Below are 57238 nucleotides of genomic sequence, written 5' to 3'. Positions count from 1 at the left end.
GAGCGCCACCACCGCGAGGAGCCACGCCAGCAGAGTCGCGCCGAGCCCGAAGCGGCCGAGCCTGCGGTTGCCCGCGAGCACCTGCGCAGATCCGGGGACCAGGAGATTGAGGGCGACGAGCCACCACCCGCGCTTGGCCATCATCCCCGAGTCAGCCACATCGGGGTGCCGCAGAGGGCGTGTCTCGATGAGCGGGCGCTGTGTTGCGCGCGGAGGCGCAAGGGTCACAGCGACCCCTTCAACCGTTCGTTCTTCTCCTCGACCTGTGCCTCGAGATCGCGGGCGTACGCGTCCACCCGGTCGGCGAGATCCGTGTCCGCCGTCCCCAGGATGCGGGCCGCCAGGAGCCCCGCGTTGCGGGCGCCGCCGATGGACACGGTCGCGACGGGGATGCCGGCGGGCATCTGCACGATCGAGAGCAGGGAGTCCATGCCGTCGAGGTAGGCGAGCGGCACGGGAACGCCGACCACGGGAAGCGGCGTCATCGAGGCGAGCATGCCCGGAAGGTGGGCCGCTCCCCCGGCGCCGGCGATGATCACGCGGATACCGCGGGAGCGTGCCTCCCGCGCATACGACATGAGCTTGTCCGGTGTGCGGTGGGCCGAGACGACCTCGACCTCATGCGGGATGCCGAAGTCGGTGAGCGCCTGAGACGCATCGCTCATCACGCGCCAGTCGGAATCGGATCCCATCACGACGCCGACCAGAGGGGCGGCGGAGGAGTGCAGTGGCTCAGTCACCAGATCAGGCTACGGTCTACCGCTGTGAGAAACCCCGAACGGCGCGCGTCTTGTCCCGCATGTCCGACCGTGAGAGGTGCGCCGGCGTACAGGATTCAGACGAAATGTGCGGCGGCCGCACGCGCGATGTAGACGGCATCGTCGAGATCGTCATCCGCGACGTTCACGTGACCGACCTTGCGACCGGGCCGTGGCGCCTTGCCGTACGTGTGGATCTTCGCCTGCGGGTGCTCGACCATCGCCGCGGGGAAGCGCTCCTCGAGCGTGCCCTCCGCCGGACCGCCGAGGATGTTCACCATCACCGACCAGGCTGCACGAGGAGCCGTGCTCCCCAACGGCAGATCGACGACCGCGCGCAGATGCTGCTCGAACTGTCCGGTGACGGCGCCGTCCTGGCTCCAGTGACCGCTGTTGTGCGGTCGCATGGCCAGCTCGTTGACGAGGATCCGCTCATCGTCGGTCTCGAACAGCTCCACGGCGAGCATGCCCGTCACACCGAGTCCCTCCGCGATCGTGCGTCCGATCTCCTCAGCGACCTGCACGAGGCGCTCGGCTGCTGCGGGCGCCGGGGCGATGACCTCTGCGCATACGCCGTCGCGCTGCACCGTCTCCACCACGGGGTACGCGACAGTCTCGCCGCTGGGGCGACGCGCCACCTGCTGGGCGAGCTCGCGGACGAAGGGGACGAGCTCCTCCACGAGGAGTGCATCGTCTTCGGCCAGCGCATCGAGCCAGTCCTGCGCCTCTTCCGCCGCGCGGACGACGCGCACACCCTTGCCGTCGTAGCCGCCCCGAGGCGTCTTCACGACACCGGAGCCCGCGTGGGCATCGAGGAAAGCCTGCAGCTCAGCGACGTCGCGCACCGCGGCCCAGTCCGGCTGAGGGACGCCGAGCTCGGCGAGGCGGGCGCGCATGACCAGCTTGTCCTGCGCGAACTGGAGAGCGTCGGGGCCCGGGTGCACGACCACACCATCGGCGACGAGGGCACGCAGCACGGACTGCGGCACGTGCTCGTGGTCGAACGTGACGACGTCGACTCCTGCGGCGAACGCACGCACCACATCGATATCGCGATAGTCGCCGACCGCCGTCGCGGCGAGTCCGGCGGACATCCCTTCGTCTTCGGCGAGCACCCGGATCTCCAGCCCGAGTTCGACCGCCGGAGCGATCATCATCCGGGCCAGCTGCCCTCCACCGATCACGCCAACACGCAAAGCCATGTGCCGTCTCCCTTCGTCCGACCCCATTCTCCCGCACGTGCGCAGGAGGATCGGACACGTCTCCCCTGCGCGATCGTCGATCACCGGCAGGACGGATCGTGGTCACGCCGTGTCGAACTCGTCTCCGCCCGCCTGCGCGTCGCGATGCGCCAGGATCTGCCCGACCTCGATCTGGTCGGCGAGAGTCTCATGGACCAGCGTCACGTTCGGTACGTTCGCGAGACGCATCGGCGCGTCGACGCCGTTCGACAGGGTGATCGTGCCCGCACCCCACAAGCGCTGCAGCGGCCCGCGTCGGACGGCGATCGTGTAGCCGCGCGCGTGGGACATCTCCCGGCGTCGACGGGCACCGACGCCGTGGTGGGCGATGACACGTCGCGTCGTGACCGTCGTGCTCCGCGAGTACCAGACGATGAACGGCAGCACTACGGCGAGAAGCACGAGCGCGCCCGCCGCGGAGAGCAGCATCCAGTCCTCATACCCCGCCGGGAGGTTGCCGTAGAAGTAGGCCGTCGCGCCGAATGTCGTGATGAGGACGAGTGCAGACCAGAACAGTCGACGGGCATGGCCCCGGAAGCGTGCGATCAGCAACTCCTCCGAAGGCGTGCCGGGCGGCGGCATCAGAGGCCGTCCGCCGAGCGTCACAGGCTGGGTCACCCCACCATTGTGCCTGTGATCCCCGACAAGCCCGTGTGTGTCTCGGCGTGTCAGTTTCCCGCAGGACGCACGTGCACGACGTCACCCGCGGATATCGCGTGCTCCACGCCCTCGGAGATGACCAGCAGCCGCCCTTCCGCATCGAGGCCGATGGCCGTGCCCTCCTGTGTGCGATCGCCCGGCATCGATACCCGGATCGCCTGCCCGACAGTCGCGCATCGTTCGGTGACGGCACCGTGGGCGCCGCTCGCGACGGCGTCTCCGGCGGCGGCGACGAGGTCCGTGAGCCGGGTGTCGAGCGCCGTCACGTAGGTGGCGAGCAGCCGATCCTCGTCGACGTCGACGCCCTGCGCCGCGAACGATGTCGCCGTCGGGACGGGAAGCTGCTCCACCGTCATCGCCGTGTTCACTCCGGCGCCGACGATGATGGCGTCCGACGCCGCCTCAGCGAGGATTCCGCAGATCTTGCGGCCGTCGACGAGCACGTCGTTCGGCCACTTCACCGCGACCGCCTCGTCCGGGAGCTGCGCGGCCACGGCCTCCGCCATCGCCAGTCCCGCGAGCAGCGGTATCCAGCCCCGCGACGCCGGTTCCGCCGGAAGAGCGCGCAACAGCACGGAAACCGCAAGGGCTGAACCATCCGGCGCCACCCAGGTCCGATCGAGCCGCCCCCGACCCGCGGTCTGGTCGTGGGTCGCCAGGATCGACAGGTGCGGCCAGCCGTCCGCGTCGTGCGCATGCCCGCGAAGGTCCGCGTTGGTCGACCCCGTTCGCGCCACCAGTTCCAGGCGCGGCACGATCGCGGTGGAGCGCGGGAAGCCGATGCTCATGCGTCCTCCTCGTCGGCTTCTTCGTCGTCGTCATCCTCGTCTTCGCGGACCGCCCCGACCTCGTGGGCCTGCCATCGTTCCCACTCCTGCATGAGCCCGTCCACGGCGGCATGGAACTTCGCGGTCGCCACCCCCTGTGTGGTGTCACCGAAGTAGTGCTGCACCCACATCCGCAGTCGGGCGATCGCCGCCTCATCGACCCGCACGCGCTCGATCTCGGCGACGACGTCCGCCGCCGACTCGGCGGTCAGCCACTCGCAGTCGGACAGATAGCCCTGCGTGTCGACAGAGGCCTGATCATCCGTGGGGCGCGTGATCATCAGCGGCTTCCCCGCAGCGAGCCGGTCGTAGACCATGGCGGAGATGTCGACGATCGCGACGTCCGCGGCGGTGAGCTGCCATCCGAGCTCGGGGCCGTCGTCGTAGACGTGCTGGGCGCGCGGGTCCGCGGCGTTCGCTGCAGCGATAGCCGCGATGATCCGTCGATGCGCGGCGCCGTAGGCCTCATCGACGACGCCACTGCGGGGATGCGGACGATAGATCACCCGGTGCTGTCCGGTGGCGAGCAGGCGGGCCACGAGGGTTTCGCCGTGCGATGCGATCGATCCGTAGTGCGCGCTGGGCCGGTCGCCCTCCCACGTGGGGGCGTACAGCACGACCGTACGGTCATCGGGGACGAAGGGCAGCGTGCCGGAGTAGTGATCGGCCTGAGGGCGCCCGATCTCGATCGTGCGGCGATCAACGTCGTAGTCCCAGAGCGTCCGCGAGAGGCGGTCCCGCGCGGCCTGACCGGCCACGAACGCATAGTCGTACGCCTTGTACTGGTTCGTGGTCATGTACATCTTGTCGGACTCGCCGTGGTTGATGAACACGTGCCACCGCCGCCCGTAACGGAACATCTGGAAGTTGCGGGTGTTCTGGTTGACGTACAGCACGATGCGGATGTCCTGCGTCGCGATGAAGCGCTCGAGATCGCGGACCTTCGGCACGAACGCGACCGGAGGCGAGGCCTCGTCCAGGAGCTTCTCGGTGCCCGTCGCCTGCCGCGAGAGCACGACGACCGGCCAGCGGCGGGCGAGCTCCGCGAGCGGACGATACCACTGCCGCATCTGGTACATGTTGACCGCACCGTCGGCGAAGTACACCGCCACTTTGAAGTGCCCCGCCGGATACGGCTCGGTTTCAGCGAGGCGACGACGCACCCGCTGGACGGCGGTCCGGGATGCGAGCGCCCGCTTCAGCAGACGGTACGCCTTCTTCGCGTCAGACAGTGCACCCATCCCTCCAGAGTAGTTCGTCCACGCGGGGTGCCTCGGCCTGTGGACGATCCGGGATGCGACGCGCATGACGGCTTCCCCTCAGGCAAAGCCGGAAGCCGCCGTGACATGATCGTCATGTGCCAGCCGACGAGTCAGCCGCTCCCCTGCCCGGGGTGTCCTTCGTGATGCCGGTGCTCAACGAACACGCCTACCTGGAGCACGCGGTCGAGTCCGTGCTCGCTCAAGACGTCGATGTGCCCACGGAGCTCGTGCTGGCTCTCGGTCCCTCCACCGATGGGACGACGGAGCTGGCCCAGCGGCTCGCAGAGACGGACGAGCGCATCCGGCTCGTCGGCAACCCGGCTGCGCACATCCCCGTGGGGCTGAACGCCGCCATCCGCGCCAGCCGCTACGCGACGATCGTCCGCGTCGACGCGCACTCCGAACTCTCCCCCGGCTACGCCGCCCGAGCGCTGGCCACGCTGGAACGCACGGCGTCGGCCAACGTCGGCGGTGTCATGCACGCCGAAGGGCGTACGCCGTTCCAGAAATCCGTCGCACGCCTCTACAACTCCCCCGTCGGACTCGGCGGAGGCGCCTACCACGGAAGCTCGCAGGAGGGCGAGGCCGAGTCGGCCTACCTCGGCGTCATGCGCCGTCAGGTTCTCGATGAGGTGGGTCTCTTCGACGAGACGATCCGGCGCGGCGAGGACTGGGAGCTCAACCTCCGCATCCGACAGGCCGGCCACCGCGTCTGGTTCGATCCCGACCTGTCCGTCACCTACTGGCCCCGGGAGAGCTGGACGCGGCTGGCGCGGCAGTTCCGCGCGACGGGCGCCTGGCGGGGTGAGCTGGTGCGACGCTTCGGGCGACGCAACGGCCTCCGCTATTTCGCTCCCCCCGCGCTCGTGCTCGTGGCCGCGCTCGCCCTCGTCCTGGGGGCGCTCCAGCTGGCAGGAGTCATCACCGGCGCGGTCTCCTGGGTCGCCTCGATCCTCGTCTACGGGCCACTCGCCCTGTACGTGTTGCTGGTGATGGGCGTCGCTCTCGCGCCCGGCGGCGGCGGTCCTCGCCAACGGCTGTGGACTCTGCTCGTCCTGCCCACGATGCACCTCTCGTGGGGCATCGGGTTCCTCGGCGGCGTGCTCCGAGGCGCTCGGGACACCGTGGATGCTTCGCGCTTGGGCACCCGGAACACGCCACTCCCCTGAGACGGGTGAGCGGCCGGATCAGGGTGTGACGAAACCGAGGTCGAGGATGCGATCGACCACCCGCTCGGCAGCACGGCCGTCGTCGCGGGAGTTGAACTGTCGTCGCCACGCCGTATAGCGCTCGGCGAACGCGGCTTCGTGCTCCGGGTCTTCGAGCGCCGCGGCCAGCTCCTCCTGCGTACGCACCAGCGGACCCGGGGCCCGCTCCGCGAGGTCGAAGTAGAAACCTCGCAGCTGACCGCGATAGTGGTCGAGATCCGGTACCAGGAAGTACATCGGCTTGCCCGTGACGCTGAAGTCGAACATCACCGAGGAGTAGTCGGTGATCAGCGCGTCCGCAGCGAGCAGCAGACGCGCGGTCTCCGGGTAGCCCGTCACGTCGATCACGCGCGCTCCGGCACGGTCTCGTCCTTGTTCCAGCGTCCGCGAGTGCCCACGCACGAGCACCACGGCATTCACCTCCCGGGCGAGACGCTCCGCATCCACGAAATCGACCATCTCCGCGCGATCGTCACGCCAGGTCGGGGCATAGAGAAGCACCCGCTCCTCGGGCTCGATGCCCAGATCCTTGCGGATCGCGGCGGGATCCCCCGTGATCAGCGCGTCGTTCCGGGGATACCCCTCCACCCAGATCGGTCGTCCGAAGAACGCATATGCCTTGCGGAGTATGCGTTCGGAGTACGTGTTCTGAGCCAGCAGCACGTCCCATCGACGCGATTCCTTCACGACGGCGGCCATCCGACGCGGATCGAAACCGGGACGGTGCAGCGCGAGGCGCTTCAACGGCGTCCCGTGCCAGGTCTGCACGACCTTCTGTCCGGGTTTGCGCGCGAAACGACGGCGCAGCCAGTCGTTCACGACGAGGAGCCGGGCAGCGCCCCGCGCGTGCCACCACTGCGGGCTTCCTTCGACGACCGCGATCGCCCCGTCCGGCACCTCGACGGAGAGGTCGACGACGCTCCAGTAGCGCCGCACACCGGGCGCCCTCGCTGCGAGCTCCCGGTCGATCGCCCGCGGATTGCAGCCCACGCTGCGGCCGTAGAAGCTCTCGAAGAAGACCGCGTTCTCGGTGCCGCCGGACTGCGCGACGTACCGCTCCTCGAGGGTCGATCGTCCCTCGGCGGTCTCGTACACGGGGTCGATCGGCGGTGCGATGCGGACAGCGCTCCCGGTGACGGCGACGCGTACACCGCGGAGGACGACGGGATCGATGTGCAGAGCGTCGAGGTCGACGTCTGCGATCCGCAGTTGATACGCGCCGGAGGGAAGCGGAAGCGAAGGCCCGCCCCACCGCGAGGCCTCCAAGGCGAACGTGGCCTTCCAGGTCTTGCCTCCTCCGCTGACGCGAGCCTCCACCCGCGCCCGCGGTCCGACGAGCGCCGCCGTGGCCGGACACTGACCGGTCCCTGCGATGACCAGCGTCTCTGCCACGTCATCGATGCGGGCCGTTGTCATACTGCTCCCTTCGGCGCGGGGATCCCCCGTGCGCGGATCACGCGGTACACGCGCTCCGTGTTGCGACCGTCCCGATGCGCATGCATCGTCGCGCTGAGCGTAGCGGAACGTGCCGACGCCGCGTCGTACGAGTCGGCATCGGACAGCAGGTGCTCGAGCTGCGTGAGAAGCGACGGCCAGTCCGCGGCCGTCGCGGAGCCGGCGACCTCCTCGAACCGACCGTAGAAGCCTCGAGTGCGCGCATACTCCGCCGCGTCCGGGGCCAGGAAGAGCACCGGCATCCTCAGCAGTCCGACGTCGTACGCGAGCGAGGAGTAGTCGGTGACCAGCACATCCACGGCGGCGAGCGCAGGCGTCGCATCGGCCAGGACGGACGCGCCGAGCGCGCGGACCCTCCGGCTCGGCAGCGGTGGCGCATAGCCCCCCGCTCCCAGAGGGTGCGACCTCACGAGCAGCACCGCGTTCTGCTCTTCGAGGAGGCGGAGGATCAAGACCCACTCCGTAGCGGACGGTACCGCCGGATCGGGCGCTCCGTCACGCCAGGTCGGCGCATAGAGGATCGTCCGCGCCCCCTCCGGGATCTCCCCGACGACGCGGTGGAGAAGCGCGGAGGCCGCGCCCCGACGTTCCTCGCCCGAGCCGGCGGAGAGCACATCGACGCGGGGCTCACCGGTTATGACCACCCGATCGTCCCCGAGACCGAATGCCGATTCCAATCGCCCCCTGGCACGGGTCGAAGCCGCCGGCAGCACGCGGATCCGCTGGGCGGTCGCACGGTACAGGAGGGCGATCACCCGGCGTAGAAGGGGTGCTCCGGGAACCTTCGGCACCTGCGTCGTGGCCGGCGAATCCAGTCCGATCCTTTTCAGCGGGATCCCGTGCCAGAGCTGGACGACGAAAGCGCCGCCGACGGCGTAGCGGTTGACGTCGCCGAGGCCGTGCGTCACGACGAGGACACCCGCTCCGGCTGTCGCCCACCAGCCGCGCAGACCGTTCTTCCGGACGAAGCGGATGCCGAGAGCGGTCGCCTCCCGCTCCTCGCGCGCGGACCCGGTGAGCCACAGGGTCTCGTGGCCGAGCGAAGAAGCGTAGTGGTACAGGGCGAGGGCTCCGTCGCCGATGCCTGCGCCGCAGCCGAACACCCAGCGTCGCCCTCGCGGGACGAGGAAGGTGCCGAGGCGCCCGACGGCGTACAACGGGATCCGGAGCAGCTTGGCCGCGTTGCCGGAGCCGAAAGAGAAGGACGCCACCTCGCGAGCCTATCGCGGGGTGGCGCCCTTCTCTGTGAGACCGGGGACTCAGCCGGCGAGTTCGCCGAGCGTCACCTCGATGTCGTAGGACTTGCCGCCACGGACGTAGGTGACCTGGGCATCGCTGCCGGCCGCCGCCGCGCGGACCTGCGCCGTGAGGTCGGTCGCGCTGGTGATCGGAACCCCGTTGAACGAGGTGACGATGTCACCCTTCTCGATGCCGGCTGCCGCCGCAGCGCCGCCGTCGCTCGCCTCGGCGATGTACGCGCCGGCGACGGTCGCGCCCTCGACGTTCGAGGCGTCCTGGACGGAGGCGCCGAGGAGGCCGTGCGTCGCGGCGCCATCGGCGATGATCTCGTCGGAGACCCGCTTCGCGATGTTCGACGGGATGGCGAAGCCGATGCCGATGGAACCGGAGTCCTCGGAGTTGCCCGAACTCGCGATCGCCACGTTGATGCCGATCAACTCGCCCTTGCTGTTGACGAGCGCACCACCGGAGTTGCCGTGGTTGATGGCGGCGTCGGTCTGGATCACGGCGATCGAGATGGAGTCGGACGTCTGCTGACCGGAGTTTCCGGGGATGTCGAACTGGAAGGGCCCCTGGCCCTGATCGGGCGACTGCTGCTCAGGAGCATCCTCGGAGGACGAGTCCGGCAGTGCCGACGACGCGATCTGGATGCTCCGGTTCAGTGCGCTGACGATGCCGGTGGTGACCGAGTTCGCCAGGCCGAGCGGGGCGCCGAGCGCGACCGTGGTGTCGCCGACGTTGAGCTTCGACGAATCGGCGAACTTCATGGGCGTGAGCCCCTTGGCGTCCTTCAGCTTGATCACGGCGAGGTCGTAGATCGGGTCGGTGCCCACGACCGTGGCTTCGTAGAGCTTCCCATCCGAGGCGGTCACCCGGATCGCGGGATCGGCGACGGCTCCGCCCAGCGTCACCACGTGGGTGTTCGTGAGCACGTAGCCGTCATCGCTGATGATGACACCGGAGCCACTTCCGGCCTCCTGGGAGCCCGCGACCTCGATGGTGACCACGGAGGGGAGGGCCGACGTCGCGACGGCGGTGGTCTCGTTGACCGACCCGGGGTTGTTGACCGTGACGGTCTGCGGCCCCGAGGCCGTGCCGGAGGACGGCGGGTTCTGAAGACCGTTCAGCAAGGCGCCGCCACCGAACCCGGCGACACCGCCGACGAGCGCGGCCGCGACGATGAATGCCGCGATCTTCGCGCCGCCTCGGGACTTCTGGTCTTTGGCCTTCGCCTCGCCGGGAAGCGTGTCCGCACCGAGGGGCTGCGTGGGCTGCGTGTAGGACGCGGCGGTGGGGATACCGAACGCGGCACCCGGGGCCGTTGCCGTCGCGGAGTTCGCGGGGGCGGCGAAGACGTGCGGCACGGGCTCGACCACGGGCACCGCCGGCACCTGCGAGGTGAAGGTCGGCGGTACGACGTGTCCCTGGACGGGGGCGACGGGAGCCGGCGCGGAGGGACCCGGCGAAACGGCGGACGGCGCGGTGGTGTCAGCGGCGGCCTCCGTCGCCGGCTGAGCGGCGACCTCTGCTGCCTCGGTGGACGGCACGGCGTCGTTCGACGCGGGTACCGAGTGGTCCTGTGTGTTGTCTTCGTTCATGGTGTGTGCTCCTTCAACGACCACTTCAGAATGACGCCTGTGTCTGTGCGTTCCTTATGTCGAAGATGAGTTTCAGCTATGGCCTTAGCCTGTTCTTCATGAGTGTCATCCCCGGCGCATGGCGTCGCACGGCGGCGGGCGCCGGTCTGCTCGCCGCAGACGGAACCGTCGCGCCCACCATCTTCGCAGAGATGTCCGCTGCCGCGGCCCGAACCGGGGCGATCAATCTCGGACAGGGATTCCCCGACGAGGACGGCCCTCCGGAGGTGCTCGAAGCCGCTCGGGCCGCGATCGCCCACGGGGCGAACCAGTACCCGCCGGGTCGCGGCGTACGCGACCTGCTCCAGGCGATCAGCGAGCATCAACGCCGGTTCTACGGGCTCGATGTCGACCCCGGTACCGAGGTGATCGTGACGGCAGGGGCGACCGAGGCGCTCACGGCTACGCTGCTCGCACTGATCGACGGTCCCGACGACGAGGTGGTCGTCTTCGAGCCCTACTACGACTCCTACGCCGCAGCGGTCGCTCTGGCGGGAGCGCGCCTGCGCACGGTTCCGCTCCGCGCGCCCGACTTCCAGCCCGATCTGGACCAGCTCGCGGCCACCGTGAACGATCGCACGCGGATCATCCTCGTCAACGACCCGCACAATCCGACGGGTGCGGTCTTCGGACACGACGTCCTCACCGCGGTGGTGCGGCTCGCTGCGCGGCACGACGCCGTCATCGTGACTGACGAGGTGTACGAGCACCTCTCCTTCGAGGCACCCCACACGCCGATCGCGACGCTGCCCGGCGCCGCCGAGCGCACCCTGACGATCTCTTCGGCCGGCAAGACCTTCTCGGTCACCGGATGGAAGATCGGCTGGGTGCACGGACCCGCCGCTCTCATCACGGCGGTGCTCACGGTGAAGCAGTACCTCACGTACGTGAACGGATCCCCCTTCCAGCCCGCCGTCGCCACGGGGCTCCGACTCTCCGACTCCACCTTCGCCGATGCCTCATCCGCGCTCGCCCACAAGCACGGGATCCTCGGCGACGGACTGCGCGCGGCCGGGTTCACGGTGCACACCCCACAGGGCGGTTACTTCACGGTGGCCGATGCGACCGCGCTGGGCGGCAGGGACGCCGCGGCGTTCTGCCGAGCACTGCCGGAACGTGTCGGGGTCGTCGCCATCCCGTTGACCGCGTTCGTGTCGGAACCGCATCGACAGGAGTACGCGGGACTGGTGCGCTTCGCCGCGTGCAAGCGAGTGGATGTCCTGGAGGAGGCGGCGTCCCGCCTGGCCGATTTCACCGCCTGAGCGTTCGAGGGACCGGATCGTTCCCTCAGCGCGGCACGACGGCGTACCGCCGCACACGGAGCGAGGGGTTCACGGCGCGCACCCGGTCGATCGCAGAGCGTTCCACGACCGCCACCGCGATTCCGGGCGCGGTACCGACCCCGGCGAGGACGACGCCCTGCGGATCGATGATCTGCGAATGCCCGACGCCGATCGGCGTGGGGTGGTCCGCCGCGACCACGTACACGGTGTTCTCGATCGCACGCGCGGCGAGCAGCGTGGTCCAGTGGTGCTCCTTGAGCGGACCTCGCACCCACTCCGCAGGCACGACCAGCGCATCGGTCCCCGCGTCGACCAGCGACCTGGCGACCTCCGGGAAACGCAGGTCGTAACAGGTCATGAGCCCGAACCGCAGACCGGCGAGCTCGAACGTCGATGCCTCCCCCACCTCGCCGGCCTCGATCCAGTCGGACTCGGTCTGTCCGAACGCGTCGTAGAGGTGCTGCTTGCGATAGACCGTGAGGATGCCGTCACCCCGCACCGCGACGAGCGTGTTCCGCACGCGGCGGTCGTCCGACGCGCGCTCCACCAGCCCTGCGACGATCACGACCGCATGATCGGCGGCGAGCGCGGTGAGCGTCGTGACGAAGTCCCCGTCGAGGTCTTCCGCGTTCGCCGCGAGGCTCTCGTCCATCGGGTCGACGAAGTAGCTCGAGTACTCGGGGAAGACGATCAGCCTGGCCCCGCGAGCCGCTGCCTCCGCCGTCAACTCCGCGATCTTCTCGCGGTTCTCCGAACGGGAAGCGGTCGGCGCGAACTGACACACGGCGACGGGGACGGCTGCTGTCTCGGACACACATCCATCCTCCCGCATCGACACGCCCGGGGCGTCATCCCCGGGCGCCTCGATTCGCCGAGGTCCGCATTCCGTGATAAGTTACTTCTTGTGCCGCGGGGTGGAGCAGTTCGGTAGCTCGCCGGGCTCATAACCCGGAGGTCGCAGGTTCAAATCCTGTCCCCGCAACAAATGAAAGGCCCTCTGATCTAGAGAAATCCAGATCAGAGGGCCTTTCGCCTTTCCTGCAAGAGCACGTGCGCGTGGACGTCGCCCGCGGGCGCGAAGCCGGCCGGATCACGAGATCACCCCGGTTCGGATGAGTCGTGGAACGAGCCGGACGAACGCCACCATCACGATCAGCTCGACGATCGTCTGCGTCACCACCACCAACGGTGCGAGAGCGAAGGATGCCGGAAGAGCGAGCGCCAGCGGAAGGACGACGAGCGAGTTGCGTGTCGCGCCGGAGAAGACGATCGCACGTCGAGCGGGGACGCCGAGCTTCGAGACACGACCGGCGACTGCGCCGAGAGGGAGCATCAGGGCGGCGAACCCGAGGAAGATCGGCACGGCGACCCAGAGGTCCGCCAGGCGCGCACTCACGCCGTGCACTTGGGAGGCGACGACGACGGCGAGCGTCAGCATCATCAGCGGCACCATCGCATCGGCCGCCACCGCCTCGACGCTCCGCCCCCACCGCGACCGAGACGCCGCGTACTGCACCGCCCCCGCGGCCGCGAGGGGCAGGAGGATCACCCAGACGAAGGCCTCGATGAACGGGGTGAGCTCGACGGTTCGGACCAGATCCACGCCGACGAACCACCACAGAAAGAGCGGGAGCAGCAGAATCTGTCCGAGCATCAGGATCGGTGCTGCCGCGAGCAGCCGTTCCTTCGCCCCTCCCCCGAGCCCGGTGAACACGATCACATAGTCGACGCAGGGGGTGAGCAGCACCAGGAGGACGCCGGCCAGCAACGCCGCGTCCTGCGCCACGAAACGCGAGAGCCCGAACACCACCACGGGCACGATCACGAAGTTCACCGCGAGGAGGACGGCGAGGAACCGCCCGTCGCGCAACGCCCGGCCGATCGCCGGGAAGGGCACTCCGAGGAAGGTGGCGAAGAGGAGCACACCGAGCACCGGGGTGATCGCGAGTTCGAGCGGACGCGCTGCAGAGGGCACCAGCAGTCCCAGCACGCCACCCGCGGCGATCGCCGCGAGATAGAGAGCGACCTGGTGACGCTCACCCCAGACGATCACGCTTCGCATGCCACCAGCATGTCCTGCCGCACGACCACTCGCGAATCGGAGCCGCGCCGGTGGAACAGAAATGGGCGCCCCCTCACGGGGGCGCCCATTTCACTGGGGTGCGGGACGACTCACTTCTCGGCGGCGGCGTCCAGCTCCAGGAGCTTCTCGACGGCCGCGGTGAGGCGCTCATCGGCCTCCGCGAACTTCGTGAGGTCACCCGACTGCAGCGCCGTCTCACGGTCGACCAGTGCCTGCTGCGCGGCAGCCAAGGCGTCGGCCTGCGCATCCGTCGGCTGCGTGGGCTCGGTCGGCGTCTCGCCGGCGTCCGGGGTCTCCGTGTCCGGGTCACTCGGCTCGACCGTGTCGTCACCACCGGCGGCACCGGAATCCCCGCCGAAGAGCGTGTCCAGAGCCTCGGTCAGCGTGTTCTCGAAAGCGACGCGATCACCGAACGCGACCAGCACCTTCTGCAGACGCGGCAGCTGCGTGCCCTCGGAGGACTGCACATACACCGGCTGCACATAGAGCAGACCGCCACCGACCGGCAACGTCAGCAGGTTGCCGTAGATGACCTCCGACTCTCCCTGTTGCAGCAGGTTGAGCTGAGGCACGACGGACGTGTCGGAGTTGTAGGTGTTCTGCACCTGGCCGGGGCCCGGCACCGTCGTGTCCGTGTCGATCTCGAGCATCCGCAGCTGGCCGTAGCCCTCTGCCTTCACGCCCTTCTCCGAACCGGCGTCCGAGTCCACCGCGAGGTAGCCCATGAGCACGTCGCGGCTGCCGCCCGAGCCCTGCGAGTTCGGGATGAACGTCGAGAACATCGAGAACCGCGGGGAATCCTGGCCGGGCATCTGCATCGTCAGGTAGTACGGCGGCTGCAGCATCGACTCGCTGCGCGGGTCGTTCGGCGTCTGCCAGCGGTTGTCCTGCTGTGCGAAGGAGCCGGCCTTGTCGACGTGGTAGACGCCGAGGATGTCGCGCTGCACCTTGAACAGGTCCGTCGGGTAGCGCACATGGCTCATCAACTCACCCGACATGTCGCTGATCGGCTTCAACGTCGACGGGTAGATCTTCTGCCAGGTCTTGAGGACCGGGTCCTCATCGTCCCAGGCGTACAGCGTCACGGAGCCGTCGTAGGCGTCGACCGTGGCCTTGACCGAGTTGCGGATGTAGTTGATGTCGTCGATGGCCAGCGTCGGCGACGTGACGTTGGAGTCGGCGATCGCGTCCGACAGGCTCACGCTCGTCGAGTACGGGTAGGTCTGGCTCGTGGTGTAGCCGTCGACGATCCAGACGATACGACCGTCCACCACACTCGGGTACGGATCGCTGTCGAGCTCGAGGTAGGGCGCGACCTTCTGCACACGGGTCGTCGGATCGCGGTCGTAGAGGATCTGCGACTCCTCGTTCACGAGGTTCGAGAACAGGATCTGCTCGGACTGGAACTTCAGCGCGTACAGCAGCTTCGTGAACGTGTCGCCGATCTTGGGTCCGCCGTCCCCGGAGAACGTCGTCTTGGTCTCGCTGGAGCCGTCCTTGCCCCGCGGGTAGTCGATCTCGGCCGGCTCGGCGCCTTCGGGCGCTCCGACGATCGAGTACTCGGGCGACTTCTCGCCGAAGTAGACGCGAGGCTCGAAGTTCTCCCGGTCCGTCAGGAACCCGGAGGACGGGATGCCGCGCTCGAGGAACACCGGCTCGCCGTCCGAGGTCCGCTGGTTGCCCGCGGCGGCCACGAGACCGTAGCCGTGCGTGTAGACCGCCACACGGTTGTTCCAGTTGTCGCCGTCGCCGAGACCGGACATGTCGAGGTCACGCACGGACACCACGGTGTCCTGCATCTGGCCGTCGATCTCGTAGCGGTCGACGTCCATGGTCGTCTGGAACTGGTAGTAGCCGCGGTACTGCTCGAGCTGACGCACCGTGGGCGGGATGACCTTGGGGTCCATGATGCGGGTCGACGCCGTGGTCTCGGCATCGGCGCGCAGCTGACCGGCCTCGGCGTCCGTCTTGGCGGCGAACGGCGTGGTCTCGAGGTCTGCGACGCCGTAGGCCTCCTTCGTGCCGTCGATGTTCCGCTGGTAGTACTCCGCCTGGTAGGCGTTCTGGTTCGGCTTCACCTGGAAGGTGGTGACCACCCAGGGGTAGCCGACCCCGACGACGAGCGCGGCGACGATCAGGAGCGCCGTGGCCGCGAGCGGGAAGCGCCAGCGGCCGATGACCGCGGTGACGAAGAACAGGATCGCCACGACGGCGGCGATGATGGCGAGGATCGCGAGGCCCGGGATCGTCGCGTTGACACCCGTGTACGCCGCACCCGTGATGCGGTCGTCGGGCTCGACGAGGGTCTTGTACTGGTCGAGCCACAGGCTCGCCGCCTGCACGAGCAGGTAGAGACCCGCGATGACCGCGAGCTGGATACGCGCAGGCTTGGAGATGCGCAGCTCTCCCTGGCCCACACGAACCGATCCGTACAGGTAGGAGACGAGCGCGGTGACCAGCAGCGCGAGGAGCAGGACCGCCGACACGAACGCGAGCAGGATCGAGTAGAACGGCATCGCGAACATGTAGAACCCGGTGTCGATGCCGAACTGCGGGTCGACACTGGACGTGGCGACACCGTTGGCCCAGAGCCACACCGTCTTCCACTGCCCCGCGGCGGCGAATCCGGCGAAGAGCCCGAAGAAGATCGGCATGCCCCACATCGCGAGTCGACGCAGCGGCTCGATGACCTCCTGGTAGCGGTCCAGCTGAGAGCTGAGCCGCACGTACACCGGGCGCAGCCGGTACGCGAGCTGGATGGCGACGAACAGCGGCACCGCCATTCCGAGGAAGCCCACCACGAACATCACCGCCGTGGCGATCCACTGCGTGGTGAGGACACCGGTGAAGCCCAGCTGGTCGAACCAGAGGAATTCGGTGTAGAGGGAGGCGAACACGAAGAACACCGCGATCAGGGCGGCGATGATCACCAGAGAGATGCCGAGAATACGTCGGGACGTTCGAGGCGTGGCCGGAGTCGGAGCTGAGGTCGAGGTCACCCCTCCATCCTAGGCATCGCTCACTGTGCGCAGGCTGTCATCCCGGTCACGGCGAGGTCACGGTGCCCGGTCGGGGATCAGCTGCCGGCGGTCTCGCACGTCGGCAGCGCGGCGACGTCGCCGTCGTCGGCGATCACCTCGAGCGCGGCGAGCGACTCGTCGAGCGTCGCGGTGCGGATCACCTGGAGTCCGTCCGGGACGTGCCCGACGACCTCGTCGCAGTTCGCCGCGGGCGCGAGGAAGAACTCCGCGCCGGCGTCGCGCGCACCGTACAGCTTCTGCCGGATCCCGCCGATCGGACCGACGGTGCCCGCGGCATCGATGGTCCCGGTACCGGCGATATTCTCCCCACCGTTGAGCTCCCCCTCGGTGAGGGTGTCGATGATCCCCAGCGCGAACATCATCCCTGCACTGGGCCCGCCGACGTTGTCCAACTGGATGGTGACATCGATCTCGAAGTCGTAGTCCGTGCGGAGCGTGACGCCGATGAGCCAGGTCGTGACCCCGCCCTCCACGTGCTCCACCGGTGTCACCTCGACCGTCTGCTCCTCGTCATCACGCAGCACGGTGAGCGTCACGGGGTCGCCCGCCGCCACCTGGATCGCCTCTCGCAGCTGCGTCGCCGAGGCCACTGGTGCGCCGTCGATCGCGGTGATCACGTCGTCGGCCTCGAGCACGCCCTGTGCCGGCGAGTCGGGGACGGCGTCGACCACCACGACCTGCGCGCCGGTGTCGTACCCGAGCTCGTTCAACGCGGCTGCGGTGGCCTCGTGCTGTGAGTCGATCATCAGCGTGGCGTTGCGCTCGTCGCGCTGCTCGGTCGTCACGCCTTCAGGGAAGACGGAGTCCAGCGGCACGACGGCGCGCGAGGAGTCCATCCAGGCCAGGGCCAGCTCGAACCAGCTCGGGGTTCGCTCACGGTTCCCCACGACCTGCACGGTGGTCAGATCGAGCGTGCCGGCCGTCTCGAACGTCTCGGCGCCGTCGACCTTGATCAGCGGAACCTCGTCGCCGTCCTTGTCGGTCGCGGTGCCGAGCGTGTCGTAGACCGGACCGGGCCTTTGGATCACATAGGGCGACGGCAGGAACGTCAGTACGACGAGGGCGACGAGCGCGACGATCAGCGCCCAGACTCCGAGTCCAGGCTTTCCAGACCGCGTTCGATCCACAGCATTCCTCCGTCGTTCGCGAGCGGCGTACACCGATCTGCCCGCATCGGGGTCGCGCGCAGAAACCTGTGACTAGCGTAGATGCCACGGCAAGAGATGTGCTGAGAGGCGAGCGACATGGCAGACAACGACCCGACCCCCGAGGACTTCCAGGAGTTCCTCCGACGGATGCTCGCGAACCAGGGCGGTGGCGACATCGACCCCGAGGCACTGCGCGGCGCGTTCGAAGGAATGGACGGCTTCAGCCTCGACCCCGCGATGATGCAGACGATCATGTCGCAGCTCCAGGGCGCGTTCGGCGGCGACCCCTGGGAGAACGCCCTGCGTCAGGCCCTGTTCATCGCCAACCGCGACGGGCAGGGCATCAGCGACGGATCACGCACCTCACTCGCCGATTCCTTCTCTCTCGCCAACCTCTGGCTGGGCGAGGCGACCACGATCTCGGAGCTCGCCGAATCCCCGATCGCGATGACGCGCGGCGAGTGGGTCGAGAAGACCCTTCCGGTGTGGAAGGAGATCGCCGATCCGGTGTCGACCAGCATCGCCGATGCACTGACCTCCGCACTGGACACCCAGGTCCCCGAGGAGATGCGCGGCGTCGTCCAGGGCGCCGGAAAGCTGATGCGGGGTCTGGGCGGATCCGTGTTCGCGGCGCAGTTCGGGCAGGTACTCGGGAACCTCTCGCTCGAGGTCGTCTCCGGTGGCGACGTGGGAATCCCTGTGCTCCCCGCCGGCACGGCGGCCGTGATCCCGCAGAACCTCACCGCTTTCGGCGAGGGCCTCGAGATCCCGGAAGACCAGATCGCCCTTTACCTCGCCACCCGGGAGCTCGCGTACGCGCGTCTCTACCGGCACGCGAAATGGCTGCACCTGCACGTGATGGCGCAGATCACGGACTTCGCCCGCGGCGTCACGGTCGACGTGGATGCTCTGGAAGACGTCGCGAGCCGGCTCGACCCCTCCGACCCGGAGGAGTTGCGAGCGGCCATCGAGGGTGGCGCACTGCTCCCTGTGCAGAGCGAAGCCCAGCGCGAGGCGCTGACCCGGCTGGAAAACCTCATCGCGACGATCGACGGGTGGGTGGACGTGGTGACCGCACAGGCGACCTCGCGGCTCCCCGACGGTGCGCGCATCGCGGAAGCAGCCCGCCGGAGGCGCGCGGTGGGCGGCCCCGCGGAGGACGCGCTCGGCGCACTCGTCGGGCTCAAGCTTCGTCCGCGGCGGATGCGGGAGGCGTCGGCGATGTGGCAGGCCGTGACGGACGCCGTGGGTATCGGTGCACGGGACTCGCTGTGGGACTACCCCGACCTGATGCCGACCGCCGACGACATCGACGACCCCCGGGCGCTCGTGGCGCGACTGCAGGCCGCAGAGCGCGGTGAGCAGCCGGTCGCCGACGAGTTCGACGAGGCGCTGGCGCGGCTGCTCGACGGCGACGACTTCGCGGAGGACAAGCCCGAAGATGGCGACGACGACGCTGCCCCGGAAGGCGACCGACCCGTCTGACCGACGCGTCGCGGACGGAACGGGGAAGCTGCACTTCTCCTCCCCCGTCGTGCGAATTACGGGAAGTTCTCCACCGAAGCGGCGGAGTGGCGTCCGCCGTGCGCGTGCCCCCTCCAGAATCGGAGGGATGCCGCTCACTCCCCCGATCCTCACGCGCGTGGACCCGAACGCGCCACTGCTGTGGCGCGACGAATGCACGCTCCAGCTCGGCTACGACAGTGCCCTGAGCTTCGATGCTGTCGCCCCCTGGGTGGAGCGCCTCCTCAGCCGCTTGCGCTCGTCCTTCCGCCGGGGATCGTTCGACGTGATCGCCCATGCCGCCGGCGCCCCGCGCGAAGAGGCTCGCGCCCTGCTCGCCCGGGTGGAACCGCTCCTGGTCGATGAGCCAGCCGCGGCCCGTGCCGCCTGGGTCGAGAGCATCGGCATCTCCGACGGCAGGTGCGAATACCGCGTGCGGGAGTCGCTCGTGGACGAGGGCATCACCCTCGTCGATCCTGCTCAGCCACCCGCTGTCGCCGTCGTGCTCGTGCGAGGCGCCGCCGCCGCTCTGCCGTTCGCCCGCTTCCTCCGTGACGACGTCCCGCACCTTCCCGTGTCGTTCGAACCGGGACGCGTGACGGTCGGCCCCCTCGTCATCCCCGGAGCGTCCGCGTGCCTCGCCTGCCGGGACGCACAGGCCACGGATCTCGACCCGGCCTGGCCCCTGCTGCACGCACAGCTGATCGGTCGCGATCCCGGGCCGATCCGCGCGGTGCAGGTCGCCGAGGCCGGACGGATCGCCGCAGTGCTCCTGGGTGAACATCCGGCTTCGGAGAGCCGCATCGCGCAGGTCAGCGCCGACGGCTCGATCGGGTGGCATTCGGTGAGGTTTCACGAAGAATGCCGGTGCCGCGAGCCGTGGTCCCCATCTCAGCGAGGAACCTCGACGGAGACCGCTCTCCCCGCCCCGCCGTTCTCGCCCACGACAGCGACAGGGTCCTCGCGGCGCGCGTGACACCGACGTAGGCCAGGCGCCGCTCCTCATCGACCGATTCGAAGCTCGTCGCGTAGGAGATCGGCAACGACCCCTCGGCCCACCCGGCGAGGTGCACGTGGGGCCACTCGAGGCCCTTCGCCGCATGCAGGGTCGATAGGGTCACCGTGCGCATCGTGGGCTCATGCTGGTCTTTCGCGCGGGCCATGAGCGCGTCGCTGAAGCTGCGCAGATCGGCCTCGGGACCGGCATCCTCCGCGAGGCGCAGGATGGCACGACGCGCCTCCCATCCACCCCGCTGCGCACCGCCCGCAGCCGGCGGCTCCTCCGTGAGTCCGAGCTCGCGCAGGACCCGCTGGACCGCGGGGAGGAACCCGTGCTCGGAGGGAGCCACGGCCGCCGCCCGCAGCGCCAGGATGGCCTGACGCACCTCTGGCATCGCGAAGAAGCGAGTACCCCCCAGCACCGTCGCCGCGATGCCCTCGGCCGCGAGCGCCTGCTGCAGGACCGCGGACTGGGCGTGCGCGCGGTAGAGGACCGCGATCTCCGAGGGCGATGCCCCTGCGGCGAGCTGAGCCGAGATCGAGGCCGCTATCCCCGCGGCCTCCTCGCTCTCGGAGTCGTACGCGGTCACGGTGGGTGCATCGGCCGTGAACTGCTCGCGCGCGGGCACGAGCTCGAGCGCACCGGGACGTCCGTGCATCAGCGCGTTCGCCACGGTCAGGATCGGCGCCTGGGAACGATAGTTCGTCTCCAACCGCACCACCGTGGCGTCGGGGTGACGACGCTCGAACTCGAGCAGGAAGCGCTGGTCGGCGCCGGCGAAGGAATAGATCGTCTGGCTGGCGTCTCCGACCACACAGATGTCGTGCCGATCTCCCAGCCAGAGTTCGAGCAGCCGGTTCTGCAGCGGTGAGACGTCTTGGAACTCGTCGACCGTGAAGTGCCGGTACTGCTCGTGGACGGATGCGGCGACCCGTGGCTCCGTCTCCAGCATCCCCGCGCAGGCGAGGAGCACGTCTTCGAAATCGAGCTGACGGCGGTCGTCCTTCAATGCCTCGTACCCGCGCATCAGTTCGATGAGCTGACCGGTGTCCACTCCGCTGATCGGACGGTCGAGCGCCGCATACTGGTCGATCGAGAGCATCGAGACCTTGCGCCACTCGATCTCGGAGGCGATGTCGCGGAGAGTCGCGGTGCTGGGCCGCAACCGGATCGCATCGGCCGCCTGCCCCAGCATCCGTACCTTGTTGTCGATGATCGACGGAGCGGGCGAACCCGCGAGCGTCGGCCAGAAGAAATTCAGTTGCGCGAGCGCGGTCGCGTGAAACGTCCGAGCGGCGACTCCCTCGACGCCGAGCGCCCGCAGACGCCCCCTCAGCTCGCCGGCGGCCTTGGCCGTGAACGTGACCGCCATGACGCGGGAGGGCGAATAGGCCCCGGTATCGACGCCGTGGGCGATGCGATGCGTGATGACGCGCGTCTTCCCCGTGCCTGCGCCCGCGAGCACGGCCACGGGTCCGCGCAGGACCGATGCTGCCGCTCGCTGCCGCTCGTCGAGGGCATCGAGTGCGCTCACGCGCGCTCCTCGTACCAGTCGACGATCAACGCGCGGGCGATCGACGCGGGCCCGGGAAGGCCCACCGGCCCCCGCCCTGCCAGCGCGGAGCCGATCTCCGCACGGGAGAACCAGCGCACGTCGATGATCTCCTCACCATCGGCGAGCGCAGCGGACTCCTCGTCCACGACGGCCCGGAAGCCGACCATGAGGGAACGCGGGAACGGCCAGGCCTGCGAGGAGACATACCGCAGCGACGACAGCCGCACGCCCGACTCCTCCTCGATCTCCCGGTGCACGGTCGACTCGAGCGACTCCCCTGCCTCGGTGAACCCGGCGAAACAGGAGTACATGCGACCGCCCCAGTTCGCGTTCGCTCCGAGCAGCAGCCGCTCGCCGTCACGGCTCTCGACCGCGACGATCACCGCCGGGTCGGTGCGGGGGAAGTGCTCGCGAGCGCACACCAGGCACCGTCGTGACCATCCCGCCTGCCGCAGCTCCGTCCCACCCCCGCATGTCGGGCAGAACGGCGCATCGCGGAGCCAGCCGGCGAGGGCGATGGCGCCGATGAGGAGTTCCGACTCCTGATCGTCGATACGGCCGCCGAGGTCGCGCAGCCCGAGCCAGATCTCATCCGGCGCCGCGTCGAGGGAATCGGTCTCCGGAGGGGCTGCGGCGAGGAGCACCACTGCACCGTCGGAATCCCGTCCGAGCAGAGCCCAGGTGGCTTCGACGACGGCCGAGGGAGGAACCCGCAGCAACGTCGAATCGACCACCCGGACGCGCCCTTCACGGACGACGATCACGCGGGTGGCGGGGTCTTCTCGGAGGCGTTCGAGGACGTCCGCCTCATCGCGGAGTTCGGCTGCACGGTCGAGAGACGGGCGCTGACTGGTCATCGACTCCCTCTTTCACGGGCGTGGCGGAGGCGGGACCGCCCCTGAGCCGACCTACCCTGGGGGCATGGGACGCTCTCCTTTCACTCTAGCCGCGGCAGTGACCGCTGCACTGCCCGGGGCGGAGGTCACGGGGGCGCGCCGTCTGAGCGCCGATGGCGATGGACGGTTCGACTCGGCGATCGCCACTCTCACCGACGGCCGTGAGCTCGCGATCCGCGTCGCCGACGATGACGAGACAGCGCGGGAACTGGCTGCCGAAGCGCTCGCCCTGCGCGCGCTGACCGACGGGGCACGCGCCATGCTCCCCTTCCGTGCCCCGGCCTACATCGGCGAGACTCGGCTCGGCGAAGGACGTGCTCTCGTCACCGAACTCCTCCCCGGATTCCAGATCGAGGCGGCCATGGTGCCCGCCGGTCGCGGCGCCGCGGAGTCCATGGGCGCCTCGATCGCCGCCGTCCATGGTCTACCCACCTCGGTCGTGCGCGGTGCCGGTCTCGCCACGCGCAGCGCCGAGGAGAGCCGCGCAGAGCTGGAGCGCCTGGTCGACACCGCGGCCGCCACCGGCCGCGTCCCCGCGCGCCTCACCGTGCGGTGGCGTGACGCCGTGGCCGACGATGAGCTGTGGCGCTTCGAATCCACCGTCGTCCTGGGCGGCGTGCAGGCGACCTCCTTCCTGTTCGACGATCACCCCGAGCGCGGCCCCGAGGTGGTCGGCGTGGTCGGCTGGCACGGCCTCTCGGTAGGAGACCCTGCCCTCGACCTCTCCTGGTTGTCCGCTGCACCGGACGCCGCCGAAGACGTCCAGCGCGCGTATTCTCGCGCGATCGACCGGGCGCCGGACGCCGGCCTCGAGGTGCGCGCCCGCCTTCTCGCCGAGCTGGAGTTCGCCCGCTGGCTCGTGCACGGCGACGCGATGCATCGGCCCGACATCGTCGACGATGCGGCGTCCCTGCTGGAGGCACTCGCCGAGGGACTGCGCACCGACGACCTCGCCATCATCGACGCCCGAGGTGTCGGCGTCGACTCCGCACTCGATGCTCTCGACCGCGTGCCGAAGGACGCCGTCGCCGAGGTCGACACGTCGATGCACACCGATGCGTACAACCCCGAGGAGCTGTGGGCGGACTCGGCGGACTCGGCGGACGGGGAAGACACGGTGACCGCGTCCTCCGCCGAACCGACCGCGACCGTGCCCGGCGAGCGCGTCGACGACGCCGACCGTCGTGCCGGGATGCTGGATATCGAGACCGAAGATCTCTCCGGGGTCGCGAGCCTGTTCGCCGGGACGAGCGGTCCGGCCGGCGCGCGCGAGGACTCCCACCCGCGTCCCCCGCGATCCGACGACGAGTACGGCGATTTCGACGAGAACGACTCGGACGAGGCTCAGCGGGCGGCGCGCGCGGCGCTCCAGCGCTGGAAGAGCTCTTCCTCGGAGTAGACCCGGTCGCCGCGGATGATCAGGTCGTCCGCCACGTAGTACAGCGCGACATCGATCGCCTCCAGCGGCACGTCGTACCGTCGGTGGTATGCGAGTCGATAGAGCGCGAGCTGCAGCATCCGCTCGTCGCGCTCCTTCGCCGTACGCGGAGCCCTGCCCGTCTTCCAGTCGACGATCTCGATGCGGTCACCGCGATCGGCACGCCGGTACACGGCATCGAGCTTGCAGATGACGATGTGCGCCGATCCCGCATCGACGTCCGGCAACCCGGCGCCGAGGGCGAAGTCGATCTCGATCTCCACCGCGATCGGCTGCAGCGGGCCCCACTCACTGCGCTCGAACGTCGCCTGGAGGACCGCGAGATCAGCGGCATCCGCCGATGCCCCCGGCGCGTCGGATCCCGCCGTCGCTCCGACCGCGGGATCCGGGGCGACGTCGTCTTCGTCCACCTCCCAAAGCGCCTCGTCCACACGCGTGCCGACGCCGACGAGTTCGGATCTCTGTTCCACCCACGCATGGAAGAGGGTGCCGAGGCGGGTCTGTCGGTACGGTCTCTCCGGCATCGGCCGGACGATCGACGACAGCGTGCCGGAGAAATCCGTCACGTAGTCCTTGAACCGCGATGCCGGCACACGGGTCGGGGCCTCGGCATCGTTCCCGCGTTGCCGGGCGGCACGTTCGGCCAGCAATCGCGTGAGCTCGATCGACGGCTCGGCGACACCGACACGGACCGCCTCGTCGACGGCGCTCGCTGCCGCCGAGACGGTCGCGCGCCGGGCACCCAGCGGGTCGAGCGGCCAATGCAGCGTCGATCCGGGACCGTCGTAAGGGTTGTCGTCGGGATCCACCGGGGCGATCGGCTCGACTCCCACCACTTCCATCGCCTCGACCAGGTACGGGCTCGGCGTCCGTGGCGCCTTCTGGCCCGCCCAATGTGCGCCGCTGAGCAGGAGATCGGTCCGCGCACGTGTCACCGCGACGTAGGCGAGACGCCGCTCCTCCTGCTGCTGATACGCCCGGTACGCGTCCTTGAAGCGCTTGAGCGCGCCGCCCAGCGGATTCGCCTTCGTCGCGCCGCCTGACAATGAGGCCTGTGCGAGCTTCTGCCTCTTCTGCGGATCGGTCTCCTCCCCCATCGCCTCGACGGGGTCCCACTCGAAGCGAGGGAGCGCATCCCGATCACCGCGGAGGGCGAACGGAACCACACCGAAGCCGAACCACCCCGAAGTGTCGGAGACACGGCTGGGGAGCTCGTCGACCACGAGACGCACGACGGCGACCGCATCCCATTCCAGGCCTTTCGAGCCGTGGATGGTCAGCAGCTGCACGACACCCGGCTCCGGAGGCTCAGGGCGCGGCATCAGCTCGTCGGTGCTCTCGGCCTTGTCGAGCCACGCCAACAGGCTCCCGATGCTCCCTCGCTCGTCGGCCGCGAGGAAGGCCCGCACCTCGTCCGTGAACGCCCGCAGTTGCGTGGCGGCGATCCGGGCCGGGCCTCGTGTCTCGTTGGCGGCCAGTTCGATGTCGAGTCGGAGCTCGAGTTCGATGAGACGGATCAGTTCCGGGATCGGTTGCGACGCCGCCCGCCGGAGCCGTTCCAGCATCTCCCCCGCGGCACGGACGCGTGCACGTCCGTCCGGGCTGATCGTCTCGAGCAGACGGTAGTCATCACGCACCGCGCGCACCACGTCGACCGCGTCGACGATGGACACCGCCTCATCGGCACCGCGCGAGGAACGCAACCGCGCGCGCACCTCTTCCGGCAGCGGTGCCAACGCGGTGTCTCGCTCCGAGAGCGCGCGACCGAGGTCGTAGAGGGCGGCCATGTCGGCGACCCCCACCCCGAAGCGGGGTCCCGTGAGGAGGCGGATCAGGGCGGACCCCGCCGTGGGGTCGTGCACGACCCGGAGTGTCGAGACGACATCGACCACCTCGGGAGTCGCGAGCAGCCCGCCCAGGCCGAGGATGCGGTGCGGGATGCCCCGCGCGGCGAGTGCAGCCGCGAAAGTCTGCATGTGACGCTTCGACCGGAACAGGATCGCACCGGTGTGCGGACGCAGACTCTGCGCAGCGCCGACCCCGCGCGCCTCATGCTCCTCCCTCCGCGCGGCGAACCAATCCGCGACGGCAGAGGCCTCGTCATCGACCGTGAACGCGTACTCGACGGACACCGAGCCGTCCCCCGCTCCGGGACGAGGCTCGAGGGGCGGCACGTCGAGTCCCGGCCGCTGCAGGGGCTCGAGCACACGGTTGGCGATGCCGAGGATGCCGCGGTCGTTGCGCCAGCTCGTCATGAGGCTGTAGGTCTGCGCCGTTCCGGTGCCCGAGAACGTCCGCGAGAAGGCGTAGAGGTTATCGGCGCTCGCACCGCGCCAGCCGTAGATGGACTGGTGGGGATCGCCGACCGCCATCACCGCGGAGTCCCGGAAGAGTTCGGCGAGGAAGCGGGTCTGGATGACCGACGTGTCCTGGTACTCGTCGAGCAGCACGACACGATGCTGCTCCCGAAGCTCGTCGCGCACGTCGGGCGCGGACTCGACGATGTCATATGCACCACCCACCTGATCGGCGAAGTCGAGCACGCCGCGGCGCTCCTTCTCGGCCATGTAGTCACGCACCAGACGGGAGAGCGTCGGCAGGCTGAGCAGGTTCACGGCCGCCTTCTCCACGTCGGCATTGCCCCGGTAGGCCGCGAAGGCGAGTGCCTGGTCCCGCGCGATCCGTTCTGCCACCTCCAGGTCGACTCGATGGTCGAGGGCGTCGCCGGCGAGGCGCTGGACCGCGTCGATGATCGTGCCGAGCGCGAAGTCGATGTTCTCCAGCTCAGGAAGATCGCTGCGGAGCACGACCTCACGGGCCAGCATCCAGGAGGCGGCCTGGCTGAGCATGGCCACGTCGGGATCACGGCCGATGCGCGCAGCATGTTCGCGGACGATCCCGTCGGCGAAGGCGTTGTAGGTCGACACCCGCGGACGGATCATCACGTCTTCCGCCGCGCGGGGAATCGCAGGGTCCCACCCGGTGCCGTGATGAGCGGCGAGCTCGTCGAGGACATGCCTGCGCACCACCTCGCGCTGCCGCCCCTCGGCGGACTCCTCGACCCGGCGAAGGGAGCCGTCGGCCACGATCTGCGCCAGATGGGGCAGCAGGCCTCGGTGGCCGTACTCGTCGATGACCGCCAAGCGGTGGCCTATCCGTTCGGCGAGTTCTCCCGCGGCCTTGCGGGTGAAGGTGAGCCCGAGGATCTCGTCACGTCGTACGTGTCCGTTCGCGACGAGCCACACCACTCGCCCGGACATGGTCTCGGTCTTGCCGCTGCCGGCTCCAGCGACGACGAGCGCCGGCTCCGGGGGCGCCTCGATCACCCGCTGCTGCGCGGGTGTGGGCGGAGGCTGTCCGAGCGCGGCCGCGATGTCGGTCGCAGAGATCCCCTCGCCGCCGCTCCACCCGGTCATGCGCTCACCGCCGGGACGGTGTGGATGCGGCACGGATGCACGCGGCGCTGGGTGTCGGCGCAGTGCGACTCGACCTGCGCCGTGAAGCTCGACGCCGACATGCCGCGGGCGGCATCCGAGACGCGACGCAGGAAGGCCGCCCGCGATTCGTCGCTGAGCGTGTGCTGATGCGCGATGCGGTACTCGCTCTTGGCAAGCGTCTTGGAGACGATCACGAGACGCGCCCCGGCCAACGAACCCGGTGGAGCGTCTTCCACCAGGCCCTGCTGGACGGCGACCTGATAGGCCGCGAGCTGCGCGTGCTCGCGCACACCGGGATCTGACTCGGGGTCGTTCTTCCCGGTCTTCAGATCGACCACCACGATGCGGCCGTCCGGGCCGCCAGACATCCGTTCCCAGCCGCGTCCGCGTGCGGCGCCGTGCTCGCCCGCATCCGGCGGATACGCCTCGACGCGATCGATGTACCCGTGGATGATCGCCTGGTTCGCGCGGTCCTCCCCGACGGGATGCACGGCGGGCACCGCGTGCGCATCGCCCTCAGCCACCACGTCGACGGCGAAACGGAACTCCACCTCGCTGCCGAGGACACGCCCGCCTTCGCGGCGCACCTCGCCGAGATACGTGTGCAGGCGCCCGACGAGCAGATCGGCGCGTCGACGCTCCTTGCGGCCGATCCACTCGGTCTCGAAGTCGAGTTCCGGCCAACGCTCCGCGACGATCGCACGCATCTGCTCGACATCGCCGTCGGGCACCCGCTCCATCGCCTCGTGCACGATCGTGCCGATCCCCGCCGTCGGCGGCATCACCGTGTCTCCGCCGAGAGCCGAGACGACCCAGTTGAGTCCGCACTCCTCGAAGGACTCCATCTTCGAGGGCGAGACCCGCGCGCCGTCGACGGCGAGATCGCGCAGTGGCGCCTGCGTGGAAGGGGCCGTGACGCCGTACCACTCGGCGGGGTCGGCGCCCGGCACGCCTTCTCGGGCGAGGACGGCGAGCTGGCCTGCCGCGTCACGTCTGAGCGAATCCGAGTGCGCCGTGGTCAGCGTCCGTCGGTACCGGGCGACCAGCCCCCGCAAAGTGAGCGGATGCTCGGCCGATGCGTGGCGCTCCGGCGGGTGCGGGGCGGGCAGGAAGGCGAAGAACGGGCTCGGGGTGAGGTCGTCGTCATCGACCGCGGTGATCAGGAGTCGCTTCCGTGCCCGCGATACGGCTCGCACGAACAGGCGGAGCTCGTCATGCAACGCTGCCCGCCGGCGGTCCAGCACCCCGGGCGGTTCGATGCTCACGCCGGTGCGAGCGGCTTCGAGCGCATCGGCCAGACGCCAGGTCTGCAGCAGACCGCCGCGGAGACGGACGTTGGGCCAGACGCCGTCCTGCACCCCGGCGACGACGACGGCGTCGAACTCCGTGCCGAGCGCCGTGGCCGGAGTCAGCAGCGTGACCTTGCCAGGACGGTCCGGGGTCGACAGGGAATCCTCGGGGACCTCGCTGTCGAGGACGTCGCGCACGAAGGCCTCGGACTTCTCGTTCGGAGTGCGCTCGACGAAGCGCTTCGCCGCGTCGAAGAGCGAGACGAGCGCGTCGAGCGAACGGGCCGTCTCCGCTCCGGTGGGCAGCAGGGAGATCTCGCGCCACGCCACCTGCAGACGCCGACCGTCGACGGCACGAGCCTGCTCCCACACCCGCCACAGCAGATCGTGGATCGTCTCGCCCTGGTCGGCGGCACGCGCCACCGCCTCGATCGTCTCCGCGAAGCGCTCGGCAGAGCGGGATTCCGGCGAGTCGATGAGCGTCAGGTGGCTGGGGTTCGCCATCGCCTGGCGCAGCAGCTCGCGCGCAGGCGTCGACCCGCCCTGTGCGAGTTCGATGTGCCGGAGGCGGGCGCGGAGACGGCGGAGCCCGATCGCGTCCATCCCCCCGAACGGGGTGCGCAGCGCCTCCTCCAGCGCCTCCGGGGTGCGCTCCTCGACCGGCGTCAACGCGAGGCGCACGATGCCGACGATGTCACGCACGATCCCTTCGCTCCCGAGCGGACGCTGCACACCGGCGGCGCGCGTGGGGACCTCCCTGGCCGCGAGCTCGGTCTCCAGCGTGGTCACCTGACGCGTGTCGTGAGCGATGACGGCCATCCGATCCCAGCGGATTCCCTCGGACAGATGCCAGTCGCGCATCACACCGGCGATGCGGTCCAGCTCTTCGTAGGGAGACGGGGCGACGAAGGTCGACACATGCGCATCGACCTCCTCCGGGTCGACGGGCACTGGCGCCCGACGATGCTCGACGCGTCCGGAGACTCCGATCGCCTGTGTGACGGTGCGAGTCAAGGCGGTGAGCGCCGGATGCTGCCGGTGCGCGCCGTCGAGCACATGCACCTCGCCGACGGCACCGGCGAGCTGCGCGAAGAGCTCCGGGCTCGCGCCACGGAACGACCCGGATGAGATATCGGGATCGCCGAACGCCAGCACCGCGATGCCCCGCCCCCGCAGCGCTCTGACGACATCGATCCCTCCGCGGGTGAGCTCCTGTGCGTCATCGATCAGCACGACGCGCAACGGCGCGAGCGGGCCGAGCGTCGCCGCCTCGGCCGAGCGCAGGATGGCAGCTGCCTCGCTGAGCAGGTCCGCGGCGTCGCGGTGCGCGGAACGCAGAGAGTCGAGTACCGTCCGGTACTCGACGAGGAACTCCGCGGCTGCCACCCACACATCGTTCCCCGAGGCGCGGAGCTCGTCCGGCCGGGCCCCGATCTCGGTGCACTCCGCGAGGAACGCGCGGAGCTCCGAACGGAATCCCTTCGACGCGCGCACCGAGCCGCTGAGCGCGTCCGGCCAGGGGATGCGACCGTCTTCGGCGTCACCGGCGAGCAGATCCGCGATGATGCGGTCCTGGTCGGCTCCGGTGAGCAGCGCAGGCGGCTCCGCTCCCTCGCGCACCATCGCCCCCCGGACCAGCTGGAAGGCGAAGGAGCCGAGCGATCGCGCCAACGGCCCCGGGGTCGCCTGCCCGATGCGGACACCGATCCGGTCACGCAGTGCGGTCGCGGCCTGGCGGCTCGGCGTGAGTGCCAGCACCTGCTCGGGTCGCAGATCGGCCGCATCGAGCAGGTGCACGACGCGGTCGACGAGCGTTCGCGTCTTTCCTGTTCCCGGCGCCCCGATGATGACACCGGAGGCGAACGGCTCGGCGGCGATCACAGCTCGCTGCGCGGCATCCGGTGTCATGCCCTCCACGCTATCCGGACGCGGGGACATCGTCGTGCGCGCCTGCACACGACACCCTCGCGACCCGCCACCGCCCGACGTGTGCGCTCACGGCGAAACCGACGCCGGGTGCCGATCCCGCCCGATGCCCGCGGGGTAGAGTTGGGCCAGTCCCCGAACTTCAAGGAGCACGCGTGGAAATCCGCATCGGCATCATCAACACCGGCCGCGAACTGAGCTTCGACACCGGCGTGAGCGCAGACGAGGTCCGCACCCAGGTCACCACGGCGCTGGAGCAGAACGCCACGCACGTGAGCTTCGCCGATGTGAAGGGCAACTCCTACATCGTCCCCACGGCGAACCTCGCCTACATCGAACTGGGCACCGAGGAATCGCGTCGCGTCGGCTTCGTCGCCTGAGCAGACGATGTACATCCTGCTCGCACTGATCGGCGCGTGTGCCCTGGGCATCGCGGTGCATTTCCTGATCTCCGGGCGCGAGCTGCGCGGAGTGGCGCTCGCGCCCGCCGTGGCGACAGCGGTCTCGGCGATCACCTACACGGGTCTGCAGTGGGCCGGCGTCGGTGAGGACAGCATCTGGCTGTGGCTCGCGAGCGTGCTCGGTGCTCCCGTCGTCGCCGCGCTGGTGACGGTGGCGATCACCGGGATGCGCAAGCGGTCCGATGCAGATGCCAAGGCGGCACTCGGCATCTGACGGGCAACCTAGGACGCGAGGCCCATCGCGTCCATGCGCCGCGCGTGGGCTCCCATGAGTTCGGTGTAGACCGGCTCGACGCGCTCGTCGTCGACCTGGAGCAGCTCCGGCCGCAGTGCGGAACGGCAGACCAGGATGGTGTCACCGACGAGGCGCCGCGCCCACATCGACAGCAGGGACCGCCACTCCTCATCGCTCTCGATCGTCTCCTGGATGATCGCGACGATCTCATGGCCGGCATCGTCTTCGCGGAGGATCTCCGCCACCCGACGACCGGTCTCGCCGTAGCTCGACGCGAGCGCGAGGTAGAAGTCGTCGAGCATCCCGGCGGTGATGTACACGGCGAGGAGCGTCTCCCGGGGTCGCGCACCGATCGTCTTGCGTCGGAAAGCGTCGAGGTTCTCGCGGAACGGCAGCATCACCTGCGTGGGGTCGCCACCGCGCTCGGCGATGACCTCCACGATCCCGCGATGCTTCGTCAACGCCGCCCCGGCCGCACGCGACAGGGACTCCTTCTCGGAAAGCTCGGGGGTCGCCCGGATGAGCCTGGTGAGCGTCTCGAAGTAGCCCAGCTGCAGGTACGCGGCCTGACCGAGGAACCGATCGAGCTCGGGGGCGAGTTCAGCGAAGTCGACCCTCGTCGCATCGCTCTGCTCGCCTCGGCTGCGCAGGGTGAGGATTCGCCGTGGCGCGTCATCGCGCTGCCAGAACCACTTAACCACGAGGTCTTCCTCCTGAGTCCACCACGAGATTCACAATACCCGCGCCGGGCCCTCCTTCCTGGTCCGCACCACCCCTCCGGTAGGCTGGGCGTGTCCCCGCCGTCGGAGCGGGGCCCCGCGCCTGTGGCACAAGAGACGGCGTGGATCCGTTTACGTGGCGATCCCCCAGGGTCGCCGGACAGGCAATCTGAATAAAGTGACAACTTTCGCCGATCTCGGCATCGATCAGGACATCGTCGACGCACTCGCGGCCAAGGGCATCATCGATGCCTTCCCGATCCAGGAGCAGACCATCCCCCTCGGCCTTCCGGGGCAGGACATCATCGGCCAGGCGAAGACCGGCACGGGAAAGACCTTCGGGTTCGGCATCCCCGTCGTGCAGCGCCTCGGCAAGGACCCGGAGCACGGCGTCAAAGCACTCATCGTCGTCCCCACCCGCGAGCTCGCCGTGCAGGTCTACGAAGACATCGATCTGCTCACCAGCAACCGCTCCACCAGCGTCGTCGCCATCTACGGAGGCAAGGCGTACGAGGGTCAGATCGACCAGCTCAAGGCGGGCGCGCAGATCGTGGTCGGCACTCCCGGCCGCCTGATCGACCTCGCGGGCCAGCGCCTGCTCGACCTCTCCAACGCGACGGAGGTCGTGCTCGACGAGGCCGACAAGATGCTCGACCTCGGCTTCCTCGCCGACATCGAGAAGATCTTCCAGAAGGTCCCGGCCGTCCGCCACACGCAGCTGTTCTCGGCGACCATGCCCGGCCCGATCGTGGCCCTCGCCCGCCGCTTCATGTCGAACCCGATCCACATCCGCGCCAACGACCCCGACGAGGGCCTCACCCAGGCCAACATCAAGCACCTCGTCTACCGCGCGCACTCGATGGACAAGGACGAGATCATCGCTCGCATCCTGCAGGCCGAGGGCCGCGGCAAGACCGTGATCTTCACCCGCACCAAGCGCGCGGCGCAGCGCCTCGTCGACGAGCTCAACGACCGCGGCTTCAACGTCGGCGGCGTGCACGGCGACATGGGGCAGGACCAGCGCGAGCGCTCGATGGCCGCGTTCAAGGCAGGCAAGCGTGACGTTCTCGTCGCGACCGACGTGGCCGCCCGCGGCATCGACGTCGACGACGTGACGCACGTCATCAACCACACCATCCCCGACGAGGACAAGACGTACCTGCACCGCGCCGGCCGCACGGGGCGTGCGGGCAAGACCGGCATCGCCGTCACTTTCGTCGACTGGGAGGACCTGCACAAGTGGGCCCTCATCAACCGGGCGCTCGAGTTCGGTCAGCCGGAGCCTGTCGAGACCTACTCGTCGAGCCCCCACCTGTACGAAGACCTGGACATCCCGCAGGGCACGAAGGGCCGCCTGGTGTCGGCGCCGAAGACCGAATCCGTCAAGACCGAGCGCACCCGTCGGCCCGCGCGTGCCGCGGACGCCGCCGCGGAAGGCACCGACGAGACCGGGACGCGTCGCCGTCGCCGCCGTCGCAACAGCGCGACTCCGGTCGGCTCGACCTTCACCGAAGGCGCGTCGGGGGCCACCACCGGCGAAGGACAGTCCGCTCCGGCCGCAGACCGCAGCGCCGAGGGCGCCGGTACCCACGACGGGGCGGGCAAGGAGCACCACGACGGCAAGCCCGCGCCGGCGCGCCGTCGCCGTCGTCGCCGTGGAGGTTCCGGCGCAGGCGCAGCGCCGGTCACCGGAGCCTGACACCTCGACCTCTCAGAAGGGCGCGTGCCGCGGACGAACTCCGCAGCACGCGCCCTTCGTCGTCGCCGCCGCTCAGCGAAGAGACGCCGCCCGCTCCCCGTGGAGGATCGCCGCAGGAACCTGCGGCGGATAGACCCACGCGACCAGGACGACCGAGATGATCATGAGCAGGAACCACGAACTCAGCTTGCTCGCCGAGACCGGCTGCCATCCCGCCGCCTGATCGGGGTATGCCCATGCTCCCGCCCAGGTGCCGATGTTCTCCGCCAGGTAGATGAAGACGGCGACTCCGACGAACACGACGAGCAGCGGGATCCGGATCGTCCGACGCCAGATACGCGCGTGCATCACCGTCGGCAGCCACAGCACGATGACCGCAGCCAGCAGGATCCACCGCGCATCCCACCACCAATGGTGCGCGAAGAAGTTCACGTAGATCGCGATCGCGAGGATCGCCGTCATCCAACGCTGCGGGTATCGCGTGAAGCCGAGGTCGAAGAGCCGGTAGACGCGCACCATGTAGGAGCCGACAGCGGCATACATGAACCCGCTGAACAGCGGCACTCCGCCGATGCGCAGGAAACCGTCCACGGCATACGCCCAGGAGCCGACATCGGTCTTGAACAGCTCCATCACGGTTCCGGTGAGGTGGAACAGGACGATCACCCACAGCTCTCGTCCGCTCTCCCAGCGGAACACGAGCATGGCCACCTGGATGAGCACGGCGGCGATGGTGAGGGCATCGTTGCGCGCGAGCGCCGCATCCGGCGGGTACCAGAACCGCGCCGCGACGATCACGAGCAACAGCGTGGCCCCGAACACGCACGCCCATGCCTGCTTGACCACGAACACCGCGAACTCGATCAGGCCGGCGCGGAAGCCGCTCTTCGGGGCGCCGAGCAGCAGGCGGTGGGCCCACGCATCGACACGGCGTTCCACGGACGTCGCTCGTTGCATGCTCGGAATGTAGCGCTCCCGGTCGACAGGTCACCGGGAGTATCCCGACAGTATCCCGACCGTCAGGGGAAGCGCGGGGCGATGCCGGTGCCCTGCGCCAGGAGGCGGGCGACCATCTCGTCGGACGTCGTGTTCTCCCCCGGACGGTTCGGCTTGCCGCTGCCGTGATAGTCGCTGGACCCCGTGACGATGAGGTCGTGCTTCTGCGCCAGCTCGCGCAGCATCCGCTTGCCCGCTTCGGTGTTCTCGCGGTGATCGACCTCGAAGCCGCCGAGTCCGGCCGCGATCAGCCGCTCGATGTACGGGATGGGCATCATCCGGTCGCGACCCGCGGTGACCGGGTGGGCGATGATCGCCACTCCCCCGGCTTGCGTGATCAGTCGCACCGCGGTCAGCGGATCCGGGGCGTAGTGCGGCTCGTAGTATCCCTCGCGCGGATGCAGGATCCCGTCGAACGCCTCCGTGCGATCGCGCACGATGCCCCTCGCCACGAGAGCGTCCGCGATGTGAGGGCGCCCGACCGTCGCATCCAGAGCCGTCTGCGCGACCACGTCATCCCAGTGCAGGTCGTAGTCCCGTCCGATGTTGCGCACGATCCGCTCCGCGCGCCCGATCCGATCCCCGCGGATGCGATCGGTCTCGGCCCGCAGAGCCGGGTCTCCGGGATCGAAGAGGTAGCCGAGCACGTGCACGCTGCGCCACTCGTGCTTCGCCGACAGCTCCATCCCGGGGATGAACGTCATGCCGAGCGCGACGGCGGCGTCACCGGCCTCATCCCACCCGGTGGAGCGATCGTGATCAGTGAGCGCCACGGTGCGGATCCCGTGCGCGTGTGCCTGCCTGATGACCTCGGCCGGCGCCTCCGTCCCGTCGGACTGGTTGGAGTGCAGGTGCAGGTCGGCGGGACCGGCGAACCCGGCGGACGGAGAGGCCATCCTCCGAGCGTACCGAGGGCGACGGCCGGTGGGCGCGGAGGCACACGGAAGCGGATGTCGGGGCAGGGACTTCACAGGCGGCGCTCCTAGGCTTGAGGGGATGTTTCGACTACTGGGGATCCTCTTCACCGTCCTGCTCGCGATCGCGACGGCGATCGTCGTGTGGCCGCAGTTCTTCCGTCTCGAGCAGACCTATCCGTTCGCGCAGCTGGTGTCCGCGCGCGGCCTGGTCCTCGGCGGATTCCTGGTGATCGCTGTGCTCGCGCTCCTGCTGCTCTTCGCTCGTCCTCTGCGCGGATTCGCCGCGTCGGTCCTCATCGTCGCGCTGCTGGGTGCGGGGGCGACCGGCGTCATCGGGGCGACCCGCGGCTTCGGCACCACTGAGCTCCCCCAGAAGACGGAGAGCAGCATCCGGGTACTGACCTGGAACACAGCGGGCGAAGCCGTGTCCGCCGAGGTGATCGCCCAGCAGATCCTCGCTCAGGGCGCCGATGTCGTGGCCCTGCCGGAGACGACCGAGGACGTCGGCGAGCGCATCGCGATCATGTTGCGCGAGCAGGGGCATCCGATGTGGGTGCACCACGTGCAGTTCCGCCCCGATGTCCCCAACGGCCCCCAGTCCTGGCACACCACGGTGCTGGTGGCCCCCGACCTCGGCGAGTACTCGGTGATCGAATCCTCGAAGGACGGCAGCAGCAACACGGGCTCCGTGCCGAGTGTCGTGCTGATGCCGGTCGACGGCTCCGGACCCACGATCGTCGCCGTGCATGCCGTCGCTCCCCGTGTGGAGGAGATGGAGCAGTGGCAGAGCGATCTGCAGTGGATCGCCGATCAGTGTCCGCAGGGCGACTTCATCCTGGCCGGAGACTTCAATGCGACGATCGATCACATGGCGCCCCTCGGAGTGGACGGTGGTGACATCGGATACTGCCGCGATGTCGCGTCGCGCACCGGCAACGGTCTCGCGGGAACCTGGCCGAGCTCGCTCCCGCCCCTCGCCGGGGCGCCGATCGATCACGTGATGGCCTCGCCGAACTGGACACCGACGGGCTCGGTCGTCCTCGGCGATGCCGGGGGCAGCGACCACCGTGCGCTCGTCGTGCAGCTGGAGCCGGCCGGCTGAACTCCCGCAACCCGCCCTGCAGGTGACAGACTGGAGGGATGAGCACCGGAGAACGCGACACGATCGCAGAAGCCACCGTCGAAGCGTCTGTCGAGAACAGCAACACGAACCGCAAGCAGCCCTTCCCGCAGGGGTTCCTCGACACCATCTCGACGGGATGGGCCGAGCGTCCGGAAACCCTTCCCGCCCCGCGCGCACAGGCACCGTACGCCGCTGTCCGTCGAGCCGCGGTCTCTGCTGCCTTCCCGGGGAAGCGTCTCGTCATCCCCGCAGGATCGCTCAAGCAGCGCAGCAACGACACCGACTACGTCTTCCGGGCCCACTCCGCCTTCGCCCACCTCACGGGATGGGCCGCGGATGCCGAGCCCGACTCGGTCCTGGTCTTCGCGCCGACCGACGCGGGGCACGATGTCACCCTCTTCTTCCGCGAGCGCGCCGACCGCACCACGACGGAGTTCTACGCCGACGCCACGATCGGTGAGTTCTGGATCGGCCCACGCCCGTCCCTGGACGGTGTCGCGGCCGACCTGGAGATCGCGACCGCCCATCTCCACGAGCTCGAGGCCGTGGAGGGAGAGCTCGTGCTCGACGAGGACGAGACCCTCACCCGTTTCGTGTCCGAGCTGCGCCTCATCAAGGATGAGTTCGAGATCGCCGAGATGCGCCGTGCCGTCGAGATCACCGCGAACGGCTTCGACGACATCGTCCGCGAGCTTCCGTCCGCCGTCGCGCACGCCCGCGGCGAACGTGTCGTGGAGGGTGTCTTCCACCGCCGCGCCCGTGAAGACGGCAACGGCGAGGGCTACGACACGATCGCGGCGTCCGGTCCGCACGCCTGCTACCTGCACTGGACCCGCAACGACGGCACCGTGGCCCCGGGCGATCTGATCCTCGTCGACGCCGGTGTCGAAGCCGACAGCCTGTACACGGCGGACATCACCCGAACGCTGCCCGTCTCGGGAACCTTCACCGAGGTGCAGCGCCGAGTGTACGAGACCGTGCGCGAGGCCGCCGACGCCGCGTTCGCCGCTGCACGGGTGGGCGTCCGTTTCCGTGACGTGCATGCGGCCGCCATGAAGGTCATCGCCGCACGCACCGCGGAGTGGGGCCTGCTGCCGGTGACCGCTGACGAGGCGATCGACGCGGACAAGGGCGGCCAGCACCGTCGGTACATGGTGCACGGCACCTCCCACCACCTCGGCATCGACGTGCATGACTGCGCCCAGGCGCGCCGCGAGATGTACTACGACGGCGTCCTGACACCCGGCATGGTGTTCACGATCGAGCCCGGGCTGTACTTCCAGATCGACGACCTGACGGTGCCCGCAGAGCTCCGTGGCATCGGCGTGCGGATCGAGGACGACATCCTGATGACCGAGGACGGCCCCGTGAACCTCTCGGCCGACATCCCCCGCACGGCCGACGAGGTCGAAGCATGGATCGCCCGGCTCCAGAGCTGACCTCGGCGGATGCACGACGGTGAGCTCGCGCTCGAGACCGAGGTCGCGGCACGGCTGATCACGCGCCGCTTCCCCGAGCTGCGCCGAGAGGAGCTGCGACCGGTCTCGTCCACCGGGACGGTCAACAGGATCATCCGGGTGGGCGACGGCCTTGTCGCCCGCTTCCCGCGCCTCGCGGCATCGGAGCCCACTCTCGCGCGTGAGGCCGCGGCGCTCGATGAGTTGGCCGCAGCGAGTCCGTTCCCCGCCCCGCGCTCCTACGGGATCGCTGCCGCGTCGGAAGAGTTCGACTCGGCCTGGGCCGTCCAGTCCTGGATCGACGGCGAGCCGCCGGGCCCCGTGCGTGCTGCCGCGTCGGAAGCCTTCGCTCACGATCTGGTCGTCCTCATCCGTGCACTGCGCTCGGTCGACGTGCGCGGACGGGTGTTCGACGGGAACGGCCGCGGCGGAAGACTCGGCGACCACGATGAGTGGGTCTCGGAGTGTCTGTCGCGGAGCGCACACCTGATCGACGTGGCACGCACCGCGAAGCTCTGGGCGGCCCTGTGCGCGCTTCCGCCCGCCGACGCTCCGCTGATGTGCCACCGCGACCTCACGCCGTTCAACCTCCTGGTCATCGAGCGCGACGACGAGGTCCGGCTGGCGGGCGTGCTCGACGGCGGGGACTTCGGACCTGCGGACCCTGCGCTCGACCTCGTCGCCGCCTGGCACCTCCTCGATGCCCCGACACGACGCCTCGTCCGCGACGGTGTCTCCGCCGGCGAGGCCGAGTGGCAGCGGGGTGCCGGGTGGGCCCTGCAACAGGCGCTGGGCCTCGGGTGGTACTACGAGAAGTCGAACCCGCAGATGAGCGCGCTGGGGATCTCCACCGTCCGCCGCGTGCTCGCGGACCCCGAGCTGTCGATGCTCGTCGGCTGAAAGTCAGGCGACAGCACCTCCGAGGGCGAAGTCGGCCACGATCGGGGCGAGCGACGCACCGATCTGCTCCGCTGGGAGTTTGCGGCCCTTCACCTCGAATGTGTGCCCGCCGCCCTCGATCCAGACGATCCGGGCTTCTCGACAGGTCGCGACAGCCTGTTCGAACTGCGAGATCGGCTGGATGAAGGGATCGTTCGTCCCCTCCACGAAGAGCTGTGGCACGGTGATCGCCGGCAGGTGCTCGACCCGCGGCTTCTCCGGCCGTCCTGGCGGATGAAGGGGATAGCCGAGATAGACGAGTCCGTCCACCCGTAAGCCCTCCGCGACCGCCATCGATGCCATGCGTCCGCCGTAGGACTTCCCCGTCGCCCAGATCGTCGCCGCGGGGTCTGATGTGCGCGCGAACGTCGTGACCGCGTTCCAGGTGGCGATCGCATGCGCGGCCGGCCCCGGCATCCGCCGCCCCTGCTGCACGTACGGGAAGTTGAAGCGCAGTGTCGAGAAGCCGATCGCGCGGAGTGCCTCGACGTACCCGGTGAGGAAGGGATGGTCCTTTCCCGTTCCCGCACCGTGGGCGACGATCACCGTCGCCCCGTTGTCGCCGCGCGTCCAGTCGGCCGACACGACGGTGGTTCCCTTCGGCAGCGCGACCTGGATCTCAACCATCAGGAGGAACGTCCGGGGATCGTCGTCACGCCCGCTCGCCCGGGGCGCCTTCTGCACCCGGCGTCGCGTCGGGCTCGATCGGTGCGGGCGTCCCGGGCTCGGGCGTACCCGGCTCCGGATCGGCGGCCGGTTCGGCAACGGGGTCTGCCGGCCGCGGGGGGATCACGGGCTCCTCGGGTGCCGGCGCCGTCGCGCCAGGCGTGATCCGTTCTCCGTATCGCGGCGGCTCGTCGAGATTCACGGGAGGCCGGACCGGAGCGACGCGTGTCGCTCCGAGAACGTCGCGAGCCTTGGCGAGCGAGGCGGCTTGGACGGTGACCTCGTAGTGGTCCGCCGCGAACTGCGTGACGCTCGCGAAGTCGCGACGACGCCGGACGATCGCGTAGGTCACGAGACTCAGGAGCATCCCGACCGCGACGCCGATGAGGACGAAGCCGACGAAGAGCTGGATCGGGACCTCGGGGTTGCCGAGCACGAGGATCGCGGAGAGGAACAGGCCGATCAGGACTCCGTTGATGGCGCCGGAGCGGGCGGCCGCGGCGTATCCGAGCTTGCCGGTCACGCGCTCGACCGTCCGCACGCTCTGCCCGACGATCGCGATGTCCCGTGCCGGGACCTCCCCGGCGATCAGCTTCGAGACGGTCTTCTGTGCGTTCTCGTAGTCGCGCGTGGAAGCGACGATCTCGCCGGTCTCCGAGCTGTTCGCGGGGCGGTTCAGCATACTCATCCGACTATTCTTCCACGCGCACCGTCAGACCGCCCGAGGCGCGGCCATCCCGCCGATGACCGGGCCCGCCGACTACTCTGGAGGGGTGAGCACACAACGGGTTTTCGCCGCGCGCCTGGCCGGGTGCGCCGTCTTCGATCCCGTCGGCGACCGGCTCGGCAAGGTCCGGGACGTCGTCGTGGTGTACCGAAGTACCGCGGCACCCCGCGTGATCGGTCTCGTGGTCGAGATCCCGGGACGACGACACGTGTTCCTCTCGATCGGCCGCGTCACATCGATCCGCTCCGGTCAGGTCATCACCACCGGACTCATCAACGTGCGACGCTTCTCTCCGCGGGCCGGCGAGGTGCGGGTGCTCGCGGAGCTGCTCGGAAGACGCGTCAGCTTCTCCGACGGCAGCGGTACCGCCGTGATCGAGGACGTGGCGATCGAGCCCAATCGCCTCGGGGAATGGGCCATCAGTCAGCTCTTCCTGCGTCGGCCGAAGACCAGCGCCTCTCCCTTCGCGAAGGGGCCCACGACGTTCGCCGCGTGGAACGAGGTCGCCGAGGAACGCGCGCCGGGCGAATCCCAGTCCGCCGAACAGCTCGTCGCGTCGTACTCCGAGCTGCATGCCGCCGACCTCGCGAACACTCTTCTCGATCTGCCGCAGCAGCGGATGATCGAGGTCGCCGAGGAGCTCTCGGACGACCGCCTCGCCGATGCCCTCGAGGAGATGCCCGAGGACGAGCAGGTGCACATCCTCGACCGACTCGGCGACGAGCGCGCGGCCGACATCCTCGACCAGATGGAGCCGGATGATGCCGCCGACCTGCTCGCCCAGCTCACCCCGGACCGCCTGGAGCAGCTCCTCGAACTGATGGAGCCCGAGGAGGCCGAGGACGTCAGGATGCTGCTGCGCTACGGCCCGGACACCGCCGGCGGTCTGATGACCCCGGAACCCATCATCCTGTCGGCCGATGCGACCGTCGCCGAGGCCCTGGCTCTGATCCGGCGCCACGAGCTGCACCCGGCGCTGGCCGCGGCCGTGTTCGTGACACTCCCCCCGTTCGAGACGCCCACCGGTCGCCTGCTCGGGCTCGTGCACTTCCAGCGGATGCTGCGCTATCCCCCGCATGAACGACTCGGAGCGATCCTCGATGACAGCCTCGAGCCCGTTCCCGTCACCGCGTCGGCGGCTGAGGTGGCGCGTCTGCTGGCGAGCTACGACCTCGTCTCGTTGCCGGTGATCGACGCAGCCCATCGGCTCGTCGGCGCCATCAGCATCGACGACGTGCTCGACTATCTCCTCCCCGATGACTGGCGTTCACAGGACAGCGACGACATCGCCGCCGCTGCGAAGGAGACGAGCTGATGGCCCGCGAGTCGCGTCTGGACGCGCCGGGACGCAGCACGGCCCGCCCGCGCACCACCTCTCGCGACCGCTTCGGACGGTTCACCGAGTGGGTCGCGCGGGCGATGGGGACGCCGGCGTTCCTCGTGATCCTCAGCCTGTTCTGCGTGGTCTGGATCGTCTGGAACACCCTGATGCCCGAGCATCTGCGTTTCGATGACGCCGCGCTCGGGTTCACGGCCCTGACGCTCATGCTCTCGTTGCAGGCCTCCTATGCCGCACCGCTGATCCTGCTCGCGCAGAACCGCCAGGACGACCGCGACCGGGTGCAGATCGAGCAGGACCGCCAGCGCGCCGAGCGCAACCTCGCCGACACCGAATACCTGGCCCGCGAGATCGTGGCACTGCGCATGGCGCTCGAGGAGCGCAACTCGCAGACCGTGACCCGAGACGTGCTGCGCCAGGAGTTGAAGACCCTGCTCGCCGAACTCGAGGACACCGACGACAGGGCATCGGGGGGCGCCGCATCGTGACCGAGGCCGACCTCGTCCGCACCGCGGTCTCCGCCGTGACGGACCCGGAGTTGCGTCGACCGATCGGCGACCTCGACATGGTGCGCGACATCTCCGTCGACGGTGCCCACGCCCAGGTCGGCATCGTGCTGACGATCGTGGGCTGCCCCGCCGCGGCCCGAATCGAAGCCGACGTGCGACAGGCCGCGGCGTCCGTCCCCGGCATCACGGACGTCGACGTCGAGGTGGGGGTGATGACCCCCGCCGAACGCAAGGCGCTGACCGAGAAGCTGCGCGACGGTCGCCCGGCACGGCACATGCCGTTCGGCCCCGACTCCCTCACCCGCGTGGTCCTCGTCTCGAGCGGCAAGGGCGGAGTGGGCAAGTCGACGGTCACCGCCAACCTCGCGGTCGCCCTCGCCGACCAGGGACTCTCGGTCGGACTCGTCGATGCCGACGTGCACGGCTTCTCCATCCCCGGCCTCCTCGGGATCCCGGCCGGGACGCAGCCGACCCGCATCGACGACCTGATGCTGCCACCGGTGGCCCACGGCGTGAAGACGATCTCGATCGGGATGTTCCTGCGTGACGGCGAGTCCGTCGTGGCCTGGCGGGGGCCGATGCTGCATCGCACCGTGTCCCAGTTCCTCACCGACGTCTTCTTCGGCGACCTCGATGTGCTCCTCATCGACATGCCGCCCGGCACGGGCGACATCGCCATCTCGATCGGACAGCTGCTCCCGCACGCCGAGGTCCTCGTCGTGACGACTCCGCAGACCGCTGCCTCCGACGTGGCGATCCGCAGCGGTCTCGTGGCACGGCAGACCGGTCAGCAGGTGATCGGCGTGGTCGAGAACATGGCCGCGTACACGCTCCCCGACGGAACCGAGCTGGACCTGTTCGGGTCGGGCGGAGGAGCAGCCGTCGCCGATGCGCTCTCCGAACCGGACGAGGTCGTCCCGCTGCTGGCCTCGATCCCCCTGAGCCCTGCCCTGCGCCAGAGCGGAGACGCCGGCGCGCCCCTCGTCTCGGGAGCAGCCACGGATGCCGCCGCCACCGCGATCCACGACCTCGCTCGCGCGCTCACCCGGCGGGGACGCGGCCTCTCCGGCCGTTCGCTGCCGATGACCGTCGGCGGACCACGCAAGGAAGAGTGACCGATGCCTCCCCGCTCCCTGATGATCGACGAGGGGCTGCTGCAGCGGATGGCTCGCGATGCGGCGATCTACTCGCTGACCCGGCCGGCCGCCATCGTCATGTGGGTCGCACTCGCCGGCGCGCTGACGCTCAGCATCCTGAATCTGAGCACCCCCCTGCCCGCGGGCGCAGAACCGCCGTTCGGCGCGGGCTGGATGCCGCTGCTGATCATCGGTCTCGCGGTGTTCGCCGTCATGATGTCGGTGTCGTCGGCCCGCCAGGCTGTGCGGACGGCGATGCCCGTCGAGACCGTGGTGTGGGCACAGCTCGAAGACGACGTGCTGAGGCTGGGCAGCGGCAGGAGACAGTCGGAGATCGCCTACGGGACGTTCCAGAGCATGCGCGTGGGCAGGGATGCGGTGCTGCTCAAGGTGCGTGGGACGAGCGCGGCGACCGCCATCCCCCGTGCCCTGCTCAGCGACGCGGACATCGCGACCCTGCGCTCACGGATCTCCTGAGAGCCCCTTCGCGCCTGAAGGTCAGGTGGCCTCGGGATCGAACGGGGGGCGGTTCGTCGCGCTGAACTCCTGCGGGGCGGCGCGGGGGGCGATGGGCTCGGCGATCGTCTCCTTGGCCTGTACCGGCGTCGCCGGCTGCGGCTCCTCGAACAGGGCGTCGCGGATGATCCGACGCGGGTCGTACTGACGGGGGTCGAGCTTTCGCCAGTCGACGTCGTCGATCTCGGGCCCCATCTCCTGGCGCATCCGACTCTTGGTGTCGCGAAGGTATTCGCCGGCCTTGCGGACCATGCGGGAGAAGCTCTCGGCGGCCCGCGGAAGACGCTCAGGACCGATGATCAGCACCGCGATGAGGCCGATCAGCAGCATCTTCTCGAAGGTGAGCCCGAACGTCATCTCTACAGGCTACCGCCGCGCCTGCGGTCCCCGCGCGCGACGAGCGAATACGCTGGAGGGAATCACCGGGCAGGCAGGGAGAACAGGCCATGAGCGAGCACGACGCGAACGCGCGTTTCCTTCGCGAGTCCATCGTGGAGCCGGACTCCATCGCCCGCGCTCGGGCACATGCGGTCGAGCTGGGCGCGATGCCGGTCAGCACGGTCGTCGGCTCCCAGATCGCCGTGCTCGCCGCCGCGACGGGTGCGCGGTCGATCGTCGAGATCGGCACCGGTGCCGGTGTCTCCGGCCTCTGGCTCCTGCGCGGTGCCCCCCACGCCGTGCTCACCACGATCGACAACGAGCCCGAGCACCTCGCAGCCGCACGTCAGGCGTTCGCCGATGCGAGGGTCCCCTCCACGAGGGTCCGTTTCATCACGGGACGCGCCATCGACGTGCTGCCTCGGATGAACGAGGCGTCCTACGACATCGTGCTGGTCGACGCCGACCCCGAGCACATCATCGAGTACGTCGAACACGGGCTTCGTCTCGCCCGCACCGGCGGCCTGGTACTGGTCCCCCGCGTCCTCGCCGGCGGCCGCGTCGCCGATCCCGTCCAGCGCGACGAGATCACGTCCGCCTACCGTTCCCTGGTGCAGGAGACGCAGGAATCGTCGGCAGTGCTCGCGACCGTATCCCCTGCCGCCGAAGGCCTGCTGCAGCTCATCAGCCTCCCCGAGCGCGACTGAGCCCTCCGCACGGATCGCTCCCGAAGAGCCCGGAATCGACGAAGGGCGGTGGATCCGAGGATCCACCGCCCTTCCGGATCCGCGGACGCGGATCCGAGATCGATCAGGCCGGTGCCACGACGGCGGCCAGCACGTCGTGAAGCTCCTTGGCCTCTGCGTCGTTCACGGAGACGACCAATCGGCCGCCGCCTTCGAGTGGAACACGCACGATGATGAGTCGTCCTTCTTTCACGGCCTCCATGGGTCCGTCTCCGGTCCTCGGCTTCATCGCTGCCATCGTGGCTCCCTTTCCTCCGGTGGTATGGGATGAGTTTATCGGGTGTCACCGGGACCTGGAGGTCACCGAGCAACAATTGGGTCGAGCTTCACGATCACGGCACCTGCCAGAACGTGTTCCCGAGCGCGTACATGTGGTAGATCCAGAACCACTGACCGACGAGACACAGCGCGAGGATCCCGAGCCTCCAACGCCGTGAGCGCGGGACGGCGACCGCACCCCACATCGGGCTGAGCGGCAGGAGCAGACGGAAGGTGCTCGACTGGGGGAAGAACACCGCGAGCAGGTAGAGCAGGTAACTCGCGCTCCACAGCCGCAGGTCTCCGCCCAGGGCACGGACCTGCGGGGAATACAGCAGCGTGGCCGCGAGCCCGACGACCAGCAGCGCCAGTGCGATCGGCCCCCACCACTGCGGAAGCCCCCAGAAACCGAACCAGAACTGCGCTGCCTGGACCCAGCCTTCGAACGGGACGAAACCGTCGACACCACCGACGATCCAGTGGCGGCGCCATGCGAGTTCGGTGGCGAGGTACGCGCCGGGGTCGCCGGTGACGATGCCGGCGATCACCTGCCAGGCGAAGCCGGTCACGCTCGCCAGCGCACCCAGTGCGAGGATGTGCGCGATCTCGCGACCGGACAGCGGATCCTCCTTCCGACGAACCCATCGCATGATCCCGTGCAGCCCCAGGTAGAGGGCGAAGGCGAGTACACCGGGGCGGGTGAAGGCCATCACCGGGATGAGCACGTAGAGCCAGGAGTAGCGGTGCGCGGCGGTCGCGTCGAGTGCGAGGAACAGCAGCAGGAGGAAAAGGGTCTCGGCGTAGCCGACCTGGAACATGGCCGCGATGGGCCCGGCGGCGAAGAAGACGACCGCCCAGGTCGCCGCGCCGTTTCCGATGCGGTCACGGAGCAGGCGGTGCAGGGCGAGGCAGGCGAGGTACCCGGCGACGAACGAGATCACGAGAGCGCCGACGCCCCACGAGCCGAACAGGAACCCGACCGTCTTGGCCGCATAGGCGAACACCGGCATGAACGCCCAGGCGTTCTCGGCGACCTCCCCGGAGTCGGTCAGGGGGAGGTCGGTCGGATACCCGTTCTCGGCGACGAGCCAATACCACTGGGCGTCCCAACCGAGGATGAAGTCGACGACGCCCGCGTCTGCACCGAACCGAGAGGCCCCGGTCGACAGGGAGCCCGCCACGAGGAAGAAGGCGGTGGTGACCACCCGCGCACCGAGATAGATGAAGGCCATGCGCAGTGCGAGCGGTGTCTGCGCCCACCGGCGGGCCGCACTCAGTGCGAAGCGAGCCATACGCGCAGGCCCCGCTCCACGGCGTCGATCTGCGCGAGCGGCACGCGCTCCTCGTCGTGGTGCGCGAGGTGCGGGTCGCCCGGGCCGTAGTTCACCGCGGGGATGCCGAGGGCCGAGAACCGGGCGACATCCGTCCATCCGTACTTCGGTCGCGGCTCCGCGCCGACAGCAGCCACGAACTGCTTCGCGATCTCGGCGTCGAGCCCGGGGCGCGCACCCTCGGCGGCGTCCGTGATCTCGATGTCGAAGCCCGCGAGAACCCCGCGGAGATGGGACTCGGCGTCCGCAGCCGACTTGTTGGGAGCGAAACGGTAGTTGACCTCGACCTCGCAGGCATCGGGGATGACGTTCCCCGCGACGCCACCCGCGATGCGCACGGCGCTCAGGCTCTCACGGTAGAGCAACCCTTCGACCAGCACCTCCTTGGCGCGATACTCCGCCAGCCGGGTGAGGATGGGCGCGGCACTGTGGATCGCGTTCTCGCCGATCCAGGCGCGGGCACTGTGTGCTCGCACGCCGGTCGTCCGGACGAGCGCTCGGAGGGTGCCGTTGCAGCCCCCCTCCACCTCACCGTTGGACGGCTCGCCGAGGATCGCGAAGTCCGCCTGGAACAGATCGGGACGAACGGCCGCGAGCAGCCCGAGACCGTTCTTGGAGGCTTCGATCTCCTCGTTGTCGTACCACATCCAGGTGATGTCGACGGCGGGAGCGGTGAGCTCGGCCGCGAGTTTCAGCTGCACGGCGGTGCCGGCCTTCATGTCGACCGTGCCGCGTCCCCACAGGTAGGGCACTCCGTCGATCTCGATGTCCCGCGTCGGGAGGTTCGCATTGATCGGCACGGTGTCGATGTGACCGGCGATCGCGACGCGCTGCGCACGGCCGAGGTCGGTGCGGGCGACGATCGTGTTCCCGTGCCGGAAGACCTCGAGATGGGCCAACGGCGAGATCGCGGCCTCGATCGCATCGGCCAGCGTCTTCTCGTCGCCGGAGACGCTCGGGATGTCGCAGATCGCACGAGTGAGTTCGACGGAGGACGCGGTCAGATCGAGCACCATGCGTCCAGCCTACTTACCTCGTCATGCGTGAAGTCGTCGCCGGCCGGGCGCGATAGCGTGGAGGGATGAGCGACGCACGCACGGTATGGGGTAACGGACTGACCACGATCGCCGGGGACGGCACGGTTCTCGATGCCTGGTACCCGGAGGTGCGACTCGGGGAGCTCGTCGCGGATGAGGCGGGCGTCGCCGCACTCGAACCCCTCGTCGGACGCGACGAGCGACGAGACGTCACGGTCGAGGTCGTGCAGCTGCAGATCGACCTCGACGAGGCTCCCGCCTCCACCGCCGACGCGTATCTGCGTCTGCACGCGCTCTCGCACCTCGTGGCGCGTCCCAACGAGCTGAACCTCGACGGCATCTTCGGACACCTGCCCAACGTCGCCTGGACGAACGCCGGACCGGTGCACCCCGACGTCGCCGCGCGTCGTCGTCCGCACCTCCAGCGCGCGGGCATCCAGGTGCAGGGGCTGGACAAGTTCCCCCGTCTGACCGACTACGTCCAGCCGTCCGGCGTGCGCATCGCCGACGCGTCCCGTGTGCGCCTCGGTGCGTACCTCTCCCCCGGCACGACGGTGATGCACGAGGGCTTCGTCAACTTCAACGCCGGCACTCTCGGTGCCTCGATGGTCGAAGGGCGCGTCTCGCAGGGTGTCGTCGTCGGGGACGGCAGCGACATCGGCGGTGGCTCCTCCATCATGGGCACCCTCTCGGGCGGCGGCACGCACCGGGTGTCGATCGGAGCGCGCACGCTCCTCGGCGCCAACGCCGGCATCGGCATCTCGCTCGGCGATGACTGCATCGTCGAAGCGGGCCTCTACGTGACAGCCGGCACCAAGGTCGTGCTCGCCGACGGTCCCGCGACGCCGGATGGCGGGCGGCGGACGGTGAAGGGTGCGGAACTCTCGGGCCAGGACGGACTGCTGTTCCGCCGCAACTCGCTCAGCGGGGCGGTCGAGGCTGTGCGACGGGCGGGCGTCGGAGTGACGCTGAACGAGGCGCTGCACGCCTGATCCGCCGTCGACGACTCGCGCACGCAGCGGGCATGCAGCTGACGGCATGCCCGCGCTGATAGACTGACCTCGTTGCACGGACCGCCGGTCCCACAACATCGTCGTCGTCACGGGGTCTCCGAGGACCGAAGCGAGCGGAACTGCTCCCATCACCAGCATCAGCTGGCCTTTCGAACGGCGAATCGATGCGCAATTCCTGCGCCGTCGCCCACCTCACCCCTTATCTCGCGCCGTTCACTCGTGCGCTGACGGAGTTTCTGCATGTCTACTTTCCTTGAACTCGGCGTTCCCGCCGAGCTCGCCGCCGTTCTCGCCGACTCCGGCAAGACCGAAGCGTTCGCCATCCAGCGCGACACGCTCCCCGACTCGCTTGCCGGACGCGACCTCCTGGGCCGCGGACGCACGGGCAGCGGCAAGACCATCGCCTTCGCACTCCCGCTCGTCGCTCGACTCGCCGCGTCCGGGGGGCAGCGCCGCGCAGGCCTGCCGCGCGGACTCGTCCTCGCTCCGACCCGAGAGCTCGCAACCCAGATCGCTGCGACGATCGCTCCTCTCGCCGAGGCCGCGGGCCTGCGCGTCACGACCGTCTTCGGCGGCGTCAGCCAGCGTCCGCAGGAGCAGGCGCTGCGCGGCGGCGTCGACATCGTGGTCGCCTGCCCCGGTCGACTCGAAGACCTCATGAAGCAGCAGGTCGTGCGCTTGAGCGCGATCGAGGTCACCGTGCTGGACGAGGCCGACCACATGGCCGACCTCGGCTTCCTCCCCGGTGTCACCCGCATCCTCACGGCGACCCCGGCCGGCGGTCAGCGCCTGCTGTTCAGCGCGACGCTCGACCGCGGCATCGACACCCTGGCCCGCCGCTTCCTCTCGAACGCGGTCAGCCACGAGGTCGACGAGGAGAGCGTGCCCGTCGGCGAGATGACGCACCGTGTGCTCGTGGTCGACTCGACCGACAACAAGACCGCGCTCGTGCGCGACCTCGCATCGGGCACCGGGCGCCGCATCCTCTTCACCCGCACCAAGCACCAGGCGAAGAAGCTCGCGAAGCAGCTCACCGCTGCAGGCATCCCCGCGGTCGACCTGCACGGCAACCTCTCGCAGAACGCTCGCGAGCGCAACCTCGGCGCATTCTCCGCGGCGCCGGAGGACGGCGGCGTGCGCGTGCTCGTCGCGACCGACGTCGCTGCGCGCGGGGTGCACGTGGACAACGTGGACCTCGTGGTGCACGTCGACCCGCCCGTGGAGCACAAGGCGTACCTGCACCGTTCCGGTCGCACGGCGCGCGCCGGAGCCGCCGGTACGGTCGTGACCGTCGTGCTGCCCGAGCAGCGTCGTGACGTCAAGGATCTGCTGCGCAAGGCCGCCATCAGCGCTCCGCTGGAGGACGTGACCACGGCGGCCGTCACCGCTCTCGTCCCCGAGCGCGCACCGCACGTGCGCCCGGCCCCGGTGCAGGCGCCGCAGCAGCAGCGTCAGTCCTCGAAGCAGCGTCCCGCGGGTGGCGAGCGGAACGGGGCGGCGAACCCGCCTTCCCGTCGTCGTCGCCGTCCCCGCTCCGGCACATCCGGTGCCGGCCAGGGCGGAGGCTACTCCACGCAGAGCGGCCAGTCCCGTCAGGGCGGCGGCCGGGGGCGCTGACGCGTCCCGCTCCACCCCTTTTCACGTCGAGGCCCCCTCAGCGCGTCGACGCCCCCTCTGACAGTCGTCAGTGTGAGGGGGCGTCGGCGGGCAGAGGGGGCCTCGACCGCTTACGGTCGCGCGCGGCCGAGACTCAGCGGGTCGGAAAAGAGCGCTCCGAGGATCCGGTGTACAGCTGCTGCGGGCGGCCGATCTTGGTCTGCGGGTCGAGCTGCAGCTCACGCCACTGCGCGAGCCAGCCGGGCAGACGTCCGATCGCGAAGAGCACGGTGAACATCCGCGTGGGGAAGCCCATCGCCTTGTAGATCACACCCGTGTAGAAGTCGACGTTCGGGTACAGGCGACGCTCACGGAAGTAATCGTCGGCGAGCGCGAGCTCCTCGAGCTCCTTGGCCAGGTCGAGGAGGGGGTCAGTGACGCCCAGCGAGGAGAGCACCTCGTCGGCCGCGTCCTTGACGAGCTTGGCGCGCGGATCGTAGTTCTTGTAGACCCGGTGCCCGAAGCCCATCAGCTTCACGCCTTCTTCCTTGTTCTTCACCCGCTCGACGAAGCGCGAAACGCTCTGACCGGAGTCACGGATCTGCCCGAGCATGGTCAGGACAGCCTCGTTCGCACCGCCGTGAAGGGGGCCGGAGAGAGCCTGGATGCCGGCGGAGATCGACGCGAACTGGTTCGCACCGGTGGAGCCCACGAGGCGGACGGTCGAGGTCGAGGCGTTCTGCTCGTGGTCTTCGTGCAGGATGAGGAGCAGCTCGAGAGCCTTCGACATCACCGGGTTGACCTCGTACTCCTCGCTGTGCACACCGAAGTTCAGCTTCAGGAAGTTGTCCACGAAGCTCAGCGAGTTGTCGGGGTAGAGGAAGGCCTGGCCGACGCTCTTCTTGTGCGCGTACGCCGCGATCACCGGAAGCTTGGCGAGCATTCGCACCATGTTGAGTTCGACGTGCTCGGGGTTGTGCGGGTCGGTCTGACCTTCGTAGTAGGTCGAGAGCGCCGCGACCGCCGACGACAGCACCGACATCGGGTGCGCCGTGTGCGGCAGGGCGGAAAAGAAGCGCTTGAGGTCTTCGTGCAGCAGCGTGTGGCGACGGATCTTCTCGTCGAACTCCGCGAGCTCGGATGCCGAGGGCAGTTCGCCGTAGATCAGGAGCCAGGCGACCTCGAGATAGCTGGTCGATCCCGCCAGCTGTTCGATCGGGTATCCGCGATAGCGCAGGATGCCCTTGTCGCCGTCGATGAAGGTGATCTCGGACTTCGTCGACGCGGTGTTCACGAAGCCGTAGTCGAGGCCGGTGTAGCCGGTCTGACGGGTCAGCGTCGAGAAGTCGATGCTGTCGTGCCCCGCCGTGCCGCGCAGTACCGGGAATTCGGCGGTCGTCTCACCGATCGTCAGCTTCGCCGTCTGGTCTGCCGCTGCACTCACGCGGACCTCCTCCTGGTGTCCGCCCCCGCTCGTCGCGGTGGAGTCGGACATGATCTTGATCAAGTCGGAACTGGCGATCTCACGGCGCTGAGGCACCAGGTCGGGTCACGACCGAATCGCTTTTACAGCCTAGTAGGCACTCCGGCCTACTGTGACATCCGCCAAACAGACGGCCACTTCAAGGGGATAACCTACAGAGCTTCGACAGTGAGGCGTCGCGCCGCCTCGAGGATGCGCTCGGTCGGGGCGGTGAGGGCGAGCCGGACATGCTGCGCGGCGTCATCACCGTAGAACGGCCCCGGGCCCGCGAGGATGCCGAGCTCAGCGAGCCTCGCCATCGAATCCCAGGCATCCCGTCCCTCCGTCGCCCACAGGTACAGCCCCGCTTCTGAACCATCGATACGGAAGCCGGCCGCTGCGAGCGCAGGACGCAGCGCATCCCGCCGAGCGCGATAGAGCTCCTTTTGCGCCGCGACGTGCGCGTCGTCGCCGAGGGCCACCGCCATGGCGTGCTGCACCGGAGCGGGCGGCATCAGGCCGAGATGCTTGCGCGCCGTGAGGAGGTCGCCGACCACGCGCGCACAGCCGGCGACGAACGCGGCGCGGTAGCCGGCGAGGTTCGACTGCTTGCTCAAGGAATACACGCTGAGCAGATTCGCGCGGCTGCCACCGGTCACCCGCGGGTCGAGGATCGACGGAATCGGCGAGGCGGCCCATTCGCCATCCCACCCGAGTTCGGCATAGCACTCGTCGCTCGCGAGCACGGCGCCGAGTTCACGGGCGCGACGCACGGCCGCGGCGAGCTCGTCCACCGTCCAGGTGCGGCCGTCCGGGTTGCCCGGGGTGTTGATCCAGATGAGCTTCGTGCCCTCCGGCCAGTCCGCGGGGTCGTCGGCGGGGAGCGGTGTCGCGCCGACGACGCGGGCACCGACATCGTAGGTCGGGTACGCCACTCGGGGGTGCACGACGATGTCGCCCTCTCCCAGCCCGAGCAGCGTGGGTAGCAGCGCGACGAACTCCTTGGAGCCGATCGTGGGCAGGACGTTGTCGACACGGAGGTCGGGCACACCGCGGCGGCGCGCGTACCAGTCGACGATCGCCTCACGCAGGGTCGGCGTGCCGACCGTCTGCGGATAGGCGTGGGCGTCGGTCGCCTCGGTGAGAGCGCGCCGGATGATGTCGGGAGTCGGATCCACCGGCGAGCCGATGGAGAGATCCACGATCCCTTCCGGATGTCGGGCCGCACGCTCGCGGAACGGGACGACGGCATCCCAGGGGTAGTCGTCGAGGTCTCGGACGCTCACAGCGCGCGCCTACTCGCCCTGCGGCGGGAGCGCGGCGACGATCGGGTGATCGAACGCGTAGACGCCGACCTTCGCCGCGCCTCCGGGAGATCCGATCTCGTCGAAGAACTCGACATTGGCCTTGTAGTAGTCCTGCCACTCGTCGGGCAGGTCATCCTCGTAGTAGATGGCTTCCACCGGGCACACCGGCTCACAGGCGCCGCAGTCCACACACTCGTCGGGATGGATGTACAGCGAGCGTTCGCCCTCGTAGATGCAGTCAACGGGGCACTCGTCGATGCAGGCTCGATCCTTGACATCGACGCACGGGAGGGCGATCACATACGTCACCGCTCCAGTCTACGACTCGCGCGCCTCGGATTCCTGCGCGGCGGGTGCCTCCGTGCGCACGGGGACCCGGGCGAAGGAGGGCCAGGCGACGACTAGGAGCACGATTCCCGCGACCACGTACGTCCAGATCTGACCGCTGAGCGAGTCCGGCACGACCACGGACCCTCCGGGACCCACGCCGGAGATCAGCACCAGCATCCCGATCATCCCCAGTCCGGCGGCGACCGCTGCCGCTCGGTCGTGGGTGAGCGCGCGCACGGCGACGAGGATCGCTGCGCACGCGATCGCAGCGACGATCAGTCCGATCGGGACGGGCCCCCACATCACACTGTGGGCGATGGTGCCCGCCACGCCGTAGACGCCGCCCACCAGGGCCGCAGCCACCCAGGACAGCACTCTCGACAACCAGCTCACGCGCACCCGTTGAGCTTACCGGCGCCGGCGGTGTGCCGACGAGATCCGGGGTTCACGATGCGAGGCCGAAGACGCGCAGCAGGGCCGCCACCAGGGCAGCAGCCACCACGACGACGAGGAACGACTGCCGCAACCACAGGAGTCCCCCGGCGACCAGCAGAGCGGGCACACGCGCATCGACCATGATGGCCTGTCCGTCACCGAGGGTCTGCACGGCGACGAGCGCCGCGAGGAGGGCCACGGTCAGCAGATCGGAGATCCGGGCGACGCGGGGCTCTTCGAGTACCGAAGACGGCACGAGATAGCCGGCCGCCTTCATGGCGAGGCAGATCACCGCCGCGAGGAGGATCGCGCTCCAGAGGCTCATGAGGGGGCCTCCGCGCCATCCAGCGGCTCCTCGGCCGGCGACACGGGTCGTCCGAGCCAGTTGAACCAGCCGACGGCGATCGCGACCACGGCCGCGACGAGCACCGGGAGGCCCGGCATGAGGAACGGAGTGAACGCGGCGGCGACCACGGCGGCCGCCACCCCCACCGCGATGGCCTGCCGCTGCCGGAGCCGCGGCCACAGCAGCGCGAGGAACGCCGCGGCGGCTGCAGCGTCCAGCCCCCACGTCTTCGGATCCCCCAGCACGTCACCCACGAGCGCGCCGACGAGAGTGGTGATGTTCCAGCCGACGAAGATACCGACGCCGGTCACCCAGAAGCCGATCTGCCGCAGCCGCGGGTCGCTCTGCGAGATCGCCACCGCCGTCGATTCGTCGATCGTGAAGTGCGCCGCCATCGCTTTGCGCCCGGGCCCTCCCCCGACGATCGGCGACATCCGCATTCCATAGGCGACATTGCGCACACCGAGAAGGGCCGCCGACGCGATGGCCGAAGGCAGGGCAGCGAGACCGCCGGCCGTGAAGACGCCGACGAACGCGAACTGCGAGCCGCCGGTGAACATCAGCAGGCTCAGGACGCAGGTCTGCCAGACATCCAGGCCGGAGGCCACGGCCAACGCACCGAAGGAGACCCCATAGGCACTGGTCGCGAGCACGACACCGAGCGCCTCTCGCCAGACCTCACGCTCCGCGGTCATGGCGCCGATCGCATCCAGGTGTTCGCTTCAGTGAACGCATGATCATCATTCTGAACATTTCTGAATGCATAGTCAAGCGAACGATCGTTTGACATGATGAACACATGGAGGATCTCCGCACACGTCTCGCTCGAACCCTGCGCCGCGAAAGGGAGGCCGCGAGCCTGTCGGTCTCAGAGCTCGCCCGGCGAGCCGGGGTGTCCAAGGCCACGGTCTCGCAGCTCGAGAGCGGCTCCGGGAACCCCAGCGTCGAGACGCTGTGGGCACTCGGAGTGGCGCTCGGCGTGCCGTTCGCGGTGCTCGTCGACCAGCAGGCCAACGCCCCGACCCTGATCCGTGCCGACGACCTGGCCGGGGTCCCCTCCTCCGCCGCGGCCTACAGCGCGACCCTGCTCTCTGCCAGCCCTCCCGGAGCGCGCCGCGATGTGTACCTGATCCAGGCCGACCCGGGCGATCCCCGCCTGTCCGACCCTCACCACCCGGGCACGATCGAACACGTGATCCTGGTCGCCGGCGAGGCGCGGGTCGGACCCGCGGGCGAACCCGTGGTCCTCCACCCCGGCGACTACCTCACCTATGCCGGCGATGCCCCGCACATCTTCGAGGCGACGAAGCCCAACACGAGCGCCGTGCTCGTCTCCGAATTGCGCTGAACGAGGGGCGACCGCGCCGGGTCAGTACCAGTTCACGGCCTGGGAATGCCCCCACGCACTGCACGGGGTGCCGTACACCGAGGAGATGTACCCGAGCCCCCAGGCGACCTGGGTGGCGGCGTTAGTCTGCCAATCGGAACCGGCTGACGCCATCTTGCTACCGGGGAGCGCCTGCGGGATCCCGGTGGCGCCGCTCGGGTTGTACGCCTGGTAGTTCCACCCGGATTCCTTGTTCCACAGGGAGTCCAGGCAGGAGAACTGGTCGCCACCCCATCCGTAGGTGCTCGACATGAGCTGCCGTGCGGTGGCCTTGGCACCCTCCGGCGTGTTGGCTGCGGCCAGGGCGGCCGCCGCCTGCTTCTCCGCCGCGGCCCGAGCGGCGGCCTCCTCTGCGGCGATCCTGGCCGCCTCCTCCGCTGCGCGCTTCTGCTCTGCAGCATCGAGCGCACTGCGCAGCTCTGCGGTCTCGGCGACGACATCCGCCGTCTCCTGCTTGGCCTCCTCGGCGACGGGGACGACCAGGAGCACCGGAGTCACATCGAGCTCTTCGAGCTTGTCGATGTCGCTCTCCAGATCGGAGGTGTCGACGGACGACGTGGTCTCGAGGTCGAGGCCCGAGCTGTCGACCTCGCCGTTCAGCGTCTCCGCCGCGACGACCGCGACCTTCGCCTGCGTCAGCGTCGCGGACGCGACCTTCGTGATCTGCGCCAGGGGCTCTGCACCGGAACGGACAGCCGAGGTGACGACGGAGGGGATGTCCACCGCACCCGACGCGGGCACGGACGCGAGACCGACGCTCACGGTGATGCCGACGAGAGCGGCCGCCGCCACTCCGAGGACGGACAGGGGACGGTGGATCGCTGTGCGGGCAGAGGCCGCTGCGGAGGCGCGCCGAAGCGCACGAGTCTTCTGAAGCATGGGGTCGACTTTCGGGTTGTCGTACGCCGTTGCAGGAGACTCATCGGGAGCTCGTCCCCGGCGCAGTGAACCAGCCTGACTCACGAACCTGAACGAAAACCATCCCTCACCTGGGATTTACATGAGAAGAGGGTCCCGCACGCGCCGTCCGGCGGTGCGAGACCCTCTCACTCGGAACGTGTCCGAGGCTGGTGTCAGACGTTCGCGTCCTGGCGCTTCAGGCGGGCCGTCTCCCGTGCACGGGTGTTCGCATCGAGGTTCACCTTGCGGATGCGGACGACCTCCGGGGTCACCTCGACGCACTCGTCATCGCGGGCGAACTCCAGGCTCTCCTCGAGCGTCAGCTGACGCGGGGGCGTCATCGACTCGAACGTGTCGGAGCTGGCCGCACGCATGTTGGTGAGCTTC

Annotated in this window: 52 protein-coding genes and 1 tRNA gene (2 of these 53 only partly in view); 19 read left to right on the top strand and 34 right to left on the bottom strand. The window is 69.3% G+C overall.

All coding sequences use genetic code 11. From position 1 onward, the window contains the following. From E0W80_RS07560 to E0W80_RS07535, 6 genes are all read right to left on the bottom strand, one after another. Positions 1-228, bottom strand: the start of a protein-coding gene (locus tag E0W80_RS07560; protein WP_131491937.1) for an LCP family protein. Its footprint begins 1227 nt before the window's first position; only the first 228 of its 1455 coding nucleotides appear in the window; the start codon lies at positions 226-228; its stop codon lies off the left edge, out of view. Next, positions 225-692, bottom strand: a complete 468-nt coding sequence (gene purE / locus E0W80_RS07555) for a 5-(carboxyamino)imidazole ribonucleotide mutase (RefSeq protein ID WP_131491993.1) — start codon at positions 690-692, stop codon at positions 225-227. The genes E0W80_RS07560 and purE overlap by 4 nt, the downstream gene beginning before the upstream one ends. A gap of 143 nt (positions 693-835) precedes the next feature. Beyond that, complete coding sequence (locus E0W80_RS07550; protein WP_131491936.1) at positions 836-1960, bottom strand: 5-(carboxyamino)imidazole ribonucleotide synthase; 1125 nt, start codon at positions 1958-1960, stop codon at positions 836-838. A gap of 102 nt (positions 1961-2062) precedes the next feature. Continuing rightward, positions 2063-2581: a PH domain-containing protein gene (locus E0W80_RS07545; protein WP_194239367.1), complete on the bottom strand. Its 519-nt coding sequence runs from the start codon at positions 2579-2581 to the stop codon at positions 2063-2065. A gap of 86 nt (positions 2582-2667) precedes the next feature. Then, entirely contained in the window at positions 2668-3447 is a 780-nt protein-coding gene (locus E0W80_RS07540) for a biotin--[acetyl-CoA-carboxylase] ligase (protein WP_131491934.1), read from the bottom strand. Then, the gene (locus tag E0W80_RS07535; protein ID WP_131491933.1) at positions 3444-4727 is read right to left on the bottom strand and encodes a CDP-glycerol glycerophosphotransferase family protein; all 1284 of its coding nucleotides are present in this window, start codon (positions 4725-4727) and stop codon (positions 3444-3446) included. Before E0W80_RS07535 ends, E0W80_RS07540 begins: the two co-directional genes overlap by 4 nt. A gap of 116 nt (positions 4728-4843) precedes the next feature. Here E0W80_RS07535 and E0W80_RS07530 point away from each other — a divergent pair, with 116 nt between their 5' ends. Beyond that, positions 4844-5917, top strand: a complete 1074-nt coding sequence (locus E0W80_RS07530) for a glycosyltransferase family 2 protein (protein WP_276320535.1) — start codon at positions 4844-4846, stop codon at positions 5915-5917. A gap of 18 nt (positions 5918-5935) precedes the next feature. Here E0W80_RS07530 and E0W80_RS07525 read toward each other — a convergent pair whose 3' ends face one another. From E0W80_RS07525 to E0W80_RS07515, 3 genes are read right to left on the bottom strand one after another with little or no spacing between them, the layout of a single operon-like run. Then, a complete protein-coding gene (locus E0W80_RS07525; RefSeq protein WP_131491932.1) occupies positions 5936-7372 on the bottom strand; it encodes a CDP-glycerol glycerophosphotransferase family protein in 1437 nt (478 codons plus the stop codon). Next, on the bottom strand, positions 7369-8622 hold the full coding sequence (locus E0W80_RS07520) for a CDP-glycerol glycerophosphotransferase family protein (protein ID WP_131491931.1): 1254 nt from the start codon (positions 8620-8622) through the stop codon (positions 7369-7371). The genes E0W80_RS07525 and E0W80_RS07520 overlap by 4 nt, the downstream gene beginning before the upstream one ends. A 48-nt stretch (positions 8623-8670) precedes the next feature. Next, positions 8671-10248, bottom strand: a complete 1578-nt coding sequence (locus E0W80_RS07515; RefSeq protein WP_131491930.1) for a trypsin-like peptidase domain-containing protein — start codon at positions 10246-10248, stop codon at positions 8671-8673. Positions 10249-10346: 98 nt separating this feature from the next. On the opposite strand from E0W80_RS07515, the gene E0W80_RS07510 reads away from it, so the two are divergent. After that, positions 10347-11549 (top strand): aminotransferase class I/II-fold pyridoxal phosphate-dependent enzyme, encoded by a 1203-nt coding sequence (locus E0W80_RS07510; protein ID WP_131491929.1) that lies wholly within the window; start codon positions 10347-10349, stop codon positions 11547-11549. 25 nt (positions 11550-11574) lie between these two features. On the opposite strand, the gene E0W80_RS07505 is transcribed toward E0W80_RS07510, so the two are convergent. Next, a complete protein-coding gene (locus tag E0W80_RS07505; RefSeq protein ID WP_240740474.1) occupies positions 11575-12384 on the bottom strand; it encodes a carbon-nitrogen hydrolase family protein in 810 nt (269 codons plus the stop codon). Between the two features lie 94 nt (positions 12385-12478). Between E0W80_RS07505 and E0W80_RS07500 the strand changes: the two genes are divergently transcribed. Beyond that, a tRNA-Met gene (locus tag E0W80_RS07500) sits at positions 12479-12552 on the top strand. Between the two features lie 108 nt (positions 12553-12660). Here the strand turns inward: E0W80_RS07500 and E0W80_RS07495 are convergent. The 3 genes from E0W80_RS07495 to E0W80_RS07485 form a co-directional block, all read right to left on the bottom strand. Next, entirely contained in the window at positions 12661-13632 is a 972-nt protein-coding gene (locus E0W80_RS07495; protein ID WP_131491928.1) for a bile acid:sodium symporter, read from the bottom strand. 110 nt (positions 13633-13742) lie between these two features. Then, positions 13743-16652 (bottom strand): UPF0182 family protein, encoded by a 2910-nt coding sequence (locus tag E0W80_RS07490; RefSeq protein WP_131491927.1) that lies wholly within the window; start codon positions 16650-16652, stop codon positions 13743-13745. A gap of 77 nt (positions 16653-16729) precedes the next feature. Beyond that, on the bottom strand, positions 16730-17821 hold the full coding sequence (locus E0W80_RS07485) for a PDZ domain-containing protein (RefSeq protein ID WP_131491926.1): 1092 nt from the start codon (positions 17819-17821) through the stop codon (positions 16730-16732). 117 nt (positions 17822-17938) lie between these two features. Here E0W80_RS07485 and E0W80_RS07480 point away from each other — a divergent pair, with 117 nt between their 5' ends. Next, the gene (locus E0W80_RS07480; protein ID WP_131491925.1) at positions 17939-19327 is read left to right on the top strand and encodes a zinc-dependent metalloprotease; all 1389 of its coding nucleotides are present in this window, start codon (positions 17939-17941) and stop codon (positions 19325-19327) included. 830 nt (positions 19328-20157) lie between these two features. On the opposite strand, the gene E0W80_RS07475 is transcribed toward E0W80_RS07480, so the two are convergent. Continuing rightward, a complete protein-coding gene (locus E0W80_RS07475; RefSeq protein ID WP_131491924.1) occupies positions 20158-21879 on the bottom strand; it encodes an ATP-dependent helicase in 1722 nt (573 codons plus the stop codon). Beyond that, positions 21876-22757: an NAD(+) diphosphatase gene (gene nudC / locus E0W80_RS07470; protein WP_131491923.1), complete on the bottom strand. Its 882-nt coding sequence runs from the start codon at positions 22755-22757 to the stop codon at positions 21876-21878. Before nudC ends, E0W80_RS07475 begins: the two co-directional genes overlap by 4 nt. Positions 22758-22821: 64 nt before the next feature. Here nudC and E0W80_RS07465 point away from each other — a divergent pair, with 64 nt between their 5' ends. Then, on the top strand, positions 22822-24195 hold the full coding sequence (locus E0W80_RS07465; protein WP_240740473.1) for a hypothetical protein: 1374 nt from the start codon (positions 22822-22824) through the stop codon (positions 24193-24195). On the opposite strand, the gene E0W80_RS07460 is transcribed toward E0W80_RS07465, so the two are convergent. Next, a complete protein-coding gene (locus E0W80_RS07460; protein ID WP_131491922.1) occupies positions 24141-27650 on the bottom strand; it encodes an ATP-dependent DNA helicase in 3510 nt (1169 codons plus the stop codon). The two genes, E0W80_RS07465 and E0W80_RS07460, sit on opposite strands and share 55 nt — an antisense overlap. After that, positions 27647-30868, bottom strand: coding sequence for an ATP-dependent DNA helicase (locus E0W80_RS07455; RefSeq protein ID WP_131491921.1), 3222 nt, complete (start codon positions 30866-30868; stop codon positions 27647-27649). The genes E0W80_RS07460 and E0W80_RS07455 overlap by 4 nt, the downstream gene beginning before the upstream one ends. 173 nt (positions 30869-31041) lie before the next feature. Between E0W80_RS07455 and E0W80_RS07450 the strand changes: the two genes are divergently transcribed. Continuing rightward, positions 31042-31266: a DUF3107 domain-containing protein gene (locus tag E0W80_RS07450; RefSeq protein WP_131491920.1), complete on the top strand. Its 225-nt coding sequence runs from the start codon at positions 31042-31044 to the stop codon at positions 31264-31266. A 7-nt stretch (positions 31267-31273) separates the two neighbouring features. After that, positions 31274-31561, top strand: a complete 288-nt coding sequence (locus tag E0W80_RS07445; RefSeq protein ID WP_131491919.1) for a hypothetical protein — start codon at positions 31274-31276, stop codon at positions 31559-31561. Positions 31562-31569: 8 nt separating this feature from the next. Here E0W80_RS07445 and E0W80_RS07440 read toward each other — a convergent pair whose 3' ends face one another. Next, positions 31570-32283, bottom strand: a complete 714-nt coding sequence (locus tag E0W80_RS07440; RefSeq protein WP_047523057.1) for a ferritin-like fold-containing protein — start codon at positions 32281-32283, stop codon at positions 31570-31572. A 196-nt stretch (positions 32284-32479) separates the two neighbouring features. Here E0W80_RS07440 and E0W80_RS07435 point away from each other — a divergent pair, with 196 nt between their 5' ends. Then, positions 32480-34000, top strand: coding sequence for a DEAD/DEAH box helicase (locus E0W80_RS07435; RefSeq protein WP_131491918.1), 1521 nt, complete (start codon positions 32480-32482; stop codon positions 33998-34000). A gap of 72 nt (positions 34001-34072) precedes the next feature. Here the strand turns inward: E0W80_RS07435 and E0W80_RS07430 are convergent, their stop codons facing one another. Then, the gene (locus tag E0W80_RS07430; RefSeq protein WP_131491917.1) at positions 34073-34957 is read right to left on the bottom strand and encodes a DUF817 domain-containing protein; all 885 of its coding nucleotides are present in this window, start codon (positions 34955-34957) and stop codon (positions 34073-34075) included. Between the two features lie 62 nt (positions 34958-35019). After that, positions 35020-35892 (bottom strand): PHP domain-containing protein, encoded by an 873-nt coding sequence (locus tag E0W80_RS07425; RefSeq protein WP_131491916.1) that lies wholly within the window; start codon positions 35890-35892, stop codon positions 35020-35022. 100 nt (positions 35893-35992) lie between these two features. Here E0W80_RS07425 and E0W80_RS07420 point away from each other — a divergent pair, with 100 nt between their 5' ends. Genes E0W80_RS07420 through E0W80_RS07410 form a run of 3 tightly spaced genes read left to right on the top strand, consistent with a single transcriptional unit; the run spans position 35993 to position 39393 of the window. Beyond that, positions 35993-37015: an endonuclease/exonuclease/phosphatase family protein gene (locus tag E0W80_RS07420; protein ID WP_131491915.1), complete on the top strand. Its 1023-nt coding sequence runs from the start codon at positions 35993-35995 to the stop codon at positions 37013-37015. Positions 37016-37053: 38 nt separating this feature from the next. Further along, positions 37054-38475, top strand: a complete 1422-nt coding sequence (locus E0W80_RS07415) for an aminopeptidase P family protein (protein WP_131491914.1) — start codon at positions 37054-37056, stop codon at positions 38473-38475. A gap of 9 nt (positions 38476-38484) precedes the next feature. Beyond that, a complete protein-coding gene (locus E0W80_RS07410) occupies positions 38485-39393 on the top strand; it encodes a phosphotransferase (RefSeq protein WP_131491913.1) in 909 nt (302 codons plus the stop codon). 3 nt (positions 39394-39396) lie between these two features. Here the strand turns inward: E0W80_RS07410 and E0W80_RS07405 are convergent, their stop codons facing one another. Together E0W80_RS07405 and E0W80_RS07400 are read right to left on the bottom strand one after the other, a co-directional pair. Next, positions 39397-40059: an alpha/beta family hydrolase gene (locus tag E0W80_RS07405; RefSeq protein ID WP_131491912.1), complete on the bottom strand. Its 663-nt coding sequence runs from the start codon at positions 40057-40059 to the stop codon at positions 39397-39399. A gap of 25 nt (positions 40060-40084) precedes the next feature. Further along, entirely contained in the window at positions 40085-40786 is a 702-nt protein-coding gene (locus E0W80_RS07400) for a general stress protein (RefSeq protein WP_194239202.1), read from the bottom strand. An 85-nt stretch (positions 40787-40871) separates the two neighbouring features. Here E0W80_RS07400 and E0W80_RS07395 point away from each other — a divergent pair, with 85 nt between their 5' ends. The 4 genes from E0W80_RS07395 to E0W80_RS07380 are packed head-to-tail and all read left to right on the top strand — an operon-like array spanning position 40872 to position 44286. Continuing rightward, positions 40872-42140: a CBS domain-containing protein gene (locus E0W80_RS07395; protein ID WP_047523064.1), complete on the top strand. Its 1269-nt coding sequence runs from the start codon at positions 40872-40874 to the stop codon at positions 42138-42140. Then, positions 42140-42652: a DUF1003 domain-containing protein gene (locus tag E0W80_RS07390; RefSeq protein ID WP_047523065.1), complete on the top strand. Its 513-nt coding sequence runs from the start codon at positions 42140-42142 to the stop codon at positions 42650-42652. Before E0W80_RS07395 ends, E0W80_RS07390 begins: the two co-directional genes overlap by 1 nt. Then, positions 42649-43788 (top strand): Mrp/NBP35 family ATP-binding protein, encoded by a 1140-nt coding sequence (locus tag E0W80_RS07385; RefSeq protein ID WP_131491911.1) that lies wholly within the window; start codon positions 42649-42651, stop codon positions 43786-43788. The genes E0W80_RS07390 and E0W80_RS07385 overlap by 4 nt, the downstream gene beginning before the upstream one ends. 3 nt (positions 43789-43791) lie before the next feature. Further along, on the top strand, positions 43792-44286 hold the full coding sequence (locus tag E0W80_RS07380; RefSeq protein ID WP_131491910.1) for a YcxB family protein: 495 nt from the start codon (positions 43792-43794) through the stop codon (positions 44284-44286). A gap of 21 nt (positions 44287-44307) precedes the next feature. Here the strand turns inward: E0W80_RS07380 and E0W80_RS07375 are convergent, their stop codons facing one another. After that, positions 44308-44682: a twin-arginine translocase TatA/TatE family subunit gene (locus tag E0W80_RS07375; protein WP_131491909.1), complete on the bottom strand. Its 375-nt coding sequence runs from the start codon at positions 44680-44682 to the stop codon at positions 44308-44310. A gap of 89 nt (positions 44683-44771) precedes the next feature. On the opposite strand from E0W80_RS07375, the gene E0W80_RS07370 reads away from it, so the two are divergent. After that, positions 44772-45410 (top strand): class I SAM-dependent methyltransferase, encoded by a 639-nt coding sequence (locus tag E0W80_RS07370; RefSeq protein ID WP_131491908.1) that lies wholly within the window; start codon positions 44772-44774, stop codon positions 45408-45410. A 103-nt stretch (positions 45411-45513) separates the two neighbouring features. Here the strand turns inward: E0W80_RS07370 and E0W80_RS07365 are convergent, their stop codons facing one another. From E0W80_RS07365 to dapE, 3 genes are all read right to left on the bottom strand, one after another. After that, positions 45514-45687: a DUF3117 domain-containing protein gene (locus E0W80_RS07365; RefSeq protein ID WP_017203323.1), complete on the bottom strand. Its 174-nt coding sequence runs from the start codon at positions 45685-45687 to the stop codon at positions 45514-45516. Between the two features lie 94 nt (positions 45688-45781). Further along, positions 45782-46999 carry a hypothetical protein gene (locus E0W80_RS07360; protein WP_131491907.1) on the bottom strand — a complete coding sequence of 406 codons (1218 nt, stop codon included), beginning with the start codon at positions 46997-46999 and terminating at the stop codon, positions 45782-45784. Continuing rightward, positions 46981-48054: a succinyl-diaminopimelate desuccinylase gene (gene dapE / locus E0W80_RS07355; RefSeq protein WP_131491906.1), complete on the bottom strand. Its 1074-nt coding sequence runs from the start codon at positions 48052-48054 to the stop codon at positions 46981-46983. The genes E0W80_RS07360 and dapE overlap by 19 nt, the downstream gene beginning before the upstream one ends. Positions 48055-48119: 65 nt before the next feature. Here dapE and dapD point away from each other — a divergent pair, with 65 nt between their 5' ends. Both dapD and E0W80_RS07345 read left to right on the top strand, forming a co-directional pair. After that, positions 48120-49067 carry a 2,3,4,5-tetrahydropyridine-2,6-dicarboxylate N-succinyltransferase gene (gene dapD / locus E0W80_RS07350; RefSeq protein ID WP_131491905.1) on the top strand — a complete coding sequence of 316 codons (948 nt, stop codon included), beginning with the start codon at positions 48120-48122 and terminating at the stop codon, positions 49065-49067. Between the two features lie 261 nt (positions 49068-49328). Continuing rightward, entirely contained in the window at positions 49329-50705 is a 1377-nt protein-coding gene (locus E0W80_RS07345; RefSeq protein WP_131491904.1) for a DEAD/DEAH box helicase, read from the top strand. 133 nt (positions 50706-50838) lie between these two features. Here the strand turns inward: E0W80_RS07345 and E0W80_RS07340 are convergent, their stop codons facing one another. The 6 genes from E0W80_RS07340 to E0W80_RS07315 form a co-directional block, all read right to left on the bottom strand. Then, on the bottom strand, positions 50839-52128 hold the full coding sequence (locus E0W80_RS07340) for a citrate synthase (RefSeq protein ID WP_052193612.1): 1290 nt from the start codon (positions 52126-52128) through the stop codon (positions 50839-50841). A 191-nt stretch (positions 52129-52319) separates the two neighbouring features. Then, positions 52320-53432, bottom strand: coding sequence for a succinyldiaminopimelate transaminase (gene dapC, locus E0W80_RS07335; RefSeq protein ID WP_131491903.1), 1113 nt, complete (start codon positions 53430-53432; stop codon positions 52320-52322). Positions 53433-53441: 9 nt separating this feature from the next. Beyond that, positions 53442-53762 carry a ferredoxin gene (gene fdxA / locus E0W80_RS07330; RefSeq protein ID WP_131491902.1) on the bottom strand — a complete coding sequence of 107 codons (321 nt, stop codon included), beginning with the start codon at positions 53760-53762 and terminating at the stop codon, positions 53442-53444. A gap of 9 nt (positions 53763-53771) precedes the next feature. Beyond that, the gene (locus E0W80_RS07325; RefSeq protein WP_131491901.1) at positions 53772-54182 is read right to left on the bottom strand and encodes a histidinol dehydrogenase; all 411 of its coding nucleotides are present in this window, start codon (positions 54180-54182) and stop codon (positions 53772-53774) included. A 46-nt stretch (positions 54183-54228) separates the two neighbouring features. After that, the gene (locus E0W80_RS07320; protein ID WP_047523077.1) at positions 54229-54543 is read right to left on the bottom strand and encodes an AzlD domain-containing protein; all 315 of its coding nucleotides are present in this window, start codon (positions 54541-54543) and stop codon (positions 54229-54231) included. Then, a complete protein-coding gene (locus tag E0W80_RS07315) occupies positions 54540-55259 on the bottom strand; it encodes an AzlC family ABC transporter permease (RefSeq protein WP_131491900.1) in 720 nt (239 codons plus the stop codon). Before E0W80_RS07315 ends, E0W80_RS07320 begins: the two co-directional genes overlap by 4 nt. Before the next feature lie 104 nt (positions 55260-55363). Between E0W80_RS07315 and E0W80_RS07310 the strand changes: the two genes are divergently transcribed. Continuing rightward, positions 55364-55912: a helix-turn-helix domain-containing protein gene (locus E0W80_RS07310; protein ID WP_131491899.1), complete on the top strand. Its 549-nt coding sequence runs from the start codon at positions 55364-55366 to the stop codon at positions 55910-55912. Positions 55913-55933: 21 nt separating this feature from the next. Here the strand turns inward: E0W80_RS07310 and E0W80_RS07305 are convergent, their stop codons facing one another. Together E0W80_RS07305 and typA are read right to left on the bottom strand one after the other, a co-directional pair. Then, positions 55934-56830 carry a phospholipase gene (locus E0W80_RS07305; protein ID WP_205802316.1) on the bottom strand — a complete coding sequence of 299 codons (897 nt, stop codon included), beginning with the start codon at positions 56828-56830 and terminating at the stop codon, positions 55934-55936. A gap of 194 nt (positions 56831-57024) precedes the next feature. After that, on the bottom strand, positions 57025-57238 hold the 3' portion of the coding sequence (gene typA, locus E0W80_RS07300) for a translational GTPase TypA (RefSeq protein WP_047522661.1). 1700 nt of this gene lie beyond the right edge of the window; 214 of the gene's 1914 nt are visible here — the last part of the coding sequence; the start codon falls outside the window, past its right edge — the gene reads right to left on this strand; it ends in the stop codon at positions 57025-57027.

This window comes from Microbacterium sp. PI-1, from assembly GCF_004337555.1.
Classification (GTDB): domain Bacteria; phylum Actinomycetota; class Actinomycetes; order Actinomycetales; family Microbacteriaceae; genus Microbacterium; species Microbacterium aurugineum.
This window is presented reverse-complemented; position numbering and strand designations above follow the sequence as displayed.

Bases quoted from the DNA above. Each gene is read 5' to 3' on its own strand.
- purE (WP_131491993.1), bottom strand. From the start codon at position 692: ATGGGATCCGATTCCGACTGGCGCGTGATGAGCGATGCGTCTCAGGCG.
- E0W80_RS07550 (WP_131491936.1), bottom strand. From the start codon at position 1,960: ATGGCTTTGCGTGTTGGCGTGATCGGTGGAGGGCAGCTGGCCCGGATG.
- E0W80_RS07545 (WP_194239367.1), bottom strand. From the start codon at position 2,581: ATGCCGCCGCCCGGCACGCCTTCGGAGGAGTTGCTGATCGCACGCTTC.
- E0W80_RS07540 (WP_131491934.1), bottom strand. From the start codon at position 3,447: ATGAGCATCGGCTTCCCGCGCTCCACCGCGATCGTGCCGCGCCTGGAA.
- E0W80_RS07535 (WP_131491933.1), bottom strand. From the start codon at position 4,727: ATGGGTGCACTGTCTGACGCGAAGAAGGCGTACCGTCTGCTGAAGCGG.
- E0W80_RS07525 (WP_131491932.1), bottom strand. From the start codon at position 7,372: ATGACAACGGCCCGCATCGATGACGTGGCAGAGACGCTGGTCATCGCA.
- E0W80_RS07515 (WP_131491930.1), bottom strand. From the start codon at position 10,248: ATGAACGAAGACAACACACAGGACCACTCGGTACCCGCGTCGAACGAC.
- E0W80_RS07510 (WP_131491929.1), top strand. From the start codon at position 10,347: ATGAGTGTCATCCCCGGCGCATGGCGTCGCACGGCGGCGGGCGCCGGT.
- E0W80_RS07495 (WP_131491928.1), bottom strand. From the start codon at position 13,632: ATGCGAAGCGTGATCGTCTGGGGTGAGCGTCACCAGGTCGCTCTCTAT.
- E0W80_RS07480 (WP_131491925.1), top strand. From the start codon at position 17,939: ATGGCAGACAACGACCCGACCCCCGAGGACTTCCAGGAGTTCCTCCGA.
- nudC (WP_131491923.1), bottom strand. From the start codon at position 22,757: ATGACCAGTCAGCGCCCGTCTCTCGACCGTGCAGCCGAACTCCGCGAT.
- E0W80_RS07465 (WP_240740473.1), top strand. From the start codon at position 22,822: ATGGGACGCTCTCCTTTCACTCTAGCCGCGGCAGTGACCGCTGCACTG.
- E0W80_RS07460 (WP_131491922.1), bottom strand. From the start codon at position 27,650: ATGACCGGGTGGAGCGGCGGCGAGGGGATCTCTGCGACCGACATCGCG.
- E0W80_RS07455 (WP_131491921.1), bottom strand. From the start codon at position 30,868: ATGACACCGGATGCCGCGCAGCGAGCTGTGATCGCCGCCGAGCCGTTC.
- E0W80_RS07445 (WP_131491919.1), top strand. From the start codon at position 31,274: ATGTACATCCTGCTCGCACTGATCGGCGCGTGTGCCCTGGGCATCGCG.
- E0W80_RS07430 (WP_131491917.1), bottom strand. From the start codon at position 34,957: ATGCAACGAGCGACGTCCGTGGAACGCCGTGTCGATGCGTGGGCCCAC.
- E0W80_RS07425 (WP_131491916.1), bottom strand. From the start codon at position 35,892: ATGGCCTCTCCGTCCGCCGGGTTCGCCGGTCCCGCCGACCTGCACCTG.
- E0W80_RS07420 (WP_131491915.1), top strand. From the start codon at position 35,993: ATGTTTCGACTACTGGGGATCCTCTTCACCGTCCTGCTCGCGATCGCG.
- E0W80_RS07415 (WP_131491914.1), top strand. From the start codon at position 37,054: ATGAGCACCGGAGAACGCGACACGATCGCAGAAGCCACCGTCGAAGCG.
- E0W80_RS07410 (WP_131491913.1), top strand. From the start codon at position 38,485: ATGCACGACGGTGAGCTCGCGCTCGAGACCGAGGTCGCGGCACGGCTG.
- E0W80_RS07405 (WP_131491912.1), bottom strand. From the start codon at position 40,059: ATGGTTGAGATCCAGGTCGCGCTGCCGAAGGGAACCACCGTCGTGTCG.
- E0W80_RS07400 (WP_194239202.1), bottom strand. From the start codon at position 40,786: ATGAGTATGCTGAACCGCCCCGCGAACAGCTCGGAGACCGGCGAGATC.
- E0W80_RS07390 (WP_047523065.1), top strand. From the start codon at position 42,140: ATGGCCCGCGAGTCGCGTCTGGACGCGCCGGGACGCAGCACGGCCCGC.
- E0W80_RS07380 (WP_131491910.1), top strand. From the start codon at position 43,792: ATGCCTCCCCGCTCCCTGATGATCGACGAGGGGCTGCTGCAGCGGATG.
- E0W80_RS07375 (WP_131491909.1), bottom strand. From the start codon at position 44,682: ATGACGTTCGGGCTCACCTTCGAGAAGATGCTGCTGATCGGCCTCATC.
- E0W80_RS07370 (WP_131491908.1), top strand. From the start codon at position 44,772: ATGAGCGAGCACGACGCGAACGCGCGTTTCCTTCGCGAGTCCATCGTG.
- E0W80_RS07365 (WP_017203323.1), bottom strand. From the start codon at position 45,687: ATGGCAGCGATGAAGCCGAGGACCGGAGACGGACCCATGGAGGCCGTG.
- E0W80_RS07360 (WP_131491907.1), bottom strand. From the start codon at position 46,999: ATGGCTCGCTTCGCACTGAGTGCGGCCCGCCGGTGGGCGCAGACACCG.
- dapE (WP_131491906.1), bottom strand. From the start codon at position 48,054: ATGGTGCTCGATCTGACCGCGTCCTCCGTCGAACTCACTCGTGCGATC.
- dapD (WP_131491905.1), top strand. From the start codon at position 48,120: ATGAGCGACGCACGCACGGTATGGGGTAACGGACTGACCACGATCGCC.
- E0W80_RS07345 (WP_131491904.1), top strand. From the start codon at position 49,329: ATGTCTACTTTCCTTGAACTCGGCGTTCCCGCCGAGCTCGCCGCCGTT.
- E0W80_RS07320 (WP_047523077.1), bottom strand. From the start codon at position 54,543: ATGAGCCTCTGGAGCGCGATCCTCCTCGCGGCGGTGATCTGCCTCGCC.
- E0W80_RS07315 (WP_131491900.1), bottom strand. From the start codon at position 55,259: ATGACCGCGGAGCGTGAGGTCTGGCGAGAGGCGCTCGGTGTCGTGCTC.
- E0W80_RS07310 (WP_131491899.1), top strand. From the start codon at position 55,364: ATGGAGGATCTCCGCACACGTCTCGCTCGAACCCTGCGCCGCGAAAGG.
- E0W80_RS07305 (WP_205802316.1), bottom strand. From the start codon at position 56,830: ATGCTTCAGAAGACTCGTGCGCTTCGGCGCGCCTCCGCAGCGGCCTCT.